A 57,671-nucleotide genomic window follows, 5' to 3' on the forward strand; every position below is an offset into this window, starting at 1 on the left:
CTGGTGAGCCGTTGGTAGTGGTCGGGGCGGGCGCGGGCGCGCAGCCGTGTCAGGACGTGGTCGAGTGCGGCGGGGAACGGGCCTGCCGGGAGCGGGCCGTCGGTGTTGAGGGCTGCGGTCAGTGCGGTGGCGAGGTCGATGAGGCCGGTGAGGCGGTCCGGCTGGTGGGGGTTGGCGGTTTCGCCGTGGATGTCGTCGAACGCGGTGAGCCAGGCGAGGAGTTCGGCGCACAGGGCCAGGGAGTCGGGGTCGGCGTCCGGGAGGGCTCTGGCCATGCCCTGACCGGTGATGCCCGCAAGAAGGGTGCGGGCCCGGTCGCCGGGGATCAGGGGGAACCGGTCGAGCCACTGGCGCAGGTGGGCTTCGGTGTGTGCCGCGTGGGGGCTGGTGGGGTACGGGCCGGGGAAGGCGGTGGTGCAGTCGGGGAGGTGCACGGTGGCGGCGGGTTCTCCGGTGGGACTCACCGTGTTCTCCTCGTCACGGCGGGGCCGGTGCGGGCGTGTGCGGTCATGTGCAGGCCGTAGGGGTGGACGGTGATCTCTCCGGCGGGCCGGACGGGGGTGCCGGGGCTGGGCCGCAGCCGCCACCGGGAGGCGATGAGGGCGGTGACGACGAGGGCCTCGGTCATCGCGAAGGCGTCGCCCATGCACTGGCGTTTGCCGGCGCCGAACGGGATGAACGCGGCCTTGGGCGGCTGGGGGCGGTCCGGGAGCCAGCGGTCGGGATCGAAGGCCAGCGGGTCGGGGTAGAGGTGCGGGTCGCGGTGGAGTGTGTAGGGGCTGAAGACGATGTCGGTGCCGGCGGGCAGCCAGGCTGGCCCGAGGTGTACGGGGCGCAGGGTGTGGCGGGTGACGAGCCAGGCGGGGCTGTACAGGCGCAGGGTCTCGGTGATGAGGCGGCGGGTGACGTTCAGGCGTGGCAGGTGGGCTGCGGTGAGGGGGCCTTCGCCGAGGACGGTGTCGACTTCGGTGTGCAGGGCGGCTTCGTGGCGGGGGTGGTGGGCGAGGGTGTGGAAGAGCCAGGCCAGGACGACGGCGGTGGTCTCGGAGCCGGCGGCGAGCAGGCCGGTGACCTCGGAGAGGATGTCGTCGTCGCTCAGGGCTGCTCCGTTGTCGTCGCGGGCGGCGAGGAGCAGGGATATGACGTCGTGGTGGGCGTCGGGCTCGGCGCGGTGCGCGGCGATGATCCCGGTGACCGTGGTGCGCAGGACACGTTGGGCGGTTGTGGTGGTGCGGTTGCGGCGGGTGGGGAGCCGCTCCAGCAGGGGAAGGGGCAGCAGTGCGCGGCGCAGGGCGGCTTTGAAGACGGTGTCCACGCTGTCCAGGACGGCGCGGGCGTGTGCGGGGCCGGGACGCGCGGTGAGGGTGACGGCCATGACGGTGTTCTGGGTGATGAGCTGCATGCGGGTCTTGAGGTCGAGGGTCTGTCCGTCGTGCCATGCGCCGATCAGGGGCTGCGCGGTGTCGCGCATGGTGGCGACGTAGGAGTGGACCTGTTCGCGGTGGAAGGCGGGCTGCAGCAGGCGGCGGCGTGCCAGGTGGCGTGGTCCTTCGGCGACGGGCAGTGCGTCGCTGCCGAACAGTTTCAGCCGCTCGAAGAGGAATCCCTTGCTGAAGGAGTCGGCCTGGCGGGTGAGCATCTCGTGGATCAGGTCGTGCGAGTTGACCACGGTCAGGGTCCGGGGTCCGGCGGCGATGCGGACGGCGGGGCCGTGGTGGCGCAGCTGCTGGAGGAAGGCGAGGCGGTCGCGGAGCAGGGGGACGGCGTGCCCGAGGAGGGGCAGGCGTCCGGGAGCCATCGGCGGCAGGCGGTGGGGGCGGGCCGTCATCGAGGGCCTCCGGGGGGCGCGGTGGCGGGCTGCGGGCCATGGGTGCGGCGGGTGTGGAGGATGTCGAGGGCAGTGAGGAGTTCGGCCTGGATGACGGCGTGGGGGGCGTACAGGGTCTTGTCGTGCCACAGCGGCGGATGCCGGTGGCCGGGGGTGCGGTGGATGTCGGCGAGGTGCGGCCGGGCCCGTTCGAGGGCTTGGTGGTGTCCGGGCAGATCGCGGGCGGCTGCATGTTCGAGGGTGCGGACCGCGTAGGCGCTCTCTTCGGCGGTGGCGGACCACACTCCCCAGGTTCCGTCCGCCCGCTGGGTGTCCAGGACCCATCGTGCTGCGGCCCGGACGGCGGTGCGGGCGGCGGGGCCGGGGTGGCCGGTCAGGGCGTCGGCGCAGCGGAGGGTGGCGTAGTAGGGGGAGGCGTGCCATTTGTCGTGCCAGGAGCCGTCGGGTCGCTGCCGGCCGGTCAGCCAGTCGCGGACCGCGTCGCGGTGCGGCTGGCGGGCAGAATCGGGTGCGCAGGCGTTGAGGGCTTGCAGGGCGTGGGCGTTGGCGGTGACCGAGCCGGTGCTCTCCCCCGGGTAGCAGTGGTAGTGGGTTTCGGCCCAGAACGCTGCCAGCGGACACGGATCGACCGGATCGCCCGGGGGGCTGGTGAGGGCGGTGACGAGGACGGCCATGGCGGTGTCGTCGGCGTCGGGCAGGAGTCCGGGGGCGCCGCGCACCCCGTCGCCGGTGATCGCGCGGCGGGCCCATGCCGCAGCGGTGGCGACGGCGGTGGCGGGCAGGGCGCGCGGGGTGAGCGCGGCGGCGACCCACAGTCGTTCGAACACGGCGAGGGGGGCTGCTTCGGGGAAGAGACCGCCGTAGCGGGCGGCGACGCCGTCCAGCGCCCGCCCCGCCTCGTCCCGCAGATCCGGCCGGGGCTGGGTGGCGGCGAGGGCGGCGGTGGCGGCCGGGGAGCTGCCCAGCAGTCCGCCCGGCAGGACGTCCGCGGGCGGGAGCGGGCCGGGCGGGCGGGGGATGCCTTCGAAGGTGTGGTGGAGCCCCGGGGGAACCGCAGCGAACGACCCGTAGCGGCGGGCGCTCTCCTGGTGGAGTTCGGCCCGGAACCCGGCCGGCACCGCGATACGCGGTCCCCGTGCCAGCACCCCGAGACCTGAGCCGTCCGCGGCGCCCGCCTGATCGAGGTGCTCATTGATCAGTGAGGTCAGGTGGGGCACGAGGACTTCGATGGCGGCGGTGTCCGGCCACGGTCCGCGCCGTCCGGCGGCGCGCAGGTGGGCCAGCCCCGCCCCGGCCGCCGCGACAAGCCAGTTGTGGCGGCTGTCCGGCGGAGTGTTGCGGCGGACTGTGGCGAGGAGGGCCTCGATCGCGCTGAGGGTGGGAAGCAGCCGGTAGGGGGCGGGGCCGTCTCCCCAGCTCCCGTCGGTGTGCTGCTGGTCCATCAGCCACGCCAGACGGGGTCCGTTTCCGGCGAGCTGCGGCGCCAGCGACACCACCCGCGCGGTCTCGTACACCGAGACGCTGACGTTGCCCCAGGCGTCGGCGTCGACGTCCTCGATCAGGCGCCCGGCCGCCGTCGCGAACCCACTGGAGATCCCGGTGGGACTCATGACTGCCTCGTGGTGAGGGTGTCGGCTATCCGGCGCAGGGCCGCCACGGCGGCCCCGGGCAGCGGGGCGCGCTCCAGCGCGTCGAGGGCCTGGCGGTGCCGGTCGCGGATCATCCCCTCGACCTGGCCCGCGGCGCCGGTCTGTTCCAGGATCGTGCGGACGCGTGCGAGGTCGTGGCCGGTCAGGCTCCCGCGGCCGACGACGTGGTGCAGCAGGTGCCGCTGGCCCGTCGAGGCGCGGCGAAGGGCGAGGGCCAGCAGCACGGTGGCGGTGCCGTGGCGGATGTCGTCACCCACCGGTTTCCCGGTGAGGGCGGGGTCTCCGAACACGCCGAGGAGGTCGTCGCGCAGCTGGAACGCCTCTCCCAGGGGCAGGGCGATGCCGCTGAGGGCGTTAAGGAGACGGGGTCCGGCACCGGCGAGGGCGGCTCCGATGTGCAGGGGGCGCTGGACGGTGTAGGTGGCGGTCTTGTAGCGGGCGGTGGTCAGTGCGGCTGCGGCGTCGTCGGACAGGGTGCCGGCGGACAGCAGATCGAGGTACTGCCCGTAGACCATCTCGGTGTGCATCGCGGACACCAGCGGCATGACGCGTTCGCGGGAGCCCGGCGGGAGCGGGGTGCTGCCGAGGAGGTCGCCGGACCAGGCGAGCGCGAGGTCGCCCAGGAGGACGGCGGCGCTGCGGCCGTGTATCCCGGCCCGGCCGAGGCGCCCGCCGCGGTCGGTGTACGCGGTGGCGAGGGCCTGGTGGGCGGCGGGTGCGCCGCGGCGCAGCATGCTGGCGTCCATGACGTCGTCGTGGGTGACGGCGGCGGCCTGCAGCAGTTCCAGGGCCGCCGCCGTCCGGACGGCCGTGTCCCGTTCGCCGTGTCCTCCCGCGGCGTGCCAGCCGGTGAGGCACAGCTGGGTACGCAACCGTTTCCCGCCGCTGTGGAGCAGCGAGCGCAGTGCGGCGAGCAGGGGTTCCAGTTCGGGTCCGGGTGCCGCGCGGGCCTGTTCGTGCAGGAACGCGGCGAGGGCGGTGTCCACTTCACAGCGGACGGCGGCCGGGTCCAGCGGGTCCGGGCAGTCGTGGGTCGGGGTGGGGGGTGACGGTGCGGGTGCCTCGTGGCCGGTCAGCGTCATGACGGATTCCGTCTCCTCACGCAGGGACAGGAGACCGCTGAGCCCGCGTCCCGGGCTGGGACGGGTTCGTGCGGCAGGGTGCGGGCCAGGGGACAGTGAGCGCGGTGTGGTCAGGTGGCGGCTGGTGCTGTCGCTGCGCTCGGCTGGACCGGGATGCGTGCGCGGCGGGTGGCGCCGGGGCCTGGTGTGTGGGAGGTGAAGCGGCAGGGCAGCGAGGTGAGCATCCGGTAGAACGGGCCGGGCGCGTAGCGCAGTTCGTCCGGGGGGACGGTGAGTGTGATGTCGGGCAGGCGGGAGATGAGGCGTTCGATCGCGGTGGCCGCGACGAGCAGGGCGGTGGAGCGGGCGGGGCAGGCGTGGGGTCCGGCGGCGAACGCGAGATGGGCCTTGATCCCGGAGCGGTGGCCGTGTGGGGCGGTGCTGCCGGTGCGGGGGCAGGTGTTGACGGCCGCGTAGGACACCATCACCGGCGCCCACGCGGCGATCGGGGTGCCGTGCAGGCGGACGTCGGTGCGGGGGAAGTGGAGGCTGTACATGGCCAGCGGGGGGTCCTGCCACAGGGCCTCGTCGATGGCGGCCTCGACGGTGAGTGTTCCGCCGGTGAGGGTGCCGCGGTAGCGGGTGTCGGACAGGATCCGCACGAGTGCGTTGGCGATGAGGCCGGTCAGGGTGGGGAACGCCGCTCCTGCGGTGATCACGAAGTGCTCGGCGACGTCGCCCGGGGTGAGCCGGTGGGGGTGGTCGAGGAACCACGAGGCCAGGTCCGGTCCGCGCCGGGCGGTCTTCGACGCCACCATGGTGGTGACGTACTCGTTCAGTGCGCTCTCGCCGGCGGCCCTGGCCGCGAGGTCGGTGCCCATCAGCGCCTCGAGTATGTGCTGGAGGCGGGGGGCGTCCTGGTCGGGCATCCCGAACAGGGAGTTGAGGACCATGGGCGCAAGCCGGCGCGCGTACTGGCCGACGAGGTCGGCGTTCCCGCCGGGCGCGAGGCGTGCCAGGAGGGTGTCCGCGGAGCGCAGGGTGATCTCCCTGACCCGCTGGGGGTCCAGGAGGCGGAGGCTGTCGGTGATGACCGTCCTGAGGCGGGCGTGTTCCTCACCGTCGGTGAAGAAGAGGCTGTGGCGCCATGCGATGTTGGGCCGCACGGGGCTGTCCAGCGGCACCTTGTCCATCCACCCGCGTGAGTCCTTCGACCAGGTCTGTGTGTCCTTGAGCAGGGTGAGGGCCGCTGCGGGGTCGGTGACGACGTAGACGCTGACGCCGGGATCGATCTCGGCGATGCCGACGGGGCCCTGGCGGCGCAGGCGGTCCCAGCTGGCCGCGGGGTCTGCGGCGTGGGCGGCACCGTACAGCGGCACGGCGCGACCCGGTGTCGGGTTCATCGGGTGGCTCCAGCGTGGTGGACGAGGCGGGCGGTCAGGGTGATCAGCGCGTCCAGGGCCGAGGACCGCTCCCGGGCGTCGCAGGACACCAGCGGTGTCTCGTCGGCCAGGTCGAGGCTCGCGCGCAGGGTGTCCGGCGGCACGCGGGGGGCGTGGGGGAACTGGTTGACGGCCACGGCGTAGGGCAGGCCGCGTTCTTCGCAGAGGTCCATGACCGGGAAGGACTCTTCGAGACGGCTGGTGTCGGCGAGGACCAGCGCGCCGAGGGCGCCTTCCACGATGCCGTCCCACAGGGGGCGGAAGCGGCTCTGGCCGGGTGTGCCGAACAGGTAGAGCACGATGCGGGCCTCGTGCAGGGTGAGGCGGCCGAAGTCGATGGCCACCGTGGTGGTGGTCTTCGCGGGCAGGCCGGGACCCAGCGGGTCGGCGCCAGCCGCGGCCTGGGTCATGGTCTCGTCGGTGTGCAGGGTCGGGATGTCGGAGACCGATCTGATGAGGGTGGTCTTGCCGACGGCGAGCGGCCCACCGACGAGGATCTTGAGCCGTTCGTGGTCGGTGCCGGGAAGGTAGGCGGGAAGGCTGCTACTTGAGAGCTTGGAGTCCACTGACCAGCCTTTCCAGGATGCCGGTGGTGACCTGGGCCGGGCCGCCGTCGCCGGGCGGGAACAGGGGGCCGGGCCGGTGGGCTGTCAGATGTCCGCCGTCGACGAGTTCCGAGGCGATGACCTTGCACGCGCCGACGGGGAGGTTCAGGTAGGCGGCGGTCTCGGCGACCGACAGGGACCCGCCCTCCAGCAGGCCCATCATCCGCTGGTGCGCGGGAGGCTGCTGGGGGCCGGGACGCAGGCCGGTCACGGACAGGGCGGTCAGTCCCTGGAGCGTGTTGCGGGACAAGACCGCGCGCCCGCCGACCGCCAGGTAGGCCGGGACCATCCGGCGCCCCTCGGGGCGGCGGGTCATGACGGTCCGCCGCCGAGATGGCGGGCGGGCGCCGACATGGTCTTGTCGCCGAGCCTCCGGACCTGCCGGGTGGCTTCGCCGATCACCACGCCCATCTGCATGTCGGGTGTTCCCGCGATGAGGAGGGTCGCGTTCCTTCCGGCCGGCACCATCATGATCGTGCCGTGACCGGTCACGATCGTGTGGGTCTGGATCTGGGGGTCCTCGCCCTCTCCGAGCCCGAACACCGCGGCGACGGTGGCGCGCAGCGCGCTGTGCGAGGACGTGGCCATGGCGGCGGTGCCCTCCGCCTGATCGCGGGTGAAGCCGTCCGTCGTGTCGGCGAGGATGCCGTCGCTGGTCGCGAGGAGGACGCCCGTCACATGAGGGATCAGGGCGACCGGAGCGAGCGCCGCGGACGTGGGCGCTGGAGTGGGAGCGGACGTGGGCGCGGGGGTGGGAGCGGACTCGCTCATCAGGCGTCCTCGGGGTCGGGGGCGGAGTGCGCGGCGGGCAGGCCGCTCTGGAACTCGTCGAACCGGGCCGCCGCCGTGGCCGGGTCGGGCAGCAGCACAGCCGTGTCGGGCCGGCCTGTCGCCGCGGCACGGGATTTGCGGCGGCGCGTGGGCAGGCCGCCGCCCGCGATGCTGTCCGGCCCGCCGGACCCGGTGTCGCGGCGGGGGTGGGGTGCGGGCAGCGGTGCCAGCGCGGAGACGGGCTGCCCGGCGTCCATGGTGACCAGCAGGTCCGGCGGGATGGACACGATGGCCCGCACCCCGTGGAAAGGTGACGTGCGGAAGGAGACGGTGATCCCGTTCTCGGTGGCGCAGCGGCCGGCGGCGACGAGGCCGAGCGCGGGCGGGTCACCCAGCCCGCTCAGGAGCAGCCCGTCGAGTCCCTCGCCCGCCATCCTGCGCCCGGCCCTGTCCATCTCCTGCGCGGTCATCCCGCTGCCGGCGTCGTCGATGACGATGCTGACCGTGCCGCTGTCGGTCTGCATCAGCAGCACGTCGACCGGCAGGTCCTCGCGGGAATGCTCGACGGCGTTGGACAGCAGCTCGGCGACGATGACCGCGACAGGCTCGGCCGCCCGGCCGGTGATACCGACGTCGGATGCCGTCAGCCGGTTGGTGACCTTCACCCGCTCCCAGCCCGTCACACGCGACTGGGCACCGATGACCGCATCGGGCACGTGGGTGTCGGCGCGCACATGACCGGGCCACCGGCCGCTGGCGATGGCCAGCTTCTGCTGCTGCCGCAGCAGCTGCTCGTTCAGGCGGTCGATGAAGAAGAGGGTGCCGAGCAGTTCGGGGTCTTCGTGCCGGCGCTGGAGTTCCTCGAGCGCGCTCTGGACGCGGTTGGCGAGGGACTGGGTCGTGGAGGCGGTGCCCCTCACCGCGGTCCAGGCGGCGGCGTCGACACGGCTCCTCTGCCCCCGCACGATGCCCTCGATGTGGGAGAGCACCGCATCCATCAGAGCCGCGGCCTCGGTCCCGGCGAGCCGCTCCACGCGAGGGCCGGGAACCTGAAGATGGGGGCTGACCAGGTGCTGGGCCAGCGCCGGTATCCGGACCGCGTTCAGGTACCGGAGCTCTTCGAGCAGGTCGGCCACAGACTGCTCCGCCACGTCGGAGCGTGCCCTGGCAGCCCGGATCTGTGCCTGGCCGCGCCGGGCTGTGCGCGCCCGGGATCTCGCCATGCACGCCCCCCAGGCGAAGCCGGCGGCGGTCGTGGCGCCCAGCACCACGGCGGCGGTTTCCGAGGTCACAAGCACGGTCGAGTTCCTTGGAGTTCGGGGCCGGCGCTCCGGGAGGCAGGCGGTGACGCCAGGTCACCCGGGGGCACCTGCCGCCGCGGAGCACCGGCGGCTGGAAAGGACGGGACAGCACAAGAGCGGGCCCAAAGGCACGAAGAGGCTCACCGGTGGCGCGGGATGAGGTGACAGCCACCGGCCGGCACGGGCCGGCCGGGACCGCCGGGGAGCTGATCAACAGCCTGCCCCGCCCGCCGCCGCACCGTCCAGAGCACAGGCGCCCCATTCGGGGCACCATTCACAGCCCTTCCGACACCCCGCCCGCCCACACCGAACTCGCCATGTAACGGGTGAAGTTGACCGCCTCGCGTCCGGCTTCCAGCGTGAAATGGGTGCCGTACTGGGTGGCGGAGCCGCTGGACCGGCCCGGCGCCCGGATGACAACGTTAAAGGCCCGGCCGCCCGGAGGCTCCCCTTCCCGCCCCCGCGTGCCCTGCCGTCCTCTCACCCGCTGCCGCGGCACCGCCGCGCCGCACCCGTGAAGAGGACCGGCTCCGTGAACCCGTGACGAGAGCGAGCCCCTGCGTGACTGCTCCCCAACCGCCCCGGCGGCGTCTGCTCGCCGAACGGGCCGAGCATCCCCTCGGGGCCGGCTGCCGCCCCCTCGGAGGACCGGCCCTCAACCAGGGCCAGGACGTGGGCTGGGCGGCCGTCACCGACGACACCGCCCTCGCCACCCTCCTGACCGCCCACGACCACGGTGCGACCGTCTACCACACCTGCGACGTGTACGGCATGGGCCACTCCCAGCGGCTGCTGGGCCGCATGCTCACCCGTGTGCGGCGCGAAGACGTACGGATCGCCTGCACGATCGGCGCGTTCAGGGGTACCGGACTGCACGGCACCAGCTCCCTCAACCTGTACCGGCAGGTCGAGCAGAGCCTGGAGAACCTCGGCGGCACGGACTACCTCGATGTCCTCGTCCTGCACCACACCGATTTCGGCCCGCACGACCGCTACCTCGACGAGGCCCTGGAGACGCTCCAGGCCCTGCGCGACACGGAAACGATCAGAGCCGTCGGCATGCGGGCCCCCAGCCTGCCGGTGACCGGCAGCAGCGCAACGGCGGACCGCTTCGTGCACCTGTTCCAGCGGATCCGGCCCGAGGTCATCTGCACCACCGTCAGCCCGCTCGGCCCCGCAGGCCACACCCCGGTCCTGGGCGACGAGGACGTGTTCGGTTTCGCCCGGCGTCACGGCGCCGCCACCATGATCTGCGAGCCCCTGGCCCAGGGCCTCCTCACCGGCGCCTATCCCCCCGGCCGCGCCTTCAGCCCCGGCGATGTCCGCTCCGGCCTCACCCGAGGGGTGCTGGAGGCTGCCCGGCGCTGCCTGCTGCCGCTGCGCGAGCTCGCCGGACCCGGCCCCCACAGCCTCACACGCCTCGCCCTGCTCCACTGCCTGAAGGAGTTCCCCGAATCCATCGTCGTCGCCGGAGCGTCCAGCCCGCAGCAGGCGAGGGCCAACTACACCGGCCTCACCGACGACCTCAGCGACCAGGACCACCACGCCGTCCGCGCCGCCTACGCCGCCCTGCGCACCGAACTGACCCGCCTGGCCGGTCCCCGCACACCCTGCCCGGCCGGACCGGCAAACCCCTGAACCGGCCTATGCCCACACCGCCGGACACCCCCGGCACCCCGGGCCGCAGCCAGGACCGGCGGACCAGCCCCGAACCGGCACCCGATCATGCCTCCACTGCACAACGGAGTCACCATGTCCGAGTTCCACCTCGCCTCCCCACCCGCGCCGCCCGAACTCACGGCCGTCGACCTCGAACTGCTGCGCATGATCGCCACCTCGCACACCCTCAACGCCATAGCGCGCCATTTCAGTTACCAGCCGCGGACGATCAGCGAACGCCTCAACCGCCTGCGATCCGCCGTGGGCGCCGACACCACCTGGCACGCCGCGTCCCTCGCCGTCCTCCACCGTTTCATCACCGACACCGACGTCGCCCTCCCGTCGCCCCGCCCTCGCCTCAACGGCGCGCAGACCCGCGTCCTGCACGAGGTACTCACCCGCCACTCCGCCACCGACATCGCTGCCCGGCTGGACATCTCCAAACGGACCGTCGACACGGTACTGACCCAGCTCAGGACCGCTTTCGCGGCGAAGACACGCAACCAGCTTGCCGCCGCCGCACTGCTCACCGACTCCGTGACGTGCTCCGCAGCCGACACCCGATTCCCCAACGTGCCGCTCTCACAGTTCCTCGCCACGCGCCCCGGCCAGGCCCCGGCCCCGGCCCCCGCCGCAGTCCCCCGCACCGCCGTCGCACCCCGCTGACCCAACGCGGCCCGCGCGGCCGCTCCATGCTGCCCCGCGTCCCTGCCACGAAGCCCGCCTCCAGGAGTTCCCCCCTTGACTGCACGTCCCGCCCCTGCCGCTGCCCCCGGCACCGCAGCAGCACGCGCCTGCCCGACAGTTCCTGCCCGAGTGGTCCTGGACCAGACGGCCCGTGACCTGCTCCGGTCCGATCTGTACCGCACCAGGCGCCTGCCCACGGGAGCTTCCGTCGCGGCGGCGGGCCTGGCCCGGCACACCACCACGATGCGGACCGTCCTCGACCACTGGGTACCCGTGGCCCAAAACTGCCGGGCCACCGAGGCGGGCTCCCGGTCCGCCGCAGCCCGCTGGGACACCCTCCTCGCCCAGGCCGCCGACCCACCTCACCCCACCGCGCCCGCCGACGCCGTCTTCGCGTTCAACACCACCGTCAGGGAACTCCTGCGCGCGATCAACCGCTACGCCGCCCGCGGCCCGTCGATCGCCGAGATTACCGACCACCTCACCACGCAGATCCGCAGCGGCCACTGCCCGGCCGGGTCAGCGCTCTCCCCCGACCGGGCCGCCAAGGCGCTGGGCGTGCCACGTGAGCGGGTGAAGGACGCCGTCGGCGACCTGATTGCCGCGGGGGTCCTGGAGCGGCGCGGGGTACGGGTCTTCGTGCGGGTGCCCGGCGACGGCCCGCGGGTCCAGGCCCGCTGCATCGCCGGCCGGCTCACCGCGCAGATCGCCGCCGGCCTCTACCCGCCCGGCACACTGCTGCCGCGCGTCCACGACCTCGCCCAGCGCTTCCTGTGCCAGGCACCGCTGATCAACACCGCCGTCAGGCTCCTCACCGACAGCGGGCTGCTGCACCTCACGGACAGAGGCCGCGCGCAGGTGCAGAACGCCGCCCTCGCCCTGCCCGCGCCTGCCCGCGCCCCGGCACTGCCACCGGCCCCGCACCCGCCGGGCACGCACCCGCACCCGGACCTGCTGTCCGAGGTCCGGAGCCAGTGGCGGCACCACACCCCCGTCACCGCCGGGACGATCGACAGCCAGTGGGCCCAGCTCAGACACCGCGCCAGCCAGACAGCCACCCACCGGGATACGGACGGCCCGTGCCGATTCCTCACCGAACTGGCGTCCGCACCGCTCCCCGATCCGCAGTGGCTGCGGCCGTGGCACCTCGCCATCCTCGCCACCGCGCTCAGCAACGCACTCCCTCCCGCACCACCACACCACTCCCCCGTTCCAGTTCACCCGGTCCCAGCGCCACGAGCCCGGATGCCCCTCCATCCCGACGTCCCAGCGCAGGTCCACTCCCCCACGGCCCGTCAGCCCTCCGCACACCTCCGGAGCAGGGCATGACAGCCCCGCCGCCCCACCCGCTCACCGGAAGCCCGGACCGAGTCCCCGCCAAGGACCCGGACCCGGCACCGGCCGGACCCGGCGGTCCAGGCGCCCCATTGGCCCTCACCAGCGCACAGTCCGGTGCGCTCCGCGCGGACCTGGCCCTCTGTGCCCGCCTGCCCCGGCCGCGGTTCACCTCCGCGGCTGCCGTCGCCAACGACGCGGCCGTGCTCCGCGAACGTCTGGACCGCTGGGTCCCCTTCGCCCGGACCTGCCGCACGGCCGAGATCATCTCCCTCACCGCCACAGCACGATGGGACGAACTGCTGACGGCCGCCGAACACCGTCCCACCGGCCCCGCCAGCACCGACAGCGTCATCCTCCTCCGCGCGGCGCTGCGTCAGTTGCTGCGCGCGATCGACAGTTCCGCTGCTCCGGGCCTGTCCATCTCCGAACTCACCGAGCACTTCACCACCGGTATCAGCTCGGGCCGGTACCTGCCCGGAACGGTGCTCTCCCGCACCGCCCTCACCAAGGCCCTCGGCTGCCCCCGGGAACGGCTCACAGACGTCCTCACCGATCTGACCGCCGACAGCATCCTCGACCGCCGCGGCCCGCAGCAGCTCGTCGTACCGGTCCCCGAGGACGGCCCGCAGACCAGGGCCCGCTACATCGCCGGCCGGCTCACCGCGCAGATCGCCGCCGGCCTCTACCCGCCCGGCACCCGCCTGCCCACGACCTCCGGCCTCGGGCGGCTCTTCCTGTGCGGAGCGGATCCGGTCCGGGCGGCATTGCAACTCCTCGCCGGCAAGGGTCTGCTCCAGGTTCCGGGCAAAGGCGGCGCCCTCGTCCTCGCTCCGGCCCTCGGCCTGCCCCCACCACCCCGCAGCGCACCGCCGGCCGCCGGACCCGGCCCCCGTGACGACGACGTGCTGCTGCCGGACTACGTCCGGCGGCAATGGCGCAATCGGCGCTCCGTCCCCGCCGAGAATCTCACCGGGCAGTGGGAGCGGCTCAGGATCCTCGCGGCTGCCGTCCCCGCACAGGACAGCGGACGCGACGGCCTTCTCCTCACGGAGCTGGCGTCCGCGCCGCTGCCCGACCCGCCATGGCTGCGGCCCTGGCACCTGGCCGTCCTCGCCGCCGCACTGGTCACCGCCCGACGGGCCGCATCCCCACCGGCAGCAGAAGTCACCCACCCGTACGGGCCCGACCAGCCCGACAGCCACACCCGTTGAACTCCCCGGCCAGGCCCGGTACCCCGGCCCCCACCGCCCCGGGGCCCGCCCCGGGGGCCCGCCGCGGGGGCTGTGCGTCGCCCTCGCGATGTGAACCCCGCCACGAACGCCCCGCCCCCGGACCGGACTCCGACCGTCCCCGGGGGCGGGGACCCCGGTCCCGGCGCAGCCGCTCGTGGGGAGCAGCCACGCCGGGCACCGAAGACCCGGCATGAGCCTGCCGACGCCCAACCGCCCAAGCGGCGGCACTCATGCCGGGTCGTGCCGCAGGCATCCGTTACGACCTCAAGGACCACCGTGACCACCCCTGACCCAACCGGCCCGGACGACCACGCCGGTGCCACCCGCGCACTCCTGACCGTTTTGTCAGACCGTCAGTGGAGCCCGAGAACAGCGGATCGAGACGACACCGGCCCAGACGCCGCCCTCACGATCACCCTCCAGTGGGCCACCGGCACCCTCGCGGGCACCGACCTCGGCGCCTTCACCGCCACCCGCGCCGCAGCCCTGGAACGGGCCCTGCACGACCAGGGCATCGACGCGCAGGTCCGCGTCTCCTTGTGGACTGAGCCGCAGATCACCCTGTCCTCGCCGAAGGCCGTGGAACAACTCACCACTCTGGTGAGGCGGGAGATGCCCGACGCCCACCAGGCCGCCCTCCACCTGCGGTCTCTCCTCCACGCCATCGGCCGCCACCACAGGGACCGGCCCTTCGCGACCGTCACCCCCCGGGCCCGGGGCGAAGACGTGGAGATCACCCTCACCGTGCCCCAGGCCATCCGCCTCCAGCGCCTCCTCGGCGGCCGGAAGACGTTCCACTACTCGGGCTGGCAACGCCTGGACGACCTGCGCCGTCTCCTCCGACACCGTCTGCGCCCCGTCATGCCCCGCATCGAGGTGACCGCCACCCCTGGATGCGGGGACCACGGGTGCACGGCGAAGGTCCACATCGGGCCCGCGCCCCTGGACCACATCCGCGCACTCGGCGACCGGCTCAAACCTCTGGCACGCCTGCGACAGCCGTAGAGCACCACCACCGGTCCCGGCCCGGCAGCCAGGCCAGTACCCGCCCCGCGACCGCACCCCCCGTGCGCGCGGCACCGCCGGGCGGGCCGACCACCACGGCCGGGCACCAGCCTGCGTCCCGACCCCCGGCCCTCCGCCGCCCCTCCGCGACCAGCCCAAGGACCCATGACCCGCACACAGCCTCCCACCAGCCCCCACTACGGGGCCGCCCGGACGGTAGTCGCCGCCGTCACCGCAGACCTCGACCAGCTCCGGATCGGCGAGAACCTGACCCGAGTGCACGGGCAGGACGGCCAGACCGTCTGGCGCCGGGCTATCGCCCCCGGCGACGGCTGGTGCCGGGCCCAGCACGCGCCCGTCTGCGCCTGGCCGCGCGGCGCCGCCCTGTGCGTGGTCCTCCAGTGGTGGCCATGCCGGCAGACACCCCCGCCACAGAGGGGCGCCCACTGGGCGGCGCGGCTGGACGCCGTCACAGCCGGCCTGCGCTCTCTCGGCTACACCGTCGAACATGCGGGACGGCGCCCCGACCCGGCCACGGACCGGCACGCCGAGCTGCTGGTGTACAGGACGAGGCCCGGCCGGCAGCCGCCACGGCGACCGCCCGGCGCCTGGGCGCACGTCCCGCCGCCCCGCAGCACCTTCGGCTGGCCGGAGAACACGCCCCATTCGCGGCTCCAGACCCGCATAAACCTGAGTGCCCTCCCGCACGTCGCCGATGTCACCGTCCGGGACCTGGCGACCTGCCTGTGGCCGCCGTCCGCCCGCTACGCGGCCTGCGTCACCGTGACCCCGGCCCCCGGCTCCCCCACGCATGAGGCACTGGGCTCGGCCGCGGCCGCGGTCCGCTCCCACGGCTACCGCACCCGCCAGGCAGAGCCCGCTGTGACCGGCACACCACCACCGACCGCGTTCCTCGCCTACCACGACGGACCCGACTTCAGGTCCGTCACCGCCGCGCACCCCTTCCCGCACTGACGCCGCCACCCCGCTGTCCGCAACCGAACCCCGGCCCCGGCCCCGGCCCAGCACCCCACCAAGCTGCCGGAACCGTGCCTTCCCCGGCAGGGAACTGCAGCCGGGCCCGAACCGAAACCCATCCCGCAAGAGAGGCAGGGACCATGACCGCCAGCACCTTGACCGTCGCCTCCTGGAACGCCGAGCGAAACGGCCGCCTCCCACGCCCAGGCCCCGGCCGCTACGCCTCGCACCGCGAGGTCCTCGCCCACTACAGGCCGCACATCGTCCTGCGGCAGGAACTCCTGACGCGGGCACCCGGCGACGAGACAGACCTGTGGACCGAGGCCAACGCACTGGGGCTGCACGGCTTCATGGCCCGCACGGCCGAGGGCCGCAGCAAGTACGCCACCGGCGTCATGACCGACCCGCAATTGTTCGAGACCGTCAGGCCCTCCCACCACGACCTGCCCTGGAAACCCATCGCCCATGTGCGGGTCCGCCGCAGGGGACTGCCGGGAATCCTGCACCTCGCCTCCGCCCACCTCACCCACTTCTGCGCCGGCCTGCGCGCCACCGAGGCACGGCGCCTGACCACTCTCGGTGAGAGGGGACGCACCGCACTGATCGGTCTGGACGCCAACAGCTACCCCCACCGCACGGACGAGGAGACCACCACCCCCCTCGACTGGAGCACGGTCGACGACCCCGCCCACTACTGGCACCGCACCCTCGAACGCGCGGGACAGCGTGTCTGCGACACCCGGCCCAGCGAGATCCTCACTGCGCCCGCCCCCTGCGGGCGTCCCGTCTTCACCGACCTCGGCCACCACGCGGCCACCGAACTGGGCCAGCCGGACGCGCTGAAGGCGACAGCCAGCCTCCGTCGCACCGACCAGGGACCGCCCCAGCGCGTCGACTGGATCACCAGCACCCCCGACCTCAGCCACGCCCTGCTGAAGTTCGAGGTCGTCGACACCGCCGACATCGCGCACTGGAGCGACCACGCGCTGACCCTCGCCCACTTCGACCTCGACGCCGTCGACCGCGTCCTCAGCACCACCCATCCCCTGGTGGAGCAGGGCAGTTGAGGTGCCTCCGCTGCGGGCGGGAGGCGGCGAGCCCCTGCCCGGCCGGGTACCCAGCCGCCCGTCCGAGTCAAGTCCGGTCAAGTCCGGTCGAGTCCAGTGGGGCGTTGGTTTGTCCAGTGGTGAGTTGCCGTGGTGCGTCGATACCGCAGCCCAGGAGGAGGCGGCGCCGCCTGCCGGCCGGGCTCCGGTGCCTGCTCCGCCGGATCGGTACCTGGCGCGGGTGTGGAAGGCCGGGATGCCGCAGGTGCTGACACAGGCGGGTGCGGGCCTGTGGCCTCACCGGAGCGCCGCGGTCGACGACATCGTCAGGGCACTGTCCGGCGTCCGGCGCACCACCGCGGTCACGGCCTGCGGCACGGGCACGACGCGGGTCGGCGCTGCCGTCGCCGGCCGGCCGGGCACAGGCGGCACGCGGACCCTGGTCGTGGCCCCGTTGACCGGTCTGATCAGCCAGACGGTCGGGGAATCGCCGCGCCGCCCGCTCTTCCCCCTTCCCTGTCCATGCGTCTTTGCCTCGTAAGGATTGTGTTGTCCGAGACACCGCGCGCCGCTTTGTGGCCGCACCAGCAAGAAGCCGTGGAAGCGCTCACCGCCGCGTTCGCCACGGCCGAGCGTGCCACCGCCGTCCTGGCCTGCGGGACGGGCAAGACCCGGATCGCCGCCGCCAGTGTGGACGCGCTGACCGGGCGGTCAGAGGCGGCGAGAGTTCTGGTGGTCGTGCCGTTCCTGGAGCTGGTCACGCAGACGCTGCGGGAATGGTGTGCCGTCCTCGGGGAGCCGCGCCTGGGGCGTGTCGTGGCGGTCTGTTCGGACAAGGACGTTCTGCGGGAACAGCCGCATCCGGCCGGGCGGCGGGCGGCGGTGACCACCGGTGCCGAGGAGCTGGCGAGGCTGACCGCCGGGCCGGGCCGGGTCACTGTCGCGGTCACCTATGCGAGCCTGGGCTGTGTCGCGCAGGCCCACGCGGAGCACGGGCTGCCGATGTGGGACCTGATCATCCTGGACGAGGCGCACCGCAGTGCCGGGAGCGCGGGCAAGGCGTCCGCGATCGTCCACAGCAATGCGTTCATCCCGGCCGCGCTGCGCCAGTACATGACCGCCACGCCACGCATCGTGGCCGGGGGCGGGGACAGTGTCAGCATGGACGATCCGAAGGTGTTCGGTGAGGTCGCCTATCGTCTGGGGTTCGCCCGTGCGACGGAACTGGGGCTGCTGGCCGGCTACCGCATCATCGTCCCGGTCGTCACCGACGAGGAGGTGCGGGCCGCGGCCGAGGCGGCGGACGGTTTCTACCAGGTCGGCCCGTCCGTTGTGCCGCCGTCGGTGCTGGCCACGCAGATAGCGGTGCTGCGGGCCGCTCGCACCTACGGGCTGCGCCGGATGATCACGTTCCACAACAGGGTGAGCGCGGCCCGCCTGTTCTCCGGCACGCTTGCCCATGCCGCCGCGCACCTGCCGGCGGGGGAGCGGCCCGCCCGGCTCGTGGTCGGACACGTCCACGGCTCCGAGTCCCTCGCCCACCGCAAGAACACCCTCTCCCGGCTCCGGGCCGAGGACGACTCGCTCGTCGTGATCAGCAACGCGCGCGTCCTGGGGGAGGGCATCGACGTGCCGGCCGTGGACTGCGTGGCCTTCGTCGACAACCGCGGATCGGCCATCGACTGCATCCAGGCCGTGGGCCGTGCCCTGCGCCGGGGAGACAGGTCCAAACCCAAGACCGCGTCCGTGATCGTGCCCGTGCTCCTCAAACCCGGCGAGGACCCCGAAGCCGCCCTCAGCACCTCACGCTTCGCGCCGGTGTGGCAGGTGGTGCGGGCCCTGGGCGCTCATGACGACGGCCTCGCGCACCGTCTGTCCCGGATGCGTCAGGACCTCGGCGCCCGGCCTGCCGCGAACAACCCGGACGCGGACTCCAGCGACACACTGCTGACGTTGCCGCAGTGGCTGGAGGTCACCGGGATCCCCGTCCCGCCCGGATTCGCGGACGCCATCACCGTGCGGACCATCCGCTGCGCCACGAACACCTGGGACGAGTTCTACGGCGCGGCGCTCGCCTTCCGTGAGGAGTTCGGGCACACCGACATCCCGTCCGACTGGGTGACGCCCACCGGCCTGCGCCTCGGTTCCTGGTGGACCAAGCAGCGGGTCGCCCACAACGCCGGTGATCTGATACAGGAGCGCGCCGGACGTCTGGTGGAGGCCGGCATGGTCTGGGACCAGTTCGGCGAGTCCTGGACGACGACCTGTACCGAGGTGAAGCACCGTGCCGCGGAGCAGGGCCACTTCGTCTTCGATCCGGACTTCACCACCTCGCACGGCGTCATCGCCCTGAACTGGTGCACGGCGCAGCGAACCCTCCAGCGGCAGGGCAGGCTCCACCCGGAGCGCCGGACCCTGCTCGACCGGATCGGCTTCCCCTGGGACGCGCGGCAGGACCGGTGGATGCGCCGCTTCCACCAGCTGAAGGCCGTCCACGACCGCCGCACGAGCGTCCTGCGTCTGCCCGGTGACATGCCGGAGGCCGTATGGCTGGAAAGCCAGTACGTCTCCCACCGCAACGGCCGCCTCGATCCGTGGCAGCTCGCGCTGATGAAGACCATCGGGATCGACTTCACCGACCGGCGCCGCGCCCTGTGGCTCTCCGCCTACAACATGCTCAAGAACTTCCACACCGAGCACGGCCACTGGAATGTCCCCGCCGGCCTCAGAACCCCCGAAGACGTGGACGTGCGCTCGTGGAAAGCCACCCAGCGCACCAGCCACAAGGCCGGCACGCTCCCCGCCGAGTTCACAGACCTGCTGGACAAGATCGGTTTCCCCTGGGACCCGGCCCGGGAACGCTGGGACGCCCGCCGCACCGAGCTGGCCCGCTTCTACGCCTGTCACGGGCACTTCAGCGTGCCCTCCGGCCCCCTGGGCAACTGGTACTACCAGCAGTGCAAGAAGCACAGGGAAGGAAAACTCTCCTCCGGCGCCGAAAACAGCCTGGGCGCGATCCACCCCCTCTGGCACCAACGAGGGCGCCCATGACTCCCTCCGCGCACCCCGGGAGAGACCGGCCCACAACTCCCCTCCGGCCCCGGCGATCCGGCCATCGGCCATTCGGGGATCCCCCCGGAGCTGGTGCGGCTCGGTGGCCGCCACACCTTTCGGATTTCGCTCTTTCATGCGGTTTCCGTTCCGACTCAAAGACCTGTGCTCGATCCGGTCGGCAGGATCGTTGTCCCGGGGTACCGCACCACGCGTGGCGCGGCAGGAGCCACGTTCCGCACAGCCGCCCCGGGGCCGCCGGGTGCCCGTCACCACGAGCCCGAACTCACCGGACGCGGGCCCCAGACCCCGGCACAGCACCGCACCGGCCCCACCATCTGCACCGCCGCACCGACACCGGACAAGGAGCGCCATGAGCTATGTGACACGGACCGAGTGGGAGGACCATTTCGCCCGGGGGGAGGGCTTCCGGCGGCTCGGGGAGGGTGAGCGGGCGCTGCTCGCGGAGCACGTTCCCGCGCCGGACGGGGGCGGCCGTGCGCTGGATGTCGGCGCCGGCACGGGTGAGCTGGCCGCTCATCTCGCCGCCGTCGGCTATCTGGTGGACGCCGTCGACTACGCCGACAGCGCGCACGCGCGTGCCCGGGACGAGCACCCCGGCAATGGACAGGTGCGCCGGCTCGTGCTGGACATCGAGAACGGCGACCCGTCCGGACTCGATCCGGCGGGGTACGACCTGATCACCCTGCGCCTGGTGTACCCGTTCCTCACCTGCCGGACGAGCGTGCTCCACGCGCTCGGGGAACGGCTCCGGCCCGGGGGCGCGCTGGTGGTCATCACCCCCACCGCCAAGGGTGTGCCGAAGGACCGGCGCGACATCGCGCTCGACGAGGACGAGATCACCGTGCTGACCGGGGGCTGGGAGAAGTCCGAGCGGCTGGACGCGGACGGGCTCGCCATGCTGGTCCTGCGCGGCCCGTGCCCGCCGGACACCCGGGCGGCGGAGAAGGGCACCCCGGCCGGGCACGCCCTGATCGAGGCGGCGCTGGCCGTCGTCACCGACAGGGCCGGGCGGGTGCTGCTCGGACGGTCGGCCCACGCTTTGTGGGAGTTGCCGGGCGGCAAGAGCCGCGGCAGCGAGGAACTCGCCGCCGCGGCGGTGCGGGAGCTCGCGGAGGAGACCGGTCTGTTCGCCGAACCGGCCGGCGCGGTCGTGGTGGCGATGCTGGTCGACGACGCCGCGGGGGTGCCGCGGCTGACGGCCGTCGTCCGCGTGACTGCCTGGTCCGGAACCCTCACCAACCGGGAACCGGACCTGTTCGCGCGGTGGGAGTGGCACACCCTGCACACCCTGGCCCGCATCGGGCCGGTGTTCACGCCGGCCGCGCACGCTCTCGACAGCGTCTGGCCCGGGATCATCCCCGGTCTGCCCCCGGTGCACGCCTACCCGCTGGCCGCCGTTCAACCGCCCGTGCCCGGGGAACCCGTGGAGGCTGTGCGGCTGCGGCACGCGATGGCGGACGCCGTGGCCGACGGCGGCTGGGCCCCCTCCGAGCCGGTACGGCGCGCGCTGCGCACCGTCCCCCGCCACCGATACGTCCCCGAGCAGGATCTGCGCACCGCGTACGACGACGGCCATGCCCCCGTCACCCGGAGGAACGCCACCGGGCGGGCGACCAGCTCAGTGTCCGCGCCCTGGCTCCAGGCCGACATGATCGAGAGCCTCCGGCTGCGGCCGGGGGCGGTGGTGTTCGAGGCGGGGTCCGGCGGCTACAACGCCGAACTCCTCGCAGCAGTCACCGGGCCGGCGGGGCGGGTCGTGACCGGAGACATCGACCCGTACGTCGTCCAGCGGTCCCGTCGCTTCACGGCGGAGGCCGGCAGCGGACGCGTGACCCTGTTCCAGGGAGACGCCGCCGACGGCGCGCCCGCGTCGCTGGTGCCCCGGGGCGGCTTCGACGGGGGCATGGTCACCTACAACGTGCGGGACATCGCCCCCGCGTGGCGGGAGCAGCTCGCCGACGGCGGCCGTCTCGTCGTGCCCCTGGAGATCCACGGTTACACCCGCGCCATCGCCTTCCAGCGGCGCGGGGACGTACTGCACGCCGTCAAGTTCACCCACTGCGGGTTCGTCCGGGCCCAAGGCGCGCACGCCAGCCGCGCCACGGTCGTGGATCTGCTCGGCGGCGCGCTCCGGCTCCGGTTCGAAGACGGCCCGGCCGACGGCACCGGCGGGCTGGAGGCGGCGCTGCGCGACCGGAGGCACGAGATGCCCACGGGAGTGACCATGGGGTCCGGGTTCTACTTCGGCTCACTCCACCTCTACACGGCCACCACGGTGACGGGGTTCTGCCGGCTGGCGGTGGACCGCGACCGGGACACCGGTGCCGTCCGGCCCGCCCCGGGGGACACCGCGCCCGCCGTCACCGACCGTGGTTCCCTGGCCTACCTCACCTACGAGCAGATCCGCGACGGCGACACCCCGGCCGAGAAGCTGTGGGAGTGGGTCGTTCACGCCTTCGGCGACCGGGGCCCGCAGCTCGCCGAGCACCTCGCCGGGGCGGTGCGGGCGTGGGACCGGGACGTCAGGGGCCGGGCCGAAGACCCCGGCCTGACCGTCCACCCCGCCGGCACCCCCGACCACGAACTTCCCGCAGGTGACGTCCTGGACAAGCCCCGCTGCCGCCTGGTGTTCCAGTGGCCGGGCCGACACGCCACCCACCCGGCACCCGCGCAAACCCAAGCCGCCCCCGTGGACAGGGCCACTGATCGTCATTCACCTTCTTCTCCCGGCGGTGCGCTCATGAGCCAGGAGCTGCCACCGGCGAACGCCTCCGCGCTGATCCACAACGGCCGGGGCGAGTACCTGATGCGTCTACGCGACGACATCCCCGGCATCCGGGAACCGGGAGCCTGGTCACTCCTTGGCGGCGGACGTGAACCCGGCGACCGGACCCTGGAGGACACCGTCCGCAGGGAGCTGCGAGAGAAAGCCGGTCTCGAACTCGGCCGCCTTGAGCCGCTCGCCGTCGAGTACACCACTGGGACCGACGGTGTCACCGTGCCCTTCCAGACCTTCACCGGACGCTGGGAGAAACACCCCGACACGCTGTCTCCGACCGACGGCGTGACGCTGCGATGGTTCACCCCGGACGCCATGAACCGGCTGCGCATGAGCCCCACGACGCTCGACCTGGTCCGCCGCCACGCCGCCCTTCCCGCCACACCGTCACCGGAGCACCCGGCCCCCGGACCGGCCGGGCTGGAGCCGGAGCTCGCCGTCCGCGAGATCTGGACGGCCTACGGGGCACATCACCTCCGGCGCGGCACCCTGGTCGAGGACGTGGACGACATCCGCTGGGGCTACGGGGCGGGCGGTCCCGGTGCGGAGGTGCTGGGGGATGTGTCCGGGCTGAGGGTACTCGACCTCGGCTCCGGGACCGGTCGGCACGCGGCCCGCCTCGCGCGCCTCGGCGCCCGGGTCGACGCCGTCGAAGCCTCCCCGACCCAGCATGAGCGGGCCATCGCCCGCTACAGGGAAACGCCCGGTCTGCGGCTGATCCACGCCGACGCCGTCACCCACCTGAGCGGGACGGCCAAGCCCTACGACCTGGTCTACGCCGTCCATGCCCTGTCCTACATCGACCCGTACCGGCTGCTGCCCGCCCTCGCGATGGCACTGCGCCGGGGCGGGCGGCTGGTGTTCTCCGTCCTGCACACGAACTCCGCCGGAACCATGCCGTCGGACACGGTGCAGGCCCGGCCACAGACTCTCCCGCTGGCGGGCGGCGGTGAACTCATGGTGCCCATGTGGGCCCTGACCCCGGACCGGTGGCAGGCACTGCTCGCCGAACACGGTCTCGTCACCGACGCCGTCGTCGTCCTGTCCGCACCGGACGAGGACGACCCTGTGTCCTGCACCCTCGTCCAGGCCCGCCGCCCGGCCCCGGACGCCGAGCCCGCAGCTCCCGGAGCACGGACATGAACACACCAGCGAACACAGACACCGCGGTGGCGGTGTTCACACCACCTGACGAGCACTCAGACGAGGTGCGGATGCGGCGCGCCGACGGCCACGCCCAACGGGCCGAACTCACCGAGTACATCACGGCCCCCACCGTGGTCCTCGAACGGGACATCGCGCTGCCGGACACCTGGAGGACGGACCCTGAAGAACGCCCTCGACACCCTCGCGCCCGTACCGACGGACCGGGAGGCGGTACGGCAGCGGTGGGCCGACCGCGACTTCCGCCGCTTCCTGGGCCCCGCCTCGATCAAGATCACCGCCTGGACCACCGGGCACGCGGTGACTGCATGCGCAGGACGGCACCGGCGCTGGCACGCTGCGTGCTTTGATCTGCGGCTTCAGGTCGGCGCAGGCTCACTGTCCGGCGACCGGGCGGGCGCGGAGCACGGGGTCGAGCAGGTCATCGGAGGCGCGGGCCGGGGCTTCGCCTTCGTCGTAGGTGGTTGCGGTGAGGAAATCGGTCTCGATGGGTGTCAGGTTCGCGATCAGGGTGTCGAGTGGGTAGGTGTCGACGAAGCGGGCTCGGGTGTGAGTGACGAGCATGATCGCCAGGGGCTTGTCGCCGGGCATGGGGAGGCCGGGGAAGATGTCGCCGCCCCAGTACATGACCGGTGCCTCGGTTCCGGGAAGCGCGAAGTGGCCTGCGCCGGCCAGCATCAGCAGATCGGTCTGGGTGCTGGTCTCCTCGCCGTGGTAGTCGTACAGGTATACCTCCATAGCCTCGTCACGGTGGCGGAGGAGGGTGAAGCCCTGGGCGGCCCGGGAGGCAAGCAGCTGCAAGGGTGTCTTGTTCCGGTCAGCGAGGATCCCTGCTACCGCCTGCTGGTGGTGGGCGGCGGTCCCCGTCAGGTGCCAGTCCGGGGCGGCGCCGTCGATGGCCCATCCCCGGTACATCGCGGACGGGTTCTCGATGATGTCGAGGCCCGGCAAGGGCGTGCGCAGCCACTCGTCGAAGCTGTCGCGTGACATCGGTATCCGTGTCGCCAGCATGAACGAACGAGCGCCCATCACATCCTCCTCAGTCCAACAACGGCGGGCTCGACCGGCATCCGCCGACAACCGGCCTGGAAGCCGTCGGGTGCCTCGCACGATAGCGCCGCCCACTGACACCATGACAGGCCCGCACACTTCGAATGTCCGCACCGGCGGCCGGAGGGGAGCTACGCGGTGACGCGGACCATGAAGGTGGTGTTGCGAGTGCGGCTGTGTGACCGGGGCCCGTAGGGGCGGAGAACCATCGTCGGGGGTTCGCCGGAGAAGGGCGAGTCGACGGTCCTGGCGCAGGGGTGACTGGTCCTGGCTGATGCAATTGCTGTCGGTGTGGCGCCGGTTGCCGAAGACGCGGTGCGGAGGCGCCCGCCGGGCCCGCTGCCGGATGACCACCGGCCAGCCCGGTCCTGGAACGCCTCCACCGCTGGTGCCATGACCGGGCCGCGGGGAGGCGTACCGGACCGGCATCCGGGTGGTCCGCCACACCAGTGCCCTCGCCCCGCGGTGTACGGCCTGACTCGGCCGACGCGCCCGGCACGCGGAGACGGGGAGGACGGTGACGGTGTGGGCTGGAGGTTGCTGGGCGTCGGGCCGCCGTTGGTGAGCCGTCCCCAGCCGGCCGGCGCCGCGGGCCCGCCGGGGAAGTCCGGGAGCGGGACCGGCTGAGGGGTGTACCCCCACGCACCGGCTCCGTTGCGGTGCCGTCCCCCTGCGGGGCCGACGGGGCGGAGATCCCCCGCCCCGCGCTCGGCGTCAGGGGAGGGAAAGCCTGCCACTGGGCCTGGACATGCGATGCCGGACGGTCGTCCGTGATCAGCCCGGCTGTGGTCCTCCCGCCCCGGAGCGAGCCGGTACGGACCGTGGACGGGTGACCTGGGCGCGGTTGTGGGCCCGGAAGGCACGGCGTTCCCCGGCCTCGGCGAGCACCGCGGCTTCGGCTTCCGCTCCGGCGTCGAAGGCCGCCGGAGAGAAGCGGTCGCAGGCTCTGACGTGCCGTTCCCATGCGTCCTGCCAGAACTCCACCGTCCAGCCCGGCCACAGCTCCGGTACCTGGTAGGACCCTGGCGTGGAGTGGAGGGACCACCAGCCCAGGTGGCGGCGTTCCGGGTCGAGGTGGATGCCGGCGTTGACGTGCAGGTGGCAGCGTCCGTGCCCGGGGGCGTCTGCCAGGCGGTCGAGCAGGGCGGCGCCCTCACGGACCGGGTGGTCGAATGCGTCGGAGGCGACATGGCAGCGGCCGGTGCTGACCGTGATCACCACACCACCTGGGTCGGGACCGGCCAAGTCCTCGTCGTCGGGGGCGAGGAACGGGGCCAGGGAGAGGTCCGCATCGCGGCAGCGGACGTACTCCTGGTCCAGCCCGACGTACTCCCGCAGTTCGGCCGGGCCGTCGTACAGCCAGCGGACCTCCCAGCCCGGCCACGCGGCTCGGATCAGCTCGAACATGGCGGCGCGGTGGCGGAGTTCGGTGCTGGGGCCCTCCCAGGCGAAGAACAGGAGTACCTTCCGGCCGAGGTCGAGCAGTACTCCGCCCTGGGCCATGGTGTCGTCCAGCCACCAGCCGTCCTGGCGGAGTCCGGGAAGCAGGGCGAGAAGGGGCGTCGGCCCTTCCAGCAGGTCGAGGTCGATTCCGGCCGCCCAGCCGGTCCGGTACAGCTCGTGTGTGCCGTTCTCGCGGACCACGATGATGTTGGCTCTGGTTCCCATGAGGTCAGGATGACCGGGCCGGAGGCTGTCGGTCATCTGTTTTCGGCGGCTTCGTGGCTTCGGCCTCCGGGGAGTGTAGGCGGGTCGACGGGGTGGAGGCGAAGGTTCCGCCGTGATCGCGGACGGACTGTCAGTGCCCTTGCCTAGGGTTCGGTGCACCCGACCCACGGGCCGCTGCCTTGTCGCCGTGCAGGCGCACCCAGGCGTGGGCAGCCCCGAGATCCACCGACCCGAGGACCGACTGGTGCAGATCAACAACTTCACCGCGCAGGAGAGTGCCGACCCCGCCGGCCTCATGGTGCTCCGCTTCGCAGAGCCTCTGGACGCGGGCACGCTCCGCGCGTTGTGCGACGCCCTGGTCGCCGCGGGCATCGTCGATCCCCTGCCGGGCCCCGGCTCCGACGGGACGGTCCACCCGGAGGAGTCCGCGGAGGTGGTCGGGCTGCCCTGGCGACCCCCCGGGGCGGATCACGCCGACACGCAGCACCGGATACTCACGGCCCTCGGAGAACGGTTCGCGGTCAGTACCGCCTGGTTCCTCCAGGCCCCGTACGGCCTGAGCCCCGAGATACGGTCCGTCTACTTCCCGGAGAGTCTTCCCGCGGTCGTCGGCCAGGACTCCGCGGCAGGTGGCGCGGCTTCCGCCGAACGGGTCAGCCGATCCGACGGGGCGGGCTCACTCCTTCCGGCCTGGCGGCCGGTGGAGGGCGACTCCCCGTTCGCGGTCGAAGGCTACCCGGAAGTCATCGAGGAGCTCGACTGGTACGACTTCGGGATCGCCGTCAAGCTCGGTGGTACACGCCTCGCCGGTGAGGAGCAGGTACTGCGGGCGTTCAAGAGGCTGTGGATCGCGTCGTACGGGGAGTTCCGCCACGAGGGCCTCTCGTACGACCCGGTTCACCGCTCCGCAGGCTTCTGGATCGACCGCTGGGCGTTCCCCGGATCGTACGGGGCGACGGTCCACCATCTGCTCTGGATCGTCCGCTCGCTCCACGAGATCCTGCCTCTGGTACACGTACGCTTCCGGAGCGCGGGGATGGGCCAGAAGTACGGCGCCCTCCTCGGCGACACCGGCCACTGCTTGATCCTTGCGGGCAACCCGCTGCACGACGTCTTCCGCGCCGAGGGTGAGGCGGCCGTGTCGGCCTGGACCGAGAGCCGGACTGTCTGGACCGTCTGGAACGCTGAGGAGATCGCGGCCATGCTGATCGAGATCGTCGGGGAACATGACCCCGCCAGTCCCGACGAGGCCGGCACCGCCATCCGCCTGGCCGAGCGCGCGATCGCGCTCGACCCCGAGCAGGACATGGCCCGCGCGTATGTTCTGTTCGCACTGGTGAGACAGGGGCGGTTCGATGAGGCACTCGAGCGGGTCCGGGACTGGGAACGACCGCGGCCCGCCGTGTACTTGGTCAAGACTGCCCAGGAGTACGCGCCGGACCAGGTGGCGGCGGCCCTCGCCACCGTGCCGATGTCCGGTCTGAGCGCGTGGGCGACAAGACCGACCGTGGCGTTTCTGATCCGGGCGGTCGTGGAGTACGCGCCCGACCGGTTGCCGTCGGCCCTCGCCGCCATGGGAGAGACGCCGGACGGGATCCCGGAACTGGCCCGGTACGCCTGCGAACTGGCCTACCATCACCGGAACTTCGCCCAGGCGCTCACCATCTATGACGCCGTCATCGAAGCCCCCGCCGACCGGATGACGCCGGTGATCTACCAGGAGGCTCTGTGGGCCGTCCAGACGGACAACAACCACCTGCCCGTGCAGCCGGAGCGCGCCCGGCGCTATCTGCGGGCCTCCTTGCCCCACGGCCCGGAGAACCCGGCGATCTTCTACAACGCCGCCTGCGTCTGGATCGAACTGGGCGAGCTGGAGGAGACGCTCGGATGCCTGCGCCGCGCCCGCGAGCGGGGAGGGAGCCGGGGCGCGACGATGACGCGATGAACGATGCCGGCACTATCACAGTCTCCATCACAGCCAAGATGACGTTCAGGACCAATAGCGTCCTCAGGTGTTGAGGCCCGCACTCCCGGGCCGAGCGGAAGCGGACCCACCGGTCGGCGGGGAAGCCGGAGTGGAATGCGACCTGCTCGCCCGGACGAGAAGCCGCGCTCAAGCGGCGTGCAGTGGGGGATGTTCAGGAGGTACCAGGGTTCAGAAGCCGTATCCCAACCGAACATGATCCGTTGATTTCTGCTGGTCAGTCATGGTGTCGCTGAGAGTGAGGGAGGCATGCGGCGTCTTGTGTCCGCTTCATGACCGAGGGGTCGCGGTGGCGTCGGTGCTGGGAATGTTGGAGGAACGGGAGGCCGCTGCCCGGGTGCGGGTGGAGGGCCTGCGCGAGGAAGCCGCGCGGTCGTGGACGGGTGCCTTGGTGGTGGTGACGTCGGTGATCACGCTGGGCGTGTCCGGGTCACAGGTCTCGGTGGCGTGGGCGAGGTATCCCTTCCAGCGGGTCTCACCGCGGTGTGCGTCGCGGGCGCTGGTGTCGCAGGGCGAGACGATGGCGAGGGCCGAGGGTGGCAGGCCGGAGTCCTCGGGTTCGCGCCGCTTCGGCCGGTCCGTCGCGTCGAGGACGCATTTCTGCACGAAGATCTGCCGCAGGGACTGGACCTGCTCGCCGTCGCGGAGGGCGGGCAGGTAGCGGTGGACGTAGCGCGGGAGGAGGCGGGCGTCCTCACCGGTCTCCTTGATCCGGGTCCTCGGCCTGGACGGGTTCTTCGCGAGCCGGGCCGCTCGGCCGTAGCGCTTGCCGCAGTCCTCGTTCACCGGGCCGACCAGTTCGTGCGGCGCTCGGCGGGCGAGTTTCTCCAGCGCGGCGCGCATGGCTGACGGCGGTCTCCGATCATGCCGTCCACCTGCGGGGATGTCTCAAGGCCGCCAGCGGGGCGCGACGAGAGGCCGTTGACACATGGCCTGCGTGACGAGCGCCAGGCGGGTCAGGTCGCGGTCCGTGGCCAGGACGTGGGTGGAGTCGGTGCGCTGCCAGCCGCGCTCGCGGACCAGACCGACGGCCCGGATCCTCTCCAGCACGAGGGCGAGTCGGACAGCTCCAGTACGACTCCTCGAAGTCCTCGTCGCTCCACAGACCATTGAGGTGATCGCGGATGGCCATGGCCGTGGTGCCGTGCGGATTGCACGCCCGAACCACCCGCACCGTCAGTTCGGGAACCCGCAGCCGGTACGGGAGCGAACGCGCATCTCGGGCCTCCGAAGTAGCGAGCCCTCACCGTGCCACCCGCGCCAACGGCCCGATCCGTGAATCTCGGGGCGGGCGCCATGAACGAGTGAGCGCCCGTCGGCCCACCAACCACCACAGCCACACAGGCATCACAGCACACGTTCGACGCGTTCACTCGACGGTCACCAGGCCGACGGCGACTCCTCGCCAGGCGACCCAACAGCACGCCGCCCGCCTGACCAGAGGAAACGAAGCACCTGGTCAACGCACTTGCCGTGATGGACAGCTCCTGACTGCAGGATCACCGACAGCGTCAGGCACTGAGGGGAAACCCCAAAGTATGCTGGGCCGGTGTCCGAACTCCTGGCGTTGCGCAGCTACTTCATCCGCTGTGTGGCGAGATCCGACAAAGTCGGCTTCTCGTTCCGGGACGGCAGGGAGTTCCTCGGCTGGGTGGCCGAGGTGGAGGAGGGCCGGATCCTTGTCTCCTGGGCTCCGGGTCCCTTTGACGACCCGGTCGGCGACGGCAATGGGGAAGATGACGGCGAGTGGGTGGCGTTCACATCCATCCGCCCTGGCACAGTCGGCCACTATGACTGGACGGTCCGGCGTTGGGTGAGCATGCTCGGCTGAACCGCGCGGCTCGTCAGGGCCACACCTGGAGCAGTTCGGGGGACGACGCGGCGGCCCCGGCGCCGATGCAGCACCTTCACGATCTCCCGCGCCGGTCCACCACGGACGGCCACCGCACCCGCTCACGCGCCATACCGGTACATGTACTTGTACCCCTTGCGGGCCCAGGACATCGGTGAGTGATCCGGGCTCAGAGCTGTCGGCGGCGGAGGTTCTCGGACCAGTCCCCGGAACCGGTCCTTGAGGCGGACCGGCAGCTCCGCCCGGTGGGCGGTGGTGTCGTCGGTGGCGTCGTGGACGGCCCGGAGGGCGGGCCGGTGGCCGTCATTGGCCGCCGCCATGGCGTAGCCGGGCCACCAGTTCTTGGGCAGGCCACCGTTGCGGGGCGGATTGCCCGCCCCTGTCAGCGACACGCCGGTTCGGGGTAGCGCTCGCGGCGCCGGTACGGGTCGTCGACGCCGGTCTCGTACCAGGGCTCGCCGCGCCGGAGCCGGGGCAGCGAGTTCACCCACACCGCGAACGCGATGCCCCTCACGTCGTCGGCGAGCGCCTGGAGGCGGTTGTCGAGCAGGTGCTGCTCCTTGCCCGTCAGGACGACGTGCCGCCGCGGGAAGGTCTGGGAGCGGGTGTAGCGGTGACGCTGCCGGAACGGGAATCTCCGCCGATCGTGCCGCGGGCTCCTTCCCAGACGCGGTGCCCGGCGTAGCGCTCGTAGTCCCAGACCTCCTTGGCAAGGCGGGCCTGGGACATGGTGCCGTTGTCGAGCTCGAAGAGGCGCACCTCGCTGGTCCCGGTCGGCCACGCGAGGACGGCGTCGGTGTTGAAGCTCAGACCGGTCTCCTTGACGGCGTGGCTGACCTCCACCTGCCAGTCGGTCATGTGCTCGCGGCCACCGTAGGCCAGGATCATGTCCGTCACCGCGACGCCGTGCGGACCGTACCCGGCGCGAACGGCCTTGGCTCCGGTGCCGGCTTTCGGTCTGGGAGGCCGTTCGTTGCCGTCGGCCAGAGACTTCTGTCCCGCCACGGTGAGGTTCCAGATCTGGTGCTTGCCCACCTTGCCGTTCGTCTCCGCCGGCCCCCGCTCCGCCAGCTTCCTCATCGCCCTGCGCACGTACGACTGGCCGTCCGACTTATCCTTCGTGATCACCTCGGCCATCTGCCGCGCCGTGGCGGTCCGCACGCATACCGGCATCCGCAGCGCATCAGCCCGCACCTTCACGGTCGGAATGGACTTCTTCCCCTTCTCCGGTGTCTCAGAGGAAGGGAGAGAGGTGTCAGCATGCCGGAGGCCCCCTGGCGGGCGGTGTGGGCTGCGCCGATGGGCACGACGTCGGAACCGTTTCCGGCACCGTTCACGGCACTGGATTCCGGGCCGCCCGACGGGCGTTCAGCACCCCTTGGGCAGGTCAGGCGCGGCTCCGGCTCGGGCTGCGGGGCGCTGCTGGTGTCCGTCATGACAAGCCTCATCACGCAGGTGGCGCGGGGGCCGGATGGAGGTCCCCGTCACCTGGTAGAGGTGTGGCGAAAGCCGATGGTGTGACCCGCGGCTGAGTGTAGCTACCGACCCGTGATCGTCAGGCAGGTGCGGCGCAGAGTTCGGAGACGATCGTGAACGAGGTCGTCACCGTCGGGATCGCCATGGCCGGCGGCATCACCGCTGCGTGGTCTGGCCGTGCGCCATGCCGTTGCGGATCTTACGGGAGTAGTCGAGGTACTCCGCCTGCCCTGCTGGCTTTGTCGGTGAGCCACGAGAGCGCCTGTTGCTCAGCGACGAGGGCGCCCTCTCCCACGGGAGAGTGATGTCGCCGAGTACTGAGAGCACGTGAATGCCTGCTTCGGGGCCATGGTTGTGCTCTGTACCAGGGCCTCGGGTGCCGCCGAAATCGAAGGCCGAGCTGTACGCGGCGACCCTTCGAGATTCGCGTCAGGGCCCGGCGAACCGTGTCCTTCAGCGGAAGCACGCGTCAGGTTCCTGACCGCGCAGAAGGGGTTGTCGTCGGCTTGGCCGGACCGCCCAAGAAGCTGCCGCCGCGGGCGGCCCGGCTTGATCCGTTCAAGCCGTTGATCGACGAGACGCTGCGGGCGGACCCGGATGCGCCGTGCAGGCAGCGGCACACCGTGAAGCGATTCTTTGAGCGGCTGCTGGATGAGCAGGGTGCGGACGAGATCTCCTACCGGATGGTCCGCGGTTGTGTTGCCGGCCGCTGAGGAGATCCGGGTTCGGTCCGGCCGGGGTGTGGTGGAGGGGTTTGTCCCGCAGCCGCACAAGCCCGGGGCCGAGGCGGAGGTCGATTCGGGGACGTGACGGTGCGGCTGGCCGGCGAGGTGGTGACCTGTGCCAGTTCGCGTTCCGCGTGTCCTGTTCGGGCAAGGCGGTGCACCAGATTTTCGCCCCGGCCGGGCGGCAGGCGTTCTTCGAGGGCCACGTCCACGCTCTCAACGTGCTGGGCGTTGCGCCGAGCGGCCTCAAAGGCGCCGCCTAGCTTGCCGTCGCGCTGCGGACTCCGGGCTAGGCGAGCGGGCCGCCTCCCTCACCCGCGGCTGCCTCGGTCTCACGGAGGGCAACCCGGCGGTCCACGACGCCCCGTTCCGGCTCGACGGCGGACTGACGTACGCGCAGGAGGACACCCCGGAACCGTTAGGGGATGCCTTCGCCGCCCTGCTGGAGTGCCTCAGCGAGGCAGCCGGGGGACGGCGTCCGCCTGGGCCCGTTCACCGAGGTGCTGTGGGCCTCCCTGCAGGCGATCGCGGCCCTCAGCCGGGCGGGACGGCTGCCGTCGGAGGTCATCCGGCAGAGGGGGGAACCGCCGGCTGACCGGCTCGCCGTGCTCCGGCACACCACGCGGTCGGGGCCGCGCGGCAGGTCAGTCCGTCTTGGGGCCGCAGCGCATGCCGATGTAGACACAGCGTGTGCCGTCGGGGAGGGCGGAGAAGATCACGGGGGTGTAGGCGGTGCTGAAGGCCGCGCCCACGCCCGTACCGGCGAACGCCGTTTCCGTGACCGGCAGCAGGTCGATCCGGAGGGGATCGGAGAGGTCCTTCATGCCGTCGACGAACTCGTAGAGCGCATGCCCGGCACCGTCCTTCTCGGTCACCGTGATGACCACGCCCTCGCGCCGGTACGTGCCGACGAGCGGCGTCCAGTCGACCGCGGGCGGCACGGCCGCCGGGGCGAAGGGCTCCGGCATGCTCACCCCGGCCAGTTCGGTGAGGAGTTCGCGGTAGAGCTCCGTGTACACCTCGCGCGCGCCACCGCCGTTGGTGAGCAGCGCGACGGCGACGCCGGCGGACGGCACCACGCGCAGGTAGGCGTACTGCCCGATGGAGGCGCCGTCGTGGCCGTAGCCCCGGACGCCGTTCCAGTCGTACAGGGTCCATCCGAGGCCCCAGCCGTGCGAACTGACCGTCCACTTGTCGGGGCACTCGGCCACCTGGCGCTGCATCAGCCGCACCGTCTCCTGCGCGAGCACCCGCGTGCCGTCCTCGGCCACGCCGCCCGCGAGGTGCGTCCGGGCGAACCGCGCGAGGTCGCCCGCGCTCGCGATGACCCGGCCGTACGGGCCCGCCGAGCGCGGCATCATGTCCCACTCCGGCGCAGGGTCGGGCTGCTGGCCCGGCTCGCCCAGGTGTCCCATCGCCGCGCGGAAGCGCAGTGCCTCCTCGGGCAGCGTCATGGTGCGGGTGAGGCCGAGCGGGGTCAGGAGCAGGTCCTTGAGGGCCTGGTCCCAGACCTTGCCGGTCACCACCTCGATGATCCGGCCGAGCACGTTGTAGCCGACGCTGCTGTACGAGATGGCGCTGCCGGGCGGGCAGTCGAGCGCCACGTTCTTCGCGGCCTCGACGTACTTGGCCAGGCAGTCGTCGCCGCGCCCGCTGTCGTGGTTGAAGTCGCAGGTCAGACCGCTGGTGTGGCTGAGCAGCCGGCGGACGGTGATCAGGCCGACCGCCTCGGGGTCGGCGACCGAGAACTCCGGCAGCACGTCCGTGACCGGCGCGTCCAGGTCGATCCGGCCCTCCTCGGCGAGCCGCATGACCAGCGTCGCCGTGTAGATCTTGGCGATCGAGCCCATCTGGAAGACGGAATCGGTCGTCGCCGCCACGCCCGTGCCCCGGTGCAGGACTCCACTCGCCAGTTCGTGGACCGTCCCGTCGACGAGGACGGCCAGGGACGCGCCCGGTACGTGATGCTCGGCGCAGAGCTGGTCCAGGCGGGCCTGCCAGCGGTCGAGGTCCAGCTTCCGCCCGCCCGAGTCACGGGCTCCCCACGCTCCGTCCGCGCTCCAGTTGCCCCGCTCGTCCCAGCTCGCCCTGTTCGACATGGCAGTTCCCCTTCACGATGCGTACAGCGTTCCTGTTGTGCGAACAGTGTACGCATGAAAGGTGCGCTGTACGCAAGATGCGTACAGCGTCGGCTACGGTGGGGCCGACGCCCTGACGGGCCGACACGGACCGACACGGACCGATGAGGAGTGAGCGACATGCCCGCCGACGCCAAACCGATCACCTCGGTGTGGACCCGCCCGCGCCGCCCGCAACGCGAGCAGCTGACACGCGAACAGATCGTCGCCGCAGCACTCGAACTGCTGGACACGGAAGGCGCCGAGGCGCTCAGCATGCGCAAGCTCGGCACCCGTCTGAAGGCCGGCGCCACCTCTCTCTACCGGCACGTGGCCAACCGCGACGAACTGATCCAGCTGGCCGTGGACGACGTGTTCGCGGAGCTGGACCCGTCGGCCGCCGGCCGCTCACCGTGGCGCACCGAGGTCTCCCGCACAGCCGCCGGCCTGCGGGAGATGGTCCTGCGCCACCCATGGATCGGCCCCGAACTCGGCCAGGTCGGACTCCTCCACGTCGGCCCGAACGCCCTCCGGATGACGACGGACCTGCTCGCGCAGTTCGAGGCGGCCGGCTTCCCCGAGGACGAGCAGGACCATGCCGCGGGGGCACTCATGGCCTACGTCATCGGAACCGCGACCACCGAGGCCGCCTACCTCTCGTCGATCGCCCGCAGTGGAGTCTCCGAGCGCGACTGGGTGGCGGAGCACAGCCCGGAATCCAACGAGGCCGCCGACCCGCGACAGGTCCGCGAGGACCGCTTCCAGTACGGCCTCGACCGCATCCTCGACGGCCTCGCCACCCGGCTCCCGCCGACAGGCACCCACACAACCGGACGGACGCGACCCCGCCGATAGAGCCCCGCCCGAAACCGGACCGCCGAACACTCAACAGGCCGAGGACGAGTGACAGGCAGCCGCCAGCCGGGATTCGAAGGCAGCCGCCGGATCCGGGAGGACGGCGTGCGCGGGCTGGGCCGGGGCCGCGGGCCGGCATGGAATGGCTCCTCACGGCGTCGGGACGGGAGGGGGAACACCCATGGCCCGCAGGCGGGGTGACGGTGACGAGGTCCGCCCGTCAGGAGACGGCCAGCCGGTACCGGGCCAGGCACCCTGACAACGCCTGGCAGGGCAGCCGACCGTTCACGCCGGGCGGCTCACCGGCCTGCACGGCTGGGGGCCTCTGGCGGGACTGGTTTCGGACTGTTGGGGAGGTGCCCCGGGAGTTCTCAGGACGTCAGCTACAGGGTCCAGCGCAGGGTGTGACCGGCGGAGGTGGTGTAGCTGACGGTCTGGTGGCCTGCGGTGGCTTCGATCGTGAACCACCCGCGGCGGGGGCGGTTGAGTCGCTGCCACAGGCGGTAGGCGGCTTCGACGGACTCCCACAGGTCACGCGGTCCGCCCACGGTGACTCTCGCCGATCCTTCGGGCAGGTCGGCGACGTGGGCTGCGGACCCGTCGGCGGGGTCGTAGAGGGTGGTGACGTGGAGTGCGCCATCGGTTGTCGTGTAGGAGCGGATGAGGCCGGGGGCAGGTGGAGCTGGGCGAAGGAGCCGTCCCGCGTGATCGACGGTCACAGGGCACAGTCCTGGCGTTTCCGCGACTCTGGCATCAGTCGCGCGCCCAGCACCCCGCGGTCGCACATGGCGGTCAGCAAACCTATGTAGTCCGGACCAGCATCGCCCGGTAGTCCACCTGCTCCCTCGCCGACCACCCGCCTGTTCGGGACCCAGTCGGTGCTCTCGCCGTCGTGGTCGGCGTCCGTCTTGACGTACGACATGAACGTCAGCGGCGCATCACCTTCCGCCGCGAAGGCGAGCCGCTTCTCGGTCTTGCCCGGAGGCCACATGTCGCCGCTGTCGAGGGAGGCGATGTAGTCCCGCGGGCCCGGGAGATCGCCAAGCGCGTCCTGCCTGAGCCGGCACCCGAACAGGGCGGTGCGGGCCGGGCCCGCAACCTCGTCCTGGGCCGCGAACTCGCGCAGCAGGTCCCAGGAGCCGTCGGAGGACCGGTCGTCGGTGGCCAGCAGCTCCAGGTCACCGTGGGTCTGCGTGAGGACCGACCGGACGGCCGCGCCGAGGGTGACGGCCGACCATGTGAGCGTCTTCGGTGGCAGCGGCCACACCGGCATCTCCCACCACCACACCGCCGCCCAGCCCACCCCGGACGAGGCACTGCGGGCAGCCGTCGAGCTGACGCGGGCCCTGCGGACGCAGCCTCCGCCCCAGGACCAGGGCCCGTTGGACGAGGCGCTGCCCCTGCTCGCCGCAGGCGCGGACCCAGGACCTGACGGGACGGGGCCGCAGGCACGGCGGCGGGCCCTGCTCGCCGACGCAGGACTCGCCACGACCGTCGGCAGACAGGCCAGCGGCTGCTGGGCTCCGTCCGAGCCGCTCTGGAGCTGCTCGCGAGCTGACCGCCGCGCCCCCGCTCCGCCCTGGCCTCCCCCCTCGCCCGCCGTAGGGGCGTTGCGCCCTTCGGTTGCCGCAGGCCGCCATTGCGCTACCGGCACGCCCGGCCCGGCTCGCCGTATGACCGCTGCGGCATCCGCGGTGACGACTCCGCGGTACTGCCCACCCGTGACTCGCCGGGGTCCAGGACAGCCCCGTAGCCGTGGGCCAGCTGGTCAAAGAACTCCGCGTGCCCGAAGAGGAGCGCGATTGCGGCTACAGCTTCGGCTTCGCCGACTACTGGACACGAGGCCGGGGGTACGAGGACGTCACCCTGCCCGTGATGCATGAAATCCAAAAAGGGGCTAATGGGTGAAGCGTTGTCCGACTCGGGCAGGAATCCGATTCTCGCCCCGGAAGTAAACAGTTTCGATCTGCCGATTCGCACACTGAGGCCCTTTCTTTTCTCGGGCAAATGAGATGGACGGTCAGCCGCCCGGCCTCACCGTCCACTGGGATCTAGCGCCGGGCAGTCCCCAGACAGCGGGCGATAGCAAGAAAACTTGCGGCCTCAGAGACGGGCATCAATTGCAGCTCAAGCCAGTGGGAGTGGTCCGCATCCCGGTGTCCACAGTACCCAGGCTCACCCTTGTCAGCAGCCACAGAACCGACGCCAGAAATACATCCACTTCGGAGCTACTCTTCAGCACCGAGCCAGCACTTTGACTTCCAGTAGGAGAGCAGCCCGTCGACGCCTCCCGGCCTGGTGCAGCACCCAGACCAGGACTCCGACCCCAGGGAGCAAGCCACCGAAAGTCATGGGAGAGCGGAGCAACTGCGCGCGGACAGTTCCTTCTCTGACCCTGAGGGGACCTGAAGCGGTTGGCGGACATCTAACAAGCATCTTGGGTGGTGGCCTGTCAGTTGCAGCGCGTCCGTCGTCTCGGTGGGCCTTGCCACCGGCCCACATGCCGACATGTGTATGGAGCACGGCGGTTGAAGTCACGGTCGCTTGCGGGTTGCGGCTCCATTCTGTGCGGCCGTGCAAGGTTGGTTCCAGAGTTGACCCTCGCGGGCTGCCTTCTATGAGATCAGTGAATTACCTCACGGAATCACCACAGGAACCGGACGTAAATCGGCACAGATCATTTCATTTGGCCTGATGACTATAAGTCGGCGAGATGTCCCTGTTCACGGCTGCACCCCGATGGCACTTTTCAGCCACGCGGGCGACGGTGTCCGGGATTGTTGACAGCATGGCGCCATCCGGTCGCTTTTGATTTTCCGTGCATAGATTGTGATCTATCTAACGTTTAATTGCAGACTTCCCGTGATTCTTTGCAGTTGGCATCCGGTTCCTTTGCCTGCCCATGAGGCGTCTTGAAATCACCTTCAACGGAATTTATCTTCCGGGCTAGATTGTGCGGCTGGTGCGACTTCGCACAGAAATATTTCCCATGAGGAAGGTGACAGCGCATCGTGCACTCATCTGAAAGACCGTCATTGCTAAGACGCAGACGCCGCAATCGCCATGCAGCGGCCGTTGCATTGCTGCTTATCGCAGAAACCGGAATCGCGGCAACGAGTCAGGCTGCTGCGTCGCCCGCCCCTGAGCGCAAGACCGAGCCGGTGGAGGTCTCCCAGCCGTCACAGGATGAGATTCTCAAGGCCGATATGGAGTGGGCCGCCCGGCACGCCAAAGGCTCGAAGGCGTGGGCGACACTTGAGGCGAAGAAGACCGGCGAGAAGGTGGTCGCGTCCGACGAGACGACTGCCACGTCCGTCACCGTGGCCAATCCCGACGGAACGCTGACCACCGAAATGACCTCCGGGCCCGAACGGGTCTGGCGCGGCGGCAAGTGGCGCAAGGTCGATGCCACTTTGACGAAGACCGCCGACGGAGGTGTGAAGGCGAAGGAACACCCCGAGGGCCTGCGTCTGGCGGGCCAGGGCGGCACCGTTCCACGTTCTCTGGCAGCCGCCCAGAGCGCTGCTGCACAGGACTTGGTCACCCTCGGCACCGGGGACCAGTCGGTGACCTTGCAGTGGAAGGGCGGCCTGCCCGCGCCGGAGCTGGACGGCACCACCGCCCGTTACCGCGAGGCCGTACCCGGCGCCGACGTGATCGTCGAGGCAACGCGGACCGGCTTCGAGCAGTTCGTCCAGATCCACGACAAGCCGGCCGACTCCTACTCATACACCTTGCCGGTCAGGGCCAAGGGCCTCAAAGCGAAGGCGAACAAGGACGGATCTGTCACCTTCACCGACGCCAGGACCGGCCGGCGACGGGCGACGATGCCCGCTCCGGTCATGTGGGACAGCTCCGTGGACAAACGGTCCGGGGAGCACACCCGCCGAGCCCGCGTCGACATGAAGGTCGTCGACAAGGGCGCCGGCAAGATCGACCTGGTCGTCACCCCGGACGCCGACTACCTGGCCGACCCCGATACGCAGTACCCGGTCACCGTCGACCCGTCCACCTCCGCACTGTCGAACACCTTCGACACCTACGTGCAACAGGGCGAGACCGTCGACTGGTCCACCGACGTCGAACTCGACTTCGGCAATCCGGGAACGAAGAACGCCGACGGCACCCCGCGCACCGCACGGTCCTTCATCACCTGGAACACCACCCCGATCCAGGACGCACTGATCGTCGACACCAACCTGGCGCTGTGGAACTTCCACTCCGGCAACACCGACTGCAGCACCCAGTCATGGACCGTCTGGGACACCACCGCAGCGTCCACCTCCTCGCGCTGGAGCGCCCAGCCCACGTGGAACCAGCAGTACCACTCCTCCACCGAGACCCGCGGAAACCCCGACTGCACCGGTACCCAGCCCGACGGCTGGATCAACGCCGACGTCGACACCCTCGTCCAGACCTGGGCCTCGGCGAAGGCGACCCGCGGCCACATGGGCCTGCGCGCGGCCACCGACGACACCCGCGCCTGGAAACGCGTCAACTCCGGCAACGCCACCACGAACCAGCCGAAGCTGACCGTGGACTACAACTACCGGCCCTCCGACGGCACCGACCGCCAGGCCGGCGCACCCTTCAAGTCCTACGCCGGCGTATGGGCGGTGAACACCACCACCCCCACCCTGCGGGACACGTTCACCGACCCCGACGGCGACACCGTCAACGGCACCTTCCAGGTCTACGACGCCGCCACCAACACACCCATCACCACCCCTCTCGGTGAGGGCCTGCTCGTCTCCGACCTCGGCCCGCAGGGCAAACCCGTCAGCGTGGTCGTACCAGCCGGGCAGCTCAAGGACGGCAAGACCTACAAGTTCCGCACCAACGCCTACGACGGCACCCACTACAACCTCAACTGGTCCCCCTGGACGCAGTTCGTCGTCGACACCACCGCACCGGGCGAGCCGCAGAGCATCAGCTCGGCCACCTACCCGGAGGACTGGGGCGGCGCCTCGGGTGTCAAGGGAACCTTCGACGTCACCACCGGCGCCCCGGACGCCAACGAGGTCCAGTACCGCCTCGACCCGTACGAGGACGACGCCGCCGACCACGGCTGGCAGTCGACGCGTACCACCACCGCAACGGCGAGGGCCGCGGTTCCGGATGCCACGTACACCCTGACCCCGGCGGCGGACGGCAACCACCTCGTCCAGACCCGCACGGTCGACTGGGCGGGCAACGTGGGCCCGATCAAGGACTACGGATTCACCTCCGGGACCCGGAACTACAACCGCGCCCAGAAGATCGACATCGCGATCCCGACACTGGATCCGAACGCCGCACCGCTGGTCCAGACCGACACACCGCAGGCACCGCCGAAGCCCGACGGCACCGACTCCGGCTGGAAGGGCTGGGAGCCCCGCACCTTCTCCAAGGGCGGCACGGAGATCACCGTCACGCCCAAGACGGAACGATCCCTGGAAGGCACCCGCAAGGCGGCCCAGGCCCTGCGCACCAGGGCTCCGTCGTACCCCGACCCGATCATCAAGGGCACATGGTGCCAGCCCTCGCTGTACGGAGAGGCGCAGAAGTCACTGATCACCCGTAACGAGGCGTGCCTGTTCTACGACGTGGGCTACCGGGTGACCTACATCTACCAGGGGATCCCGGTCGCCACCTACCGCGCCGACTTCGAGATCGCCTTCCAGGTCACCACCGACCCGAAGACGTCGGAGATCAAGACCTGGATCCAGATCAACCCGATCTACAGCGACTTCCCGCCGGACGACCGGGCCGTGCTGCTCGGCGACGGCGGGCAGGACGCCTTCATCGACTCCATGTGCTTCAGCGACGGTTGCGAAGGCGGATCGGGAGCGAAGAACTTCGACTTCTACAACGATCTGAGCTGGAAGGGCGGCGGTGAGTACGACCCGACGGACAGCCACATGGCCACCGGCACCGCCGACCACAAGTGGAACGGCAGCGTCAACAGCGCTTCGGGTACGCGCGACATCGATCTGTCGAAGGAACTCCCGGTCTGGTTCGTCGGCCACTTCGTCACCGAGTCCGGCCCGCCGGACGGCAAGGGCGACAAGGAACTGGACACCGGACCGTGGCGATCGCCCGCCATCGATGTGCGGTGCGACAAGATCGCGGCCAACGGTGCCGATGCCGGTTGCGTACTGCCGCAGTACCTCCCCGAGTACAAGTTCAACACCGCTAAATACCCGTCGGCCGCGGCACATGCCTGGCTGATCCAGAACAAGTCGAAAGTCAAGGGAAGCGGCAAGGACCGCTCCGACCCGCTGCAGTACCTCGCGAGGAAGGAACGCAACGCATGGTCGTACGAGCGGACGAACAACCGCGACAAGGTGATGTGCCCCAAGTCGCGCTCCAAGCGCACCGACGGCTGGGTGCCTGACAAGCCGTTCCTCAAGCACCCGTGGACCGCTCTGCACCCGGAGATCACCGACGGGGCCCCCGAGACCGTGTCCTGCGACGAGTTCCCGTTCTCCTCCACCTACCAGTCCCCGGGAGTCCCGGCGGCGAACGACGGACAGAACCCGGCCGGTGCGAACGGCGGCGGCGAGTGCATCCAGACCGTCGCGGCCAAGACCGACGACGGCAGCGAACACCTGCTGGACGACACCCGCTACGACGCACCGACCTTCAACGAGAACTGCGGCCGGTCGTCCATGTCACTGAAGGTCAACTCCGGTTCGATGAACCCGGACAGCTTCTACGAAGGATTCCTCAAGAAGTTCCGGATCATCGACAAGGACGGGTACACCCTCGATCCGGGCAACGCCTGGTTCAAGAACTGCGACACCACCAAGGCTGACCTCGTCTGCACGATGGCCAAGCCCTGAGTACCAGGCTGGTCGGCACCGGGTTCCGGCCCGGCGCCGACCAGCCGCGTTCAGTGCAGCGGCACCCAGTCCCCGGCGGCACTCGTGAGCCAGGAACTCTGCGGGTCGTCCCAGATCAGGCAGCCGTAGACGATACCCGGCACGCCGGACGAGCCCATCAGATCGGCCGGCCCTGCGGTCAGGGCGCGGTGAACAACCGTCAGATAGGCGGCGATCGACGGATACTGCGGAGGGTCGATCCCCTCGGGGAGTTCCCAGCAGCCCACGCCGCCAGGGCCCGCGTAGTGGCCGGACTCGGGGCCGGCTTCGTCGCGGGTGAGCCACGGAACGACCGGCGCGCCCCACCCCTTGCCGCCACCGAGAAGCACCGCCGACATGGCCTGCTCCGGAGTGAGAATGACACCACCGGGGAGGAAGGCCCCCGAGGCGACCTCCTCCTGCTCGTCGCCCTCGATGTCCTGGTGCTCCACCCCGCCGCAGAGCCGCCACAGCGCCGTCAACTCGGCAGGCAGCCCGTACCCGAGGTGTTGCCGCAGCTGATCGTCCGCCGCGGCGATGTCCTCCTCCGCCGCCGACGGCAGCAGGGAGGCGTACGACGTGGGAGCGTGCTCCGCCAACCAACGGGTGAGAGCGTCCCATGCCTCGGCAAGGGCTTCGTCCTCATGGCTTCGTATCGACATTCGCCCACCGTAGCAACGGCCGGGATTCCGCTGCTCGGCACGCCTGCCCCGCGCCCTCGGGAGGCGCGACGGACCGTCCGAAACGCGGCCCGTGATGCCGTGATCCGTACGGGTACTTTCTGCCTACCGCAGGCGCCGGACCCGAACGGAGACGAGGCAGACGGCTCCGACGCCGTAGCAGGCGCCGCGCAGGGCGCGGGCGAGGGCGGTCCGGCCACAGTGCCGGGACGTTCGGGCTGCTTGGGCGAAGAGGTGTTCCGATGTGCGTGGGGAGCCGCCGTGCCGGTCGGCCAGGGCCGCGGCGAGACGGGCCCCGATGAGTGCCGGGGATGCGCTGTCGAACAGGTCACCGGGATGGGGCAGGCAGCCTCGCAGGCCCCATCGGGGACGATGCCGAGTCCGTCCCACTCCTGCCTGACCGGGACGCGAGCGGGTGCTCGGCCTGGTACGAATAGTCAAACGCCTGCTTGCTGAACTCGCAGGCCGCAGGGACCACTGCCGGCATCGAGAGCCTGCTCGCCGAGTACGAGCCCGGCGGTCTGTCCAGCGCCGCCTTCGGCCGGGCCCTCGCCACACTGATCCGGGAATCCGGGAGCTCCGGCAGGTCGACCCGGCGGGTTCCGCAGGCCAACTCAGCAAGCGGATCATCTGGGTGTCGACGCTATGGAACCAGCCTCTTGAGACATCACACCTAGTGCTGTGACCGTGAAGGTTCACCGGGTTGCTCGTTGTGCTGGTTGGAAGCGAAGTCGCTTCCAACCAGCAGGGGAGGCGGGATGGCGACACCGGTCAGGGTCCGGAGGCTGACGGAGCAGGAGGGGCAGAAGCTCCGGCAGATCGTTCGGCGGGGCAGCACGAGCTCGGTGCGGTTCCGGCGGGCGATGATGCTGCTGGCCTCGGCCGGCGGCAGCACGGTCCCGGTGATCGCGCGACTGGTCCAGGCGGACGAGGACACCGTCCGTGATGTGATCCACCGCTTCAACGAGATCGGGCTGGCATGCCTCAACCCTCAGTGGGCGGGAGGCCGTCCCCGCCTGCTGAACAGTGACGACGAGGACTTCGTTATCCAGACGGCCACCACCCGACCCACCGCACTGGGCAAGCCCTTCACCCGCTGGTCGGTCCGCAAACTGGTCGATCACCTGCGCAGGCACATCACCAGGCCCGTCCTCATCGGGCGGGAGGCCCTGCGGTGCCTGCTGACACGCTGCGGGATCACCTTCCAGCGGACGAAGACCTGGAAGGAATCCCCGGACCCGGCGTTCGACGCCAAACTGGAGCGGATCGAGTACGCGATCAACGAGCGACCGGACCGCACGTTCGCCTTCGACGAGTTCGGGCCGCTGGGCATCCGGCCCACCGCTGGCTCCTGTTGGGCCGAACAGAGCCGCCCCGGTCGGCTTCCCGCCACCTACCGCCGCACCCACGGCATCACTTACTTCCACGGCTGCTACTCCGTCGGCGACGACAAACTGTGGGGCGTCAACCGGCGCCGCAAGGGCATCGACCACACCTGGACCGCCCTGCGGTCGATCCGCGCTGTCCGTCCCGACGGCGGCCCGATCTACGTGATCCTCGACAACCTCTCCGCCCACCTGAATTGGAAGATCCGCAGGTGGGCGGCCCGCAACAAGGTCGAACTGTGCTTCACCCCGACCTACGCGTCCTGGGCCAACCCCATCGAGGCCCACTTCGGACCGCTGCGACAGTTCACCCTGGCCAACTCCCACCACCCCAACCACACCGCCCAGACCCGGGCCCTGCACGCCTACCTCCGCTGGCGCAACCAGAACGCCCGCCACCCCGACATCCTCACCGCCCAACGACGCGAACGGGCCCGCATCCGAAGCGAACGAGGCATCCGCTGGGGCGGCAGACCACTACCGAGAGCAGCCTGAACACCCAACACGGTGAACCTTCACGGTCACAGCACTAGCGATCCGGCTCGGCAACGTTCCACTCCCGGGGCAGGTCCCCGCCGCAGAAGACGCAGACGAAGTTCTCCTCCCGCACGATGTTCACCTCCCGGCAGAAGCGGCAGCGGCGGAAGACCACCTCATGGGTGAAGCCGGACGGGCGCTGCATCCCGATCCGGTCCAGGGCCTCGGCCACGGCCGGCCATGAGACGACGTCCGGGCAGTACCCGGTCGACAGGTTGCTGACCTCCTCCACCTCCCACCGCCCGGACTCCTCATGGAAGCTCATCTCACCGGCGCTCAGCACCTCTTCGCCACCGGCGCACACCACGTGCTCGCTGCGGCGCGGAGCCAGCCGCAGCACCCCGTCCACACCGGCGGGGCTTCACGCGTGAGGCCAGCATCTGTGGCTTCGCCCAGGGAGGAGCAACGATTCCGGTAGGGGGGCGACCTTGGGTCGTCACCGCTGCACACAGTCTGTCCGTACCGGGCGGGCCAAAAGGAACTTGTTCGCCGTCAAGGCAGCGGGAGTCCTGGCCCACACCGTGTACTGGTGCTGGATGCTCTGGGCGCTGTTCCAGCAGTCGCCCGCGGGCACCTGGTGCTGAGTCCAGGTGACCGGCGGACAGACCGCGTGACGACTGGCTAAGAAACCGTCTTGCAGGGCAGTTCTTCTTGGCCGGTCCGCCGCCGTGCCGCAAGGTGCGGGGGCTCTCTACACGCCTGGCTCCGGGGAGCCGGTGAATGCATCTAAGACGCATCAAAGTCGCGTCCCCACAGCGCAAGGCCGACTGGCGCTCCCCGGCATGGCTGAGCCCCGCCTCTGGAGCATCCCCGTAGCGAGGGGCGGACCCGGGGAGTCCGGGGGCACGTCGGGATTCCGGCTTTCCGCGGACTTGGCTTCGGGTCGGAACTCGTGGGCGTCGCAGATCGGGAGCGACAACGCGGTCCGCAGAACATTCCCCCAGAGCGGGGCCGACAGGACCCCGAGGATGTCGGCGTCCGGCTCACCCGTAACATCCCCGCAGCGCGGGGCCGACTCGGAGTCCAGGGCGCCAAGGGCGCGTTCGTAGTTCGCCTGGGTCTCCTGGCCGAAGGTTCCGGCGCCGCGTGTGCGGCCCTGGGTGAGGCAGTGCTCTTTGACCATGTGGGGGTTGGCGTATCTCACGGGCTGCTGGGTCCGATCGTCCGGGCGGCCTTGAGGAGGATGTTGCAGGCGCTGCGCATGAGGTGGGTTGCTTCGGGGCCGGTGGTGGTGAGGGTGAGGAGGTAGGCGCCGGGTTCGCCGGTGGGCTGCATGGTGATGGTGGCGGCGGGTGCCCCGCCGGGCGGGAACGGTGCGGCGTCCTGGCTGACGTCGATGTCGCCGGTGTGGTAGCTGACGCCGTCGGGGATGGCTTCCATGGTCGCCGGTATGCGGACCGTGATGGGGCCGGGGGGTGTTTCCACAGCTGTGTCCTCCCAGTCTTCAGCTATCGGATAACAAGCCGGTATACCATCGGAGCCCTGTGGTGCGGCATGACCCAGATACGCCAGAATCCGTCGGCACCAAGGTCCGCGCCCTCGCCGACCGCGGCGCCGTACGCGACCTCATCGACGTCCACGCCGCGGCCCGCCACTACACCACAACCGATCTCAAGCACCTCGGACGGCGCCACACCCGCACCGAGTTCGATCTCCACGACCGCCTCGTCCGCTGAACGGAGTCGGCAGCCAGGAAGGCCCTCAACGGGAGCGCGTACTGAACCTGATGATCAGCCGGGAATTCTCCGAACGCACTGAGACCCTTGACGAGGCCATAGAACTGCTCCGGTCGGCGACACCTCAACGGGTCGGCGGTCAGGCCCGTGTTCACCGGGAATGACGGGAAGGGGTGAGGGCCGCCATCGGCGATGACGAGACGTCGGCCGTGGCGGGTGGGGGTACGGTGCCGGACGGCAGGGCCCACGACGATGCGCTCGCCCGCTGTCGTGGTGGCCGCCGTGCTGACGCCGGCCTTCTCGAGGAAGGCCTTCGCCGGTAACTGCCGCGTCGCCTGCGGGCGGCACATGGCCCGGACCCGCCCTACCTGGTGTGAAGGCATGGGGGCAGTGCCCGGCCGTGGCATTGCCGTCAGGTGTGATCGGGCGGATGCCGGGCGACGGTTCGGGCCACGGCGAGGAGGGCTTTGAGTGCGGGGCGGTCCTGGTGGGGGAGCCATGCGAGTGCGGCGGTGGTGGGGGGAAGACCGGCGACGTCGGCGTAGGCGATCTTCGGGCGCGGGTAGAGCATGCGCGCGGCGGCCGGGAGGAAGGTGATGGCGGCTCCACTCGCGACGGCGTGGAGCATTCCTTCAAGGTCCGAGACCTGGGGGCCGTAGCGTACGGGCGTGCCGTCGGGACGTGGGTTGGCCGTCCAGAAGTCCCACCATGCCCGTGGTGCTCCGGGCGGGACGTCGACGACGGTGTGGTGGGAGAGCTGCGCCAGTGTCAGGGGTGTCTGGCCGACCAGGGGGTCATCGGCGGGCATACAGACCACTCGCGATTCGGTCGCCAGGTGAAGGGTGCGCAGTGCCGGGGGAAGGGGTGGGCGGAGGAATGCGGCGTCGATCTCTCCCTGGGCGAGGGCTGAGACCTGTTCGACGAAGCCGACGCTGCGGATCTCGGTGGTGATCGCGGGGTGCCGGGCACGGAGCTCTTCGAGGATCGCGACGGTGTACGGCATCGAGGCTTCGGCGCCGATCACGCCCAGCCGCAGGTGGCCTTTGACGCGTCGTGCCAGGGTGGATGTGCATGCCTGGAACCGGTCGGCGGCGGCCACGAGCGCCTGGGCTGCCGGTACGAGCTCGTGTCCGGCGTCGGTGAGTTCGACATGGCGCGTGGTGCGGTGCAGAAGGCCGACGCCCAGGCGGGCCTCCAGAGCCCTGATCCGCTGGCTCAGTGCGGGCTGCGTGAGGAAGAGCCGCTGAGCGGCGCGGCCGAAGTGGAGTTCGTCGGCCAGGACCAGGAACTGGCGGAGCTGGGAGATGCTCGGCTCCCCACGTCCGCGGACGTCCGACTGCGGCGGTTCGACGCCTGGTTCGTTCAGGCGATCCATAACCGGGACGTTATCGATCCGCCCCGGGAACCAATAGCTGGATCCAGGACAAAAGTCCTTCGCTCGGGCCACCATTTCGGTGAAGGCGCGTCAGGACTGGCAGACAGGCCTCTCAACCCTTTGATTCGGGGACCCGCTGTGCCCGGGGGACGGAGGCGGCGGCACGCTGGATCGGGCCGCGGACGCCACCGCCTACATCAGGAGGAGGCCGCCGCGATGACGCCCGGCCCCCACCGGATGCCGGTGCGCCGGACGCGCCCCGGAGCGGGGTCGCGTCGGTGAGAACGTCAGACACAACGGAGGAAATGCCATGATCGCTCGCCCGATTGCCGCGCGGGTCCACCGGCTGCTGGCAGTGATGGCCCCGGCTCTACTCATCGCGGGTATGTCCACCGGCGCCGCCACGGCGGCCGGTGCACCCGAGGGGGAGCCCGGCGCGAAGTACTGCGTGATCGAGGTCGGCAGGTCCGTCGGCGGGGGCATGTCGCCGGTGAAGTCGCAGACGTGCAGCGACGACCCGGACTCGCGGGCCTTCACGGCCGCGGCCGACGTGCTGCTCATGGAGTGGTTCTGGAACGCGTACAACAATCCGTCGAACCTGACGCGCGTCATCGGGTCTGACGGACCCTGCGACGCGTCGGGCTACCGCCTGAAGCCGAACCTCATCTGGGACAACGAGATCTCCGGATTCAACACGTACAGCGGCTGCCACCAAGTGACCCTCTACGACGGATACAGCTGGGACGGCGACTCGTCGTACTGGTACGACGGGACGCACGACGGGCCCGACGCCGGCTATGTCGGGGCGCACATGAACGACCGGACCAGTTCTCTCTGGATCCGGTACTGACCGTGCGGCGGCCGCAGAGGCGGTCCCCTACGGTGTATCCGGATCAGCCTCACCGTCGCCCACCACCAGCTGCTGGGCTCGACTGCACCGGTGACAGGTACGCCGTGCTGAGGGCGCGTTCCAGCGCCGCCCGCATCCAGGAACAGTTCGTCATCAACCGGCAGCAGACCGAGGCCGGTCTGTCTGCGACCGACTTGCCGATAGAGGAGGCGAAGTGAGAGCCATCAGGTCGGATCTGGCTCGACGCATTCGTGCCGGGTTGGTGTTCTTCACCGTTCTGGTAGCCGCTCTCGCCGCGACGGCGACGCCGGCGCAGGCATTCCCTCAGCCTCGCTTTTCCGCTCCGGTGAACGGCGGCTACTTCTACTTCAGCAACACCCTGGTCGGCTGGGACGGTTGCATGGACGTGCGGGGTGGCGGCTCGACTTCGGCGGATGGAACCGCTGTTCAGCTCTGGCAATGCCGGGTCGAGTGGAACCAGCAGTTCCAGACGGTCCGGATCGGCACAGTGAACGGCGTGGATGCCTGGCGGCTCAAACCGCGCTACGCCTTGTCGAAATGCGTACGCGTGAAGGACGCCGGCCACAGCGTTGACATAGAGATCGCCACCTGCAACAGCTACGACTGGGAGCAGATGTTCCAGATCGAGCACGTCGGCGGCCGCGGCTACCGTGTCCGCCCGGTGTTCAACCACTGGTGCCTGGGCCCGACGTTCCTGGGGAATGGCGCCCGGATCATCATGCATCCCTGCAACGGTGACCCGATCCACATCTGGCGGCTGTCCTACTGAACCGCCCAGCGGTGTGGTCGCTCCGGCCCGGAACGACCACACCGCAGGTCCCGCCACTCGTACGGCACAGGCTCGGCGCAAGCCACGCGGGCCTGCTCGACCGGCGGTGGACAGTCGTCGGCCGGCTCCTCCAGCCGGGGGAACGCGCACACGTCCAGTGCCCGCATCGCGGCAGTCCGCCGCTGCACCGCCTCCGCGATCGACAGGCCCACACTGAACGGAGGTGCGGCCTCCTGGTGCGCGGCGAGCGCGTGGCGGTGACTGTCCGAAGCGGTCTCCCGGGTACGCTGCGGCCCGGCGGGCGCGTCTGCCGGCTCCGGGCCGGCGTCGGCCGCTTCGGTCACCGCCATCGTGCCGGGCGCCAGGATCCGCAGGGTGCGGGCGACAGTGCTGCCCGCCGACTGGTTGGCGGCCGCGATGATGAGGACCTGCTCCAGGCGGGTCTTCGTCGCCCAGGCCGCCGACTCAGCGACTTTGGCGCGGGTCGCCCCGGCCGGAACGCCTGCGGCTGAGTGCGAAGCGCCGGCAGCCTACGATCAGCGGCAACCTTTTTTCGTGTCATGCCGAAGGAGCGCGCTGGTGGCCGAGCTTGTCCGGCAGTACCGCCTGAAAGCCGATGTGGGCTTCCACGCCTTCGGGCTTCAGGAGTCTGATGACGCCGACCTGCCCACGCCGTTCCCGGACGACTTCGAGCAGGGCGTGTTCCTCAACGCCTTTCCCGGGCGGCTCGACTTCCACAGTGCCGGTCACACCCACACCGCGCTGGTCGACGTGGAGGTGTGGGACGGGCCGCCGCCGCAGCGCGATCCTTCCGGCTGGGACGAGCAGGGCGAGGCCGACTTCGTGTCGTCCAGCGGTGAGGTCGCGGTGTGGTCCATGAGTCTGGGTCGTACCGAGGAGGTGTTCGCTCTGGGCGGGGCCGGCCGGTGGCGGGTGCGGGCGGGCTGCACCGGGCGGGCGCGGGCCGCCGCGCTGTCGGAGGACGAGGGAACGGGCGAGGGCGTGGAGCGCTACCTGGTCGAGTTCTGGCCGGCGGGACGGGTAGAGCCGTAGGGCGAGGCGGCCCGGGACGCTGGCCCGCGCTCGCCCCGCCCATGCCGTTCGGGCGGTTCAGGAGACGATCTTCACGATCAAGGCGTCGTCCATGCCGTCAATGATCCGGTTCTTGGCGTAGAGGCTGAGCAGGAGGCTGCCTCCCGCTCCGTTGTCGGACTTGGCGATGGGCCGTACGGAGAAGCTGAACTTCTTCGCGGCCGTAGGGAGCGCGAGTACCTCCGCGACCGCGCCCTCGATGGCCACGAGAGCGCGCGGCACACTGCCCGCGGGCTGTCCCGGTCGGGGCCGTGTGGACGGCTGCGCTTGCGATCCCCGCGTCCCGGCAGGTGTGAGCGATGCGTAGGTCGGCGATGAGGATCACGCGCATGGCCATTCCTCCTCAGCAGTGCTGCTCCTGGAGTGAGTCCTCAGCCGTGCTGCTCCTGGAGTGAGTCGGCGAGATAGCGGCCCCATCCTTCGGCGGACATCTCGAAGAACTGGCGGGTGTCGAGGGTGAGATGAAGGTCCTGGCGGAACTTGGCGAGGGTGCGCATGGCGCCCAGGGAGTCGTATCCGAAGTCCAGCAGGTTGAAGTCGCCGGTGAACTCGCTGCGGGGTACGCCCAGTTGCTCGGCCAGACTGATCCAGACGTACTCGTCGAGGGCGGCTTCGCGTTCTGCGGCGGGCAGGCCGAGTATGCGTGTGAGCACGTCGTCCGGCTCCGTGTCGTCGTGCGGCCCGGAGTCCGCCCGGTGGTCGATGCCTGTCAGCACCGGCCGGACCCGATGAGACTCCAGCAGAGGTTTGACGACCTCCCAGTCGACCTCGGCGACGATGCGTTGTTCCGCTCCGGATGCGAGTACGGCGCCCAGGTGGGTGAGGGCGGCCGTGTGGTCCAGCGCGCGGAACCCGGTGGCCGCCACCCGTTCCGGGAGGCCTCGTCCGCCGAGGCCGCTCACCATGTCCCAGCGGCCCCAGTTGAGGGTGGCCGCGGGCAGTGCACGCGAACGGCGGTGTGCTGCGAGGGCGTCGAGGAACTGGTTGGCCGCGGTGTAGGCGCCCATGTGTGCGGCTCCCCAGACGGAGGCCACGGAGGACATCAGCGCGAAGAAGTCGAGGGGCAGGTCCGCCACGGCCTGGTGCAGCAGCCAGGCGCCGTCGGTCTTGGGGCGCAGTACCTCGCGGAAGAGTTCCGGCTCTGCTTCGGCCAGGTCCTGGCCGAGGGAGAGTCCTGCCGCGTGCACGACTCCGGCGAGTGGCCGGGGTCCTTCGCGCAGTTCGGTGAGGAGCTTTCGCATGGCTGTCTCGTCGCAGACGTCTGCCGCGACCACGTGTACGGCGGCGCCGCGTTCTTCGAGGGCCCGGACGTCCGCCACCCGCGCGGCGGTGTTCGGTGACAGGGTGCCGTCGTCCCAGGTGGCGCGGTCGGGCAGACCGGTGCGGCCGGTGAGGACCAGGTGGCGGGCCCCGGAGTCGACGAGCCAGCCCGCGACGAGCATTCCGACGCCGCCGAGGCCACCGGTGATCAGGTAGACGGCGTCGGGTCTGACCAGTGGCGCTGTCGAGACGTCGGTGTCGGTGCGCCGGGTCAGTCGGGGCACCAGGGTCTGTCCGCCGCGTACGGCGATCTGGTCCTCCTCGGGCGGGGTGCCGTGGAGCAGTATGGCTGCCAGCGCGTCCAGGTCGGGAGCGGTCTCCGGGTCGAGGTCGATGCTCGCGCCCCACAGGTGCGGATGTTCGAGCGCGATGGTCTTGCCGAGACCGATCAGCGGTGCGGCCCCCACTGCCAGCGGGCTGTTCTTCTCGCCTGTCGGCTGCGCGCCCCGGGTCACCACCCACAGTCGCGAGCCGGCCGGGGGTGCGGTGTCGTCGTCGCGGGCGGGCCGGGCCAGTGAGCGCACGATCTGTGCCAGTGCCTCGGGGCCGAGGAAACGTGCCCGTGCCACGTCGGCGGGGCCGGCCGCGTCGCCGCGCGGTACGTCCAGGCCCCACATGTGGACGATGCGGTCCAGGGGGCCCGCCTGCCGGACGAAGTCGGCGACGGTGTCGAGCCCTTCCGTCTCCAGCGGGGCGGTCCGCGTGGGGTCGTGGCCCGCGGGGGTGGCGTCGCTCGCGTAGCACAGGAGGCACTCGTCGCCTGCTTCCTCCAGCCGCTGGGCGAGCAGTTCGGCCAGGCCGGAGGTGTCGGCGAGGAGCAGGGTGCGGCCGGGGCGTCCGAAGGTGGCGGTGCCGGGGCGCAGCGGGGTGGGGATGGGGGTGGGGGTGGGCTGCCAGGCGAGGCCGTAGCTGTCGGACGCTGTGGTGGGGGCGGCGGTGGCGGTGGTCGGGCCGCCCTCGATCGTCCTTCCCACCGGGAAGGAGTAGCGCTGCCGTTGGAAGGGGTAGAGGGGCAGTTCGGCCCGTCGCCGGGCTGTGTCCGGTGCGCAGGGCCAGGTGATCGGGGCGCCCAGGAGGTAGAGCCGTGCGAGGCTGCTGCGGATCTCGGCGGCGTCGGAGCTTTCGGGCCGCAGCGATGCCAGCCACTGCAGGCTGTGGTCCGTGATGGCGCGCGCGCCCATGCCGAGCAGCACCCGGCCGGGCCCCACCTCCAGGAAGGTGCTCACACCCGCGGCCTTGAGTGTCTCGAGTCCGTCGTGGAATCGGACGGTGCCTCGTGCGTGACGGCACCAGTACTCCGGGGCGCGCAGGGTGTCGGCGTCCGCGAACTGCCCGGTCACGTTGGAGACCAGGGGAATCCTCGGCGGCTGTGGGGTCAGGCCCGCGGCGGCGCGGGCCAGCGCGGGCAGCGCCGCTTCCGTCATGGGCGAGTGGAAGGCGTGCGACACCTTGAGTCTCTTGGCCTTGACGGCGCGTTCCGCCAGTGTCGTGGCGATGGCTTCGATGTCGGTGAACGGTCCGGAGAGCACGGTGTTGTGCGGGCCGTTCACCGCGGCGACGGACACGCTGTCGCCGCGCTCACCGATGACCTCGAGGGCCTCGGCCTCCGACAAGGGCAGGGCGAGCATGGCTCCCGGCTGTGCGTCGTCCATGGCTCGTCCGCGTACCGCGATGAGCGTGGTGGCGTCCTGGAGTGTCAGTACGCCGGCGACGCAGGCGGCGGTGACCTCACCGACGCTGTGCCCCATGACGGCCGCCGGGCGGATGCCCCAGGAGAGCCACAGCTGTGCCAGCGCGTACTCCACGGCGAACAGCGCGGGCTGTGTCCAGCGGGTGCGGTCGAGGTCGGCGCCGTCGGCGGCGAACACCACGTCGAGCAGGGGCTTGTCGAGGTGGTCGCGGAACAGTTCCGCGCAGCGGTCGAGGGCGTCGGCGAAGACGGGCTCGGTGGTGTGCAGTTCGCGCGCCATGCCGGGGTACTGGGAGCCCTGTCCGCTGAAGAGGAAGGCGGTCTTCGGGCGGGCCCGGACGGGTGCCTTGGCGGTCTGCGGGGCGCCGGGTGCCCCGTCGGCGAGGCGCCGCAGTTGCTGTGCCAGTGCGCGGGGGGTGTCGCCGACGACGGCGACCCGGTGTGCCTGGTGGGCGCGCTGGGTGAGGGCGCCGTGGCAGATGTCCTTCAGGGCGGGGCCGTCGGTGTCGCCGCGGTCCGGTGCGGCGGCGAGGTCCGTGAGGAACGCGGCGTACCGGCCGGCGAGCGCGCGCAGGGCCTCGGGGGTGCGGGCGGACAGGGCGAGCAGTTGCGCGGTGGCCGGGGCGGGCGGCTGTTCCTCGGGCGGTTCGGGTGCGGGTGGCTGCTCGACGACGACGTGCGCGTTGGTTCCGCTGGCGCCGAAGGAGCTCACTCCGGCGAGTCGGGGGCGCCCGTCCTTGGCCGGCCAGGGTGTTGTCGTGGTGGGGATGCGCAGGTGCAGGCGGTGCCACTCGACCATCGGGTTGGGCTGGTGGAAGTGGAGGTTGCGCGGGATCTCTCCGCGCTGCACCACGAGGATCGTCTTGATGAGTCCGGCGATGCCCGCCGCGGCCTCCAGGTGTCCGATGTTCGTCTTGGCCGAGCCGACGAGGAGCTCGTCGCCGGTGTCCCGTCCGGCGCCGAGTACGGCTTCCAGGCTGTGCAGTTCGGTGGGGTCGCCGAGTACGGTGCCGGTGCCGTGCGCCTCGACGTAGCCGATGTCGGTGCCGGTGACCCGTGCGTCGGCCAGGGCCGCCCGGATCACGGCCTGCTGGGCGGTCCCGTTGGGCACCGAGATGCCGCCGGCCCGGCCGTCGTGGTTGAGGGCGCTGCCGCGGAGCACGGCCAGGACGCGGTCCCCGTCGCGCCGCGCGTCCGAGAGGCGCTTCAGTACGACGATGCCGCAGCCCTCGCCGCGGCCGTATCCGTTCGCGGAGGCGTCGAAGGTCTTGCAGCGGCCATCGGGGGCCACCGCCTGCGCCTGGCTGAGCAGCACGAAGCCGTAGGGGGCGAGGATCGCGTTGACGCCGCCGGCGAGCGCCAGTGTGCTCTCACGGGAACGCAGGCTGCGGATCGCCTGGTGGACCGCGGTGAGGGAGGACGAGCAGGCGGTGTCGAGGACCTGGGCCGGTCCCTCGAGGCCGAAGGTGTGACAGACCCGGCCTGCGATGAAGCTGTTCTCGCCGAACAGCTGGTAGCTGTCGATGGCTTCGGCGGCCCCGAACTGCTGCCGCATCCGCACATAGTCGCTGGTGCTGGCTCCGATGAAGACGCCCGTCGCGCTGCCGTGGAGCGAGTCGGGCGCGATGCCCGCATGTTCCAGGGCCGCCCAGGCGCCTTCGAGGACCATCCGCTGCTGGGGGTCCATGCCGAGGGCTTCGGGCGGTGAGATGCCGAAGAGCGAGGCGTCGAAGTCCTCGGCCGTCTCGACGTACCCGGCGTCCGTGACGTAGGCCTTGCCCGGTACGCCTCGTTCGGGGTCCACGTACGGTGCCGTGTCCCAGCGGTCCGCGGGGAACGGGCCGACGGCGTCCACCCCGTCACTCAGCAGGTCCCAGAACGCGTCCGGGCTCTCCGCCGGTCCGGGGAAGCGCAGGCTCATGCCGACCACGGCGATGGGTTCGTGCTGCGCCCGGTCCCGTTCCTCGAGTGCCCCGCGGAGTCGGGACACCATGGTCAGGGCCTTTGTCAACTTCTCGCCGAAATCGACCTGTTCCGCGGGCGAATCCGTGGACGTCATGGAAGCCATCCTCCGAAGTGACACAGGGAAAAATGTGAGCTCGATTGCGCGTCCTCACTTCCACTGCCGACATTGACAGTTGTGGCCTGTTGACCACAAGTGGACTTCGGTATGACATCCGGGTGTGCGGGATGTCCCTGCCCCGTCCTAAAGGACGAATCTCGCACCTAAGTACCGGGGCGAACTCATCCGTTGCGCTGAAGACGGCCCACGGTCGGCCCTGTTAGCTTCGCATCCAGTCGCTTCGCCCTCTCCGAGGAGATCCCATGCGAGAAGAACAGGAACCCGGCAACAAAGCCCCCATCTTGCTCAAGGAGCCGGAGCACGACGTCATTATTCTCGGGGCGGGAATTGCCGGGTCGATTCTCGGGGCAATTCTCGCACGCAATGGGGCGCGTGTTCTCATCGTGGACGCCGGTTCGCATCCGCGCTTCGCGGTGGGTGAGTCCATGATTCCGTACACCCTGCTCGGACTGCGTATTCTCTCCGAGCGCTACGGTGTTCCCGAGATCGCGACGCTCTCCTCGTACAAGGACTGCAACAGGGACATCGGCACGAACTTCGGGCAGAAGCGCCACTTCGGCTTCCTGCGGCACACCGAGGGCAACGAGCCGAACCCCCGCGAGGGGACCCAGTTCAGCACGCCGGGCATCCTCAACCGCTCCGGTCACCTGTTCCGGCAGGACACGGACGCGTACCTCTTCAACGCGGCCGTGCGCTACGGCTGCTCCACACGCCTGGGCTTCCGCGTCAAGGACGTCGACGTCGCCGACGACGGTGTCACGGTCATCGGCAGCGACGGCACCGAGATCCGCGGCCGGTACCTGGTGGACGCGAGCGGGTTCCGCTCGCCGCTGGCCGAGAAGCTGGGTCTGCGTGAGGACCCCTGCCGGTTCTCGCACCACTCCCGGTCGCTCTTCACACACATGATCGATGTGAAGAGCACCGACGAGGTGCTGCGCCACACCAAGGCGGAGCGGCCTCCGCTGCCCTGGAGTTCGGGCACCATGCACCACCTCTTCGAGCGGGGCTGGTTCTGGGTCATCCCCTTCAACAACACCCCGGGCTCGAAGAATCCTCTGGTCAGCGTGGGCCTCACCATGGACCCGCGGCTGTACCCGAAGACCGGGCTCAGCCCCGAGGAGGAGTTCCGCGCGTTCGCCTCCCGCTTCCCGGCGGTGGACCGGCTGTTCTCCAGTGCCAAGGCGGTGCGCCCGTGGGTGTCCACGGACCGCCTCCAGTACTCCTCCAAGCACTCCGTCGGGGACCGCTGGTGCCTGATGTCGCACGCGTCCGGCTTCCTGGACCCGCTGTTCTCCCGTGGCATCTCGAACACGGTCGAGGTCATCAACGCACTGTCGTGGCGGCTGCTCGACGCTCTCCGCACCAACAACTTCGCCGCCGAGAACTTCGCGTATGTGTCCACGCTCGAGCAAGGGCTGCTCGACTACAACGACAAGCTCGTCAACAGTGCCTTCATCGCCTTCGACCACTACGACCTGTGGTCCGCGGTGTTCCGTATCTGGTCGTTCGGTTCGGTGGTGGGTGGATTCCGACTTCAGCGCGCACTGTCCGAGTTCCGCAGGACCGGTGATGTCGACGTCCTCAAGAAACTCGAAGATGTGCCGAACGTGGGTCTGTGGTGGCCCGATCACAAGCAGTACGGGGAGCTTTTCGACTCCATGGTCGATCTCTGCCAGCGGTTCGAGAAGCAGGAAATCACCAGCGCCGTGGCCGCGGACGACCTGTACCGCCAGCTCGAGAACGCGGACTACATCCCCAAGGGGCCGGGATTCGAGAAGCGCGACGTCACGTTCCTGCGTCCCACGCCGGCCAAGCTCGCCCGTATGGCCTTGTGGCTCACGCGCGAGGCCCCGCCCGACATCAAGGAAATGATTGGCGGCGTCGCTGTGGAGATGGCGAAGACCGGGCTCCGTGGGCGTCGGCTTTTCTGAGCGCCAGACATCGACACCACCGACACAAGGAGAAGGATTCCCGTGGAGAAGGTCCAGTTCCTGACGTCCGAGT

General features: G+C 70.9%; 45 protein-coding genes and 3 pseudogenes (2 of these 48 running past the window's edge). 23 read left to right on the top strand and 25 right to left on the bottom strand.

The window, feature by feature from the left end; translation table 11 throughout:
- The 9 genes from AB0D49_RS33110 to AB0D49_RS33150 all read right to left on the bottom strand — a co-directional run.
- Window positions 1-464, bottom strand: the 5' portion of a protein-coding gene (locus AB0D49_RS33110; RefSeq protein ID WP_362764860.1) for a hypothetical protein. Its footprint begins 631 nt before the window's first position; only the first 464 of its 1,095 coding nucleotides appear in the window; the start codon lies at window positions 462-464; its stop codon lies off the left edge, out of view.
- A complete protein-coding gene (locus AB0D49_RS33115) occupies window positions 461-1,828 on the bottom strand; it encodes a cytochrome P450 (protein WP_362764863.1) in 1,368 nt (455 codons plus the stop codon). Before AB0D49_RS33115 ends, AB0D49_RS33110 begins: the two co-directional genes overlap by 4 nt.
- A complete protein-coding gene (locus AB0D49_RS33120) occupies window positions 1,825-3,438 on the bottom strand; it encodes a prenyltransferase/squalene oxidase repeat-containing protein (RefSeq protein ID WP_362764866.1) in 1,614 nt (537 codons plus the stop codon). Before AB0D49_RS33120 ends, AB0D49_RS33115 begins: the two co-directional genes overlap by 4 nt.
- Window positions 3,435-4,559 carry a polyprenyl synthetase family protein gene (locus AB0D49_RS33125; protein ID WP_362764869.1) on the bottom strand — a complete coding sequence of 375 codons (1,125 nt, stop codon included), beginning with the start codon at window positions 4,557-4,559 and terminating at the stop codon, window positions 3,435-3,437. The genes AB0D49_RS33120 and AB0D49_RS33125 overlap by 4 nt, the downstream gene beginning before the upstream one ends.
- Window positions 4,560-4,669: 110 nt before the next feature.
- On the bottom strand, window positions 4,670-5,941 hold the full coding sequence (locus tag AB0D49_RS33130; RefSeq protein WP_362764872.1) for a cytochrome P450: 1,272 nt from the start codon (window positions 5,939-5,941) through the stop codon (window positions 4,670-4,672).
- Window positions 5,938-6,477, bottom strand: a complete 540-nt coding sequence (locus AB0D49_RS33135; RefSeq protein WP_362765070.1) for an ATP/GTP-binding protein — start codon at window positions 6,475-6,477, stop codon at window positions 5,938-5,940. Before AB0D49_RS33135 ends, AB0D49_RS33130 begins: the two co-directional genes overlap by 4 nt.
- Before the next feature lie 46 nt (window positions 6,478-6,523).
- Complete coding sequence (locus AB0D49_RS33140) at window positions 6,524-6,901, bottom strand: DUF742 domain-containing protein (protein ID WP_362764874.1); 378 nt, start codon at window positions 6,899-6,901, stop codon at window positions 6,524-6,526.
- Entirely contained in the window at window positions 6,898-7,356 is a 459-nt protein-coding gene (locus tag AB0D49_RS33145) for a roadblock/LC7 domain-containing protein (protein WP_362764877.1), read from the bottom strand. Before AB0D49_RS33145 ends, AB0D49_RS33140 begins: the two co-directional genes overlap by 4 nt.
- On the bottom strand, window positions 7,356-8,654 hold the full coding sequence (locus AB0D49_RS33150) for an ATP-binding protein (protein ID WP_362764880.1): 1,299 nt from the start codon (window positions 8,652-8,654) through the stop codon (window positions 7,356-7,358). Before AB0D49_RS33150 ends, AB0D49_RS33145 begins: the two co-directional genes overlap by 1 nt.
- 564 nt (window positions 8,655-9,218) lie before the next feature.
- On the opposite strand from AB0D49_RS33150, the gene AB0D49_RS33155 reads away from it, so the two are divergent.
- The 9 genes from AB0D49_RS33155 to fxlM all read left to right on the top strand — a co-directional run bounded on the left by AB0D49_RS33155 (window position 9,219) and on the right by fxlM (window position 23,599).
- The gene (locus AB0D49_RS33155; protein WP_362764883.1) at window positions 9,219-10,295 is read left to right on the top strand and encodes an aldo/keto reductase; all 1,077 of its coding nucleotides are present in this window, start codon (window positions 9,219-9,221) and stop codon (window positions 10,293-10,295) included.
- Between the two features lie 114 nt (window positions 10,296-10,409).
- Window positions 10,410-10,982, top strand: a complete 573-nt coding sequence (locus tag AB0D49_RS33160) for a hypothetical protein (protein WP_362764886.1) — start codon at window positions 10,410-10,412, stop codon at window positions 10,980-10,982.
- 150 nt (window positions 10,983-11,132) lie between these two features.
- Entirely contained in the window at window positions 11,133-12,332 is a 1,200-nt protein-coding gene (locus tag AB0D49_RS33165) for a GntR family transcriptional regulator (RefSeq protein ID WP_362764889.1), read from the top strand.
- A complete protein-coding gene (locus AB0D49_RS33170; protein WP_362764892.1) occupies window positions 12,329-13,552 on the top strand; it encodes a GntR family transcriptional regulator in 1,224 nt (407 codons plus the stop codon). The genes AB0D49_RS33165 and AB0D49_RS33170 overlap by 4 nt, the downstream gene beginning before the upstream one ends.
- A 297-nt stretch (window positions 13,553-13,849) precedes the next feature.
- Window positions 13,850-14,578: a hypothetical protein gene (locus AB0D49_RS33175; protein WP_362764895.1), complete on the top strand. Its 729-nt coding sequence runs from the start codon at window positions 13,850-13,852 to the stop codon at window positions 14,576-14,578.
- A 165-nt stretch (window positions 14,579-14,743) separates the two neighbouring features.
- Window positions 14,744-15,553: a hypothetical protein gene (locus tag AB0D49_RS33180; protein ID WP_362764898.1), complete on the top strand. Its 810-nt coding sequence runs from the start codon at window positions 14,744-14,746 to the stop codon at window positions 15,551-15,553.
- Between the two features lie 143 nt (window positions 15,554-15,696).
- Window positions 15,697-16,623, top strand: coding sequence for an endonuclease/exonuclease/phosphatase family protein (locus AB0D49_RS33185; protein WP_362764900.1), 927 nt, complete (start codon window positions 15,697-15,699; stop codon window positions 16,621-16,623).
- A 528-nt stretch (window positions 16,624-17,151) separates the two neighbouring features.
- Window positions 17,152-19,653 (top strand): Helicase associated domain protein, encoded by a 2,502-nt coding sequence (locus AB0D49_RS33190; protein WP_362764903.1) that lies wholly within the window; start codon window positions 17,152-17,154, stop codon window positions 19,651-19,653.
- A 373-nt stretch (window positions 19,654-20,026) separates the two neighbouring features.
- Window positions 20,027-23,599 (top strand): methyltransferase, FxLD system, encoded by a 3,573-nt coding sequence (gene fxlM, locus AB0D49_RS33195; RefSeq protein ID WP_362764906.1) that lies wholly within the window; start codon window positions 20,027-20,029, stop codon window positions 23,597-23,599.
- 396 nt (window positions 23,600-23,995) lie between these two features.
- On the opposite strand, the gene AB0D49_RS33200 is transcribed toward fxlM, so the two are convergent.
- Together AB0D49_RS33200 and AB0D49_RS33205 are read right to left on the bottom strand one after the other, a co-directional pair.
- Window positions 23,996-24,631: a hypothetical protein gene (locus tag AB0D49_RS33200; protein WP_362764909.1), complete on the bottom strand. Its 636-nt coding sequence runs from the start codon at window positions 24,629-24,631 to the stop codon at window positions 23,996-23,998.
- 813 nt (window positions 24,632-25,444) lie between these two features.
- Entirely contained in the window at window positions 25,445-26,338 is an 894-nt protein-coding gene (locus tag AB0D49_RS33205) for a hypothetical protein (RefSeq protein ID WP_362764912.1), read from the bottom strand.
- 187 nt (window positions 26,339-26,525) lie between these two features.
- Between AB0D49_RS33205 and AB0D49_RS33210 the strand changes: the two genes are divergently transcribed.
- On the top strand, window positions 26,526-28,283 hold the full coding sequence (locus AB0D49_RS33210; protein WP_362764914.1) for a hypothetical protein: 1,758 nt from the start codon (window positions 26,526-26,528) through the stop codon (window positions 28,281-28,283).
- Between the two features lie 309 nt (window positions 28,284-28,592).
- On the opposite strand, the gene AB0D49_RS33215 is transcribed toward AB0D49_RS33210, so the two are convergent.
- On the bottom strand, window positions 28,593-29,165 hold the full coding sequence (locus tag AB0D49_RS33215; RefSeq protein WP_362764917.1) for a hypothetical protein: 573 nt from the start codon (window positions 29,163-29,165) through the stop codon (window positions 28,593-28,595).
- A gap of 45 nt (window positions 29,166-29,210) precedes the next feature.
- Window positions 29,211-29,372, bottom strand: coding sequence for a hypothetical protein (locus AB0D49_RS33220; RefSeq protein WP_362764919.1), 162 nt, complete (start codon window positions 29,370-29,372; stop codon window positions 29,211-29,213).
- A 499-nt stretch (window positions 29,373-29,871) separates the two neighbouring features.
- Here AB0D49_RS33220 and AB0D49_RS33225 point away from each other — a divergent pair, with 499 nt between their 5' ends.
- Window positions 29,872-30,153 carry a hypothetical protein gene (locus AB0D49_RS33225; RefSeq protein WP_362764922.1) on the top strand — a complete coding sequence of 94 codons (282 nt, stop codon included), beginning with the start codon at window positions 29,872-29,874 and terminating at the stop codon, window positions 30,151-30,153.
- A gap of 122 nt (window positions 30,154-30,275) precedes the next feature.
- Here the strand turns inward: AB0D49_RS33225 and AB0D49_RS33230 are convergent, their stop codons facing one another.
- From AB0D49_RS33230 to AB0D49_RS33240, 3 genes are read right to left on the bottom strand one after another with little or no spacing between them, the layout of a single operon-like run.
- The gene (locus AB0D49_RS33230) at window positions 30,276-30,566 is read right to left on the bottom strand and encodes a hypothetical protein (RefSeq protein WP_362764925.1); all 291 of its coding nucleotides are present in this window, start codon (window positions 30,564-30,566) and stop codon (window positions 30,276-30,278) included.
- On the bottom strand, window positions 30,557-30,688 hold the full coding sequence (locus tag AB0D49_RS33235; RefSeq protein WP_362764928.1) for a hypothetical protein: 132 nt from the start codon (window positions 30,686-30,688) through the stop codon (window positions 30,557-30,559). The genes AB0D49_RS33230 and AB0D49_RS33235 overlap by 10 nt, the downstream gene beginning before the upstream one ends.
- 53 nt (window positions 30,689-30,741) lie before the next feature.
- Window positions 30,742-31,374 carry a replication-relaxation family protein gene (locus AB0D49_RS33240; protein ID WP_362764931.1) on the bottom strand — a complete coding sequence of 211 codons (633 nt, stop codon included), beginning with the start codon at window positions 31,372-31,374 and terminating at the stop codon, window positions 30,742-30,744.
- A gap of 722 nt (window positions 31,375-32,096) precedes the next feature.
- Between AB0D49_RS33240 and AB0D49_RS33245 the strand changes: the two genes are divergently transcribed.
- Complete coding sequence (locus tag AB0D49_RS33245) at window positions 32,097-32,363, top strand: hypothetical protein (protein WP_362764934.1); 267 nt, start codon at window positions 32,097-32,099, stop codon at window positions 32,361-32,363.
- 349 nt (window positions 32,364-32,712) lie between these two features.
- A pseudogene (locus tag AB0D49_RS33250) lies at window positions 32,713-32,986 on the top strand (transcriptional regulator); the annotation flags it as partial.
- Window positions 32,987-33,019: 33 nt separating this feature from the next.
- Here the strand turns inward: AB0D49_RS33250 and AB0D49_RS33255 are convergent.
- Window positions 33,020-34,474, bottom strand: coding sequence for a serine hydrolase (locus tag AB0D49_RS33255; protein ID WP_362764937.1), 1,455 nt, complete (start codon window positions 34,472-34,474; stop codon window positions 33,020-33,022).
- 159 nt (window positions 34,475-34,633) lie between these two features.
- On the opposite strand from AB0D49_RS33255, the gene AB0D49_RS33260 reads away from it, so the two are divergent.
- Window positions 34,634-35,347 carry a TetR/AcrR family transcriptional regulator gene (locus AB0D49_RS33260; RefSeq protein WP_362764940.1) on the top strand — a complete coding sequence of 238 codons (714 nt, stop codon included), beginning with the start codon at window positions 34,634-34,636 and terminating at the stop codon, window positions 35,345-35,347.
- 383 nt (window positions 35,348-35,730) lie between these two features.
- Here AB0D49_RS33260 and AB0D49_RS33265 read toward each other — a convergent pair whose 3' ends face one another.
- The gene (locus AB0D49_RS33265) at window positions 35,731-35,895 is read right to left on the bottom strand and encodes a hypothetical protein (RefSeq protein WP_362764942.1); all 165 of its coding nucleotides are present in this window, start codon (window positions 35,893-35,895) and stop codon (window positions 35,731-35,733) included.
- A gap of 170 nt (window positions 35,896-36,065) precedes the next feature.
- Window positions 36,066-36,620, bottom strand: a pseudogene (locus tag AB0D49_RS33270) (glycosyltransferase); the annotation flags it as partial.
- Between the two features lie 482 nt (window positions 36,621-37,102).
- Between AB0D49_RS33270 and AB0D49_RS33275 the strand changes: the two are divergent.
- Together AB0D49_RS33275 and AB0D49_RS33280 are read left to right on the top strand one after the other, a co-directional pair.
- A complete protein-coding gene (locus AB0D49_RS33275; RefSeq protein WP_362764945.1) occupies window positions 37,103-37,255 on the top strand; it encodes a hypothetical protein in 153 nt (50 codons plus the stop codon).
- A 1,298-nt stretch (window positions 37,256-38,553) separates the two neighbouring features.
- Window positions 38,554-42,171, top strand: coding sequence for a DNRLRE domain-containing protein (locus AB0D49_RS33280; protein WP_362764947.1), 3,618 nt, complete (start codon window positions 38,554-38,556; stop codon window positions 42,169-42,171).
- Window positions 42,172-42,221: 50 nt separating this feature from the next.
- On the opposite strand, the gene AB0D49_RS33285 is transcribed toward AB0D49_RS33280, so the two are convergent.
- The gene (locus AB0D49_RS33285) at window positions 42,222-42,851 is read right to left on the bottom strand and encodes a hypothetical protein (protein WP_362764950.1); all 630 of its coding nucleotides are present in this window, start codon (window positions 42,849-42,851) and stop codon (window positions 42,222-42,224) included.
- A gap of 776 nt (window positions 42,852-43,627) precedes the next feature.
- Here AB0D49_RS33285 and AB0D49_RS33290 point away from each other — a divergent pair.
- A complete protein-coding gene (locus AB0D49_RS33290; protein ID WP_362764953.1) occupies window positions 43,628-44,749 on the top strand; it encodes an IS630 family transposase in 1,122 nt (373 codons plus the stop codon).
- 34 nt (window positions 44,750-44,783) lie between these two features.
- Here the strand turns inward: AB0D49_RS33290 and AB0D49_RS33295 are convergent.
- Window positions 44,784-45,143, bottom strand: a pseudogene (locus tag AB0D49_RS33295) (hypothetical protein); the annotation flags it as partial.
- 788 nt (window positions 45,144-45,931) lie between these two features.
- A complete protein-coding gene (locus AB0D49_RS33300; RefSeq protein WP_362764956.1) occupies window positions 45,932-46,216 on the bottom strand; it encodes a hypothetical protein in 285 nt (94 codons plus the stop codon).
- A gap of 59 nt (window positions 46,217-46,275) precedes the next feature.
- On the opposite strand from AB0D49_RS33300, the gene AB0D49_RS33305 reads away from it, so the two are divergent.
- Window positions 46,276-46,467, top strand: coding sequence for a nucleotidyl transferase AbiEii/AbiGii toxin family protein (locus AB0D49_RS33305; RefSeq protein ID WP_362765073.1), 192 nt, complete (start codon window positions 46,276-46,278; stop codon window positions 46,465-46,467).
- Between the two features lie 412 nt (window positions 46,468-46,879).
- Here the strand turns inward: AB0D49_RS33305 and AB0D49_RS33310 are convergent, their stop codons facing one another.
- Complete coding sequence (locus AB0D49_RS33310; protein WP_362764959.1) at window positions 46,880-47,842, bottom strand: LysR family transcriptional regulator; 963 nt, start codon at window positions 47,840-47,842, stop codon at window positions 46,880-46,882.
- Between the two features lie 310 nt (window positions 47,843-48,152).
- On the opposite strand from AB0D49_RS33310, the gene AB0D49_RS33315 reads away from it, so the two are divergent.
- From AB0D49_RS33315 to AB0D49_RS33325, 3 genes are all read left to right on the top strand, one after another.
- Window positions 48,153-48,692 carry a hypothetical protein gene (locus AB0D49_RS33315; protein ID WP_362764962.1) on the top strand — a complete coding sequence of 180 codons (540 nt, stop codon included), beginning with the start codon at window positions 48,153-48,155 and terminating at the stop codon, window positions 48,690-48,692.
- 214 nt (window positions 48,693-48,906) lie between these two features.
- Complete coding sequence (locus AB0D49_RS33320; RefSeq protein ID WP_362764965.1) at window positions 48,907-49,482, top strand: RICIN domain-containing protein; 576 nt, start codon at window positions 48,907-48,909, stop codon at window positions 49,480-49,482.
- Window positions 49,483-50,061: 579 nt separating this feature from the next.
- A complete protein-coding gene (locus AB0D49_RS33325; protein WP_362764967.1) occupies window positions 50,062-50,535 on the top strand; it encodes a hypothetical protein in 474 nt (157 codons plus the stop codon).
- A 57-nt stretch (window positions 50,536-50,592) separates the two neighbouring features.
- On the opposite strand, the gene AB0D49_RS33330 is transcribed toward AB0D49_RS33325, so the two are convergent.
- Together AB0D49_RS33330 and AB0D49_RS33335 are read right to left on the bottom strand one after the other, a co-directional pair.
- Window positions 50,593-50,796, bottom strand: a complete 204-nt coding sequence (locus AB0D49_RS33330) for a hypothetical protein (RefSeq protein ID WP_362764969.1) — start codon at window positions 50,794-50,796, stop codon at window positions 50,593-50,595.
- Window positions 50,797-50,945: 149 nt separating this feature from the next.
- Window positions 50,946-55,643, bottom strand: a complete 4,698-nt coding sequence (locus AB0D49_RS33335) for a type I polyketide synthase (RefSeq protein WP_362764971.1) — start codon at window positions 55,641-55,643, stop codon at window positions 50,946-50,948.
- Window positions 55,644-55,909: 266 nt separating this feature from the next.
- Between AB0D49_RS33335 and AB0D49_RS33340 the strand changes: the two genes are divergently transcribed.
- Together AB0D49_RS33340 and AB0D49_RS33345 are read left to right on the top strand one after the other, a co-directional pair.
- The gene (locus tag AB0D49_RS33340) at window positions 55,910-57,598 is read left to right on the top strand and encodes an NAD(P)/FAD-dependent oxidoreductase (RefSeq protein ID WP_362764973.1); all 1,689 of its coding nucleotides are present in this window, start codon (window positions 55,910-55,912) and stop codon (window positions 57,596-57,598) included.
- Window positions 57,599-57,640: 42 nt separating this feature from the next.
- Window positions 57,641-57,671 carry the 5' end (the start) of a hypothetical protein gene (locus AB0D49_RS33345; protein ID WP_362764974.1) on the top strand. Its footprint extends 365 nt past the window's final position, so the window shows 31 of its 396 coding nt (coding positions 1-31); it begins with the start codon at window positions 57,641-57,643; the stop codon falls past the right edge of the window.

Origin of the sequence: Streptomyces sp. NPDC048290, assembly GCF_040652095.1 — a bacterium.
Lineage (GTDB): Bacteria > Actinomycetota > Actinomycetes > Streptomycetales > Streptomycetaceae > Streptomyces.

Bases quoted from the DNA above. Each gene is read 5' to 3' on its own strand.
- AB0D49_RS33160 (WP_362764886.1), top strand. From the start codon at position 10,410: ATGTCCGAGTTCCACCTCGCCTCCCCACCCGCGCCGCCCGAACTCACG.
- AB0D49_RS33180 (WP_362764898.1), top strand. From the start codon at position 14,744: ATGACCCGCACACAGCCTCCCACCAGCCCCCACTACGGGGCCGCCCGG.
- AB0D49_RS33285 (WP_362764950.1), bottom strand. From the start codon at position 42,851: ATGTCGATACGAAGCCATGAGGACGAAGCCCTTGCCGAGGCATGGGAC.
- AB0D49_RS33335 (WP_362764971.1), bottom strand. From the start codon at position 55,643: ATGACGTCCACGGATTCGCCCGCGGAACAGGTCGATTTCGGCGAGAAG.
- AB0D49_RS33315 (WP_362764962.1), top strand. From the start codon at position 48,153: ATGATCGCTCGCCCGATTGCCGCGCGGGTCCACCGGCTGCTGGCAGTG.
- AB0D49_RS33290 (WP_362764953.1), top strand. From the start codon at position 43,628: ATGGCGACACCGGTCAGGGTCCGGAGGCTGACGGAGCAGGAGGGGCAG.
- AB0D49_RS33115 (WP_362764863.1), bottom strand. From the start codon at position 1,828: ATGACGGCCCGCCCCCACCGCCTGCCGCCGATGGCTCCCGGACGCCTG.
- AB0D49_RS33140 (WP_362764874.1), bottom strand. From the start codon at position 6,901: ATGACCCGCCGCCCCGAGGGGCGCCGGATGGTCCCGGCCTACCTGGCG.
- AB0D49_RS33170 (WP_362764892.1), top strand. From the start codon at position 12,329: ATGACAGCCCCGCCGCCCCACCCGCTCACCGGAAGCCCGGACCGAGTC.
- AB0D49_RS33310 (WP_362764959.1), bottom strand. From the start codon at position 47,842: ATGGATCGCCTGAACGAACCAGGCGTCGAACCGCCGCAGTCGGACGTC.
- AB0D49_RS33255 (WP_362764937.1), bottom strand. From the start codon at position 34,474: ATGTCGAACAGGGCGAGCTGGGACGAGCGGGGCAACTGGAGCGCGGAC.
- AB0D49_RS33130 (WP_362764872.1), bottom strand. From the start codon at position 5,941: ATGAACCCGACACCGGGTCGCGCCGTGCCGCTGTACGGTGCCGCCCAC.
- AB0D49_RS33185 (WP_362764900.1), top strand. From the start codon at position 15,697: ATGACCGCCAGCACCTTGACCGTCGCCTCCTGGAACGCCGAGCGAAAC.
- fxlM (WP_362764906.1), top strand. From the start codon at position 20,027: ATGAGCTATGTGACACGGACCGAGTGGGAGGACCATTTCGCCCGGGGG.
- AB0D49_RS33120 (WP_362764866.1), bottom strand. From the start codon at position 3,438: ATGAGTCCCACCGGGATCTCCAGTGGGTTCGCGACGGCGGCCGGGCGC.
- AB0D49_RS33215 (WP_362764917.1), bottom strand. From the start codon at position 29,165: ATGCGCGCCGCGCTGGAGAAACTCGCCCGCCGAGCGCCGCACGAACTG.
- AB0D49_RS33260 (WP_362764940.1), top strand. From the start codon at position 34,634: ATGCCCGCCGACGCCAAACCGATCACCTCGGTGTGGACCCGCCCGCGC.
- AB0D49_RS33200 (WP_362764909.1), bottom strand. From the start codon at position 24,631: ATGCTGGCGACACGGATACCGATGTCACGCGACAGCTTCGACGAGTGG.
- AB0D49_RS33205 (WP_362764912.1), bottom strand. From the start codon at position 26,338: ATGGGAACCAGAGCCAACATCATCGTGGTCCGCGAGAACGGCACACAC.
- AB0D49_RS33145 (WP_362764877.1), bottom strand. From the start codon at position 7,356: ATGAGCGAGTCCGCTCCCACCCCCGCGCCCACGTCCGCTCCCACTCCA.
- AB0D49_RS33125 (WP_362764869.1), bottom strand. From the start codon at position 4,559: ATGACGCTGACCGGCCACGAGGCACCCGCACCGTCACCCCCCACCCCG.
- AB0D49_RS33340 (WP_362764973.1), top strand. From the start codon at position 55,910: ATGCGAGAAGAACAGGAACCCGGCAACAAAGCCCCCATCTTGCTCAAG.
- AB0D49_RS33280 (WP_362764947.1), top strand. From the start codon at position 38,554: ATGGAGTGGGCCGCCCGGCACGCCAAAGGCTCGAAGGCGTGGGCGACA.